This is a genomic window from Streptomyces sp. NPDC040610, from assembly GCF_055594065.1.
Genome location: NZ_JBVIXA010000004.1, coordinates 557,383 through 615,053, shown reverse-complemented (window position 1 = coordinate 615,053; position 57,671 = coordinate 557,383). Strand labels below are relative to the sequence as shown.

Sequence of the window (57,671 nt, the reverse complement as noted above, 5' to 3'; positions counted from 1 at the left end):
CTGCACCGCTCGACGTGGCGCAGGAACTCAAGGCCGAGGCCGCGGCCCTGGCTGGCGCCGGGGATGAGGCCGGGCACGTCGGCGATGGTGTAGACGGTGGAGCCCGCGGTGACGACGCCGAGGTTGGGCACCAGCGTCGTGAACGGGTAGTCCGCGATCTTCGGCTTGGCGGCGCTGAGCACCGAGATCAGCGAGGACTTGCCCGCGCTCGGGTAGCCGACGAGCGCGACGTCCGCGACCGTCTTGAGCTCCAGGACGACGTCGCCGCCGTCACCGGGCTCGCCGAGCAGCGCGAAGCCGGGCGCCTTGCGGCGGGCGGAGGCGAGCGCCGCGTTGCCGAGGCCGCCGCGGCCGCCCTGCGCGGCCACGTACGTGGTGCCGTGGCCGACGAGGTCCGCGAGGACGTTGCCCTGCTTGTCGAGGACGACGGTGCCGTCCGGCACGGGCAGGACCAGGTCCTGGCCGTCCTTGCCGGAGCGGTTGCCGCCCTCGCCGGGCTTGCCGTTGGTGGCCTTGCGGTGCGGGCTGTGGTGGTAGTCGAGCAGCGTGGTCACGGACTGGTCGACGACCAGGATGACGTCGCCGCCCCGGCCGCCGTTGCCGCCGTCCGGGCCGCCGAGCGGCTTGAACTTTTCACGGTGGACGGAGGCACAGCCGTGGCCCCCGCTACCCGCGGCGACATGCAGCTCGACGCGGTCCACGAAGGTGGTCATGGTTCAGTGCCTCCTGGGGGTCCCCCCGGCCGAAGGTTGGGGGAGTACGGGAATGTCTTACGTCTAACACGCAAAGGGCGGACCCGCTTCCCGCACTCCAGGAGCACGAGAAGTCGAGGTCCGCCCTCGCGAAGAACTCTGTTCTACGGAACCTGAGTGATCAGGCGACCGGAACGATGTTCACGACCTTGCGGCCGCGGTGGGTACCGAACTCCACCGCACCGGCGTCCAGCGCGAACAGGGTGTCGTCCTTGCCGCGGCCGACGCCCGTGCCCGGGTGGAAGTGGGTGCCGCGCTGGCGGACCAGGATCTCACCGGCGTTGACGGTCTGACCGCCGAAGCGCTTCACACCGAGCCGCTGAGCATTGGAATCGCGCCCGTTCCGAGTGGACGATGCGCCCTTCTTGTGTGCCATCTTGTCTCAGTCCCTTACTTCGCAGCCGTGGGGATACCGGTGATCTTGATCGCCGTGTACTGCTGACGGTGACCCTGACGACGGCGGTAACCGGTCTTGTTCTTGTAGCGAAGGATGTCGATCTTCGCGCCCTTGTGGTGGTCCACGACCTCGGCGGTGACCTTGATACCGGCCAGGACCCACGGGTCGCTGGTCACGGCGTCGCCGTCGACAACGAGCAGGGTCGAGAGCTCGACCGTGTCGCCAACCTTGGCGGTGGAAATCTTGTCAACCTCAACGATGTCGTCGACAGCAACCTTGTGCTGGCGACCACCGCTGCGCACGATGGCGTACACGCGGATCTCTCTTTCGCTCGGAACGGGACCCCCGCAGTCCAGCCGCCCCGCGCCGATGGCACGGACGGCCTCTCCCCGATGTCGCGCGGAATTCCGCGTGATGTCCGGGAGGAATGAGGTTTACAGGGGTTGGGCGTGCATACGAACACGCCGACGGTCAAGATTACGGGGCTCGCCCGGACGGGTCAAACCGGGCCCCCGCAGCCCTAGCGGGTGGGCTTCTCGCCGTCCGGCGGCAGCGGCTTCACACCGCGGCACAGATCGGTCTTGTCGCTGGTCCCCGGCCAGGCCACCTTCTTCACCCGGTCGAAGTGCCTGCGGTAGGTGTCGTGCACCGAGTCGTCGTCGACCTTCACGATCACCTCGTCGTTCTCGCGCAGCGCGGGCGCCGTGTAGTTCTGCGAACCGGTGAAGGTGACCTTGTTGCGCTTGCCGTCGTACACGCCGTCGATGAGGACGTACTTGCTGTGGATGATGTACGGCGTGGTCAGCTTCTGGCCGGGCACGAGCGGGTCCCGGTCGTCGTTGTAGCAGCGCAGCGAGGGGCCGCCGGGCTTGTGCAGGGCCTCCCAGGTGCCGGGGGTGCCGCCCTGGCTCTTGGCGCTGTCGGTCTCGGCGTACACGAGGTCGACCGCGCAGCCCGCCTTCTTCAGGGAGACCAGCTTCTCGGCGATCTGCTTGCGCGTGATCTTGAAGATGGAGGCGCGGACCTTGGTCTGGCGCTTCACGCCGTTGGCGTCCTTGTAGCTGCACGCGACGTTGTTGAGGACCGAGTACATGGTGTCGGTCTCGTTGACGGTGCCCTCGCGCGGGAAGAAGTACGCCTTGTAGAGGCCGTTGCTGACCGTGCGGTAGTCCCAGTGCCGCCAGTCCATGCGGACCATGTCGTCGAAGTACTCGGCGAACGCGTCGTACATCGTCGGGTTGTTCGGGAGCTGCAGCGCGTCGTTGAAGAACTTGGTGTGCGCCGACGGCGTCGAGTTCGACGTGGTCTCCACGACGACGTCGCGGGCGCCCTTGACCTCGGAGAACAGCCAGAACTTGTTGTGCATGATCGACTTGCCGTGGCGCGGGTCGCCCAGACAGGACTTGTCCGTGGGGCACAGCGCGACGAACGACGACTCGGAGCGGTTCGTGCCGAGCGACGCCGCGAGCTTGGCGTAGGAGGGGTTGTCCGGGCGGTCCGTGCGGCTCGTGGAGTCCAGCAGGATCTGTACGTTGACGCCGCGCTCGCGGGCGTTCAGGAGCGCGTCGACGACCGGGGACTCCCACACGTGGTAGACGGCGACCTTGATGGTCGAGCCGGGCACGGCCGCGTCGGTGAGCTGGATCAAGCGGGTACGGATCGCGTGCTGTGCCTCGTCCGTGCCGAGCGGGTCGTTGAAGACCGGGCCCTCGGTCCAGGTCGGTGTCGTCCCGGTGGGCCCTTCGGCGGGCGCGGCCCCGGCGACGCCGGTGGCCTGCAGGCTCGCCGCCGAGAGCACCGTGGCGAGCGCCGCCGCCTGCCGTCCGCCCTTGACCTGTTTCACGGCGCGGTGGCGGCCCGTGCCTCTGAGGCGCAGCTGCGCCATGGTGCATCCCTCCCCTGACCCCGCGCGCGGTCTCCCCACGGCGCGCCGGAGTCCTTCCTCACGGTCGACTCTTCGTCAACTCTTCACGACAACAAACCGCATGAGTCTTACAGGCAAAGCCTCGACGATCCAAGTGACGGACGAAAACCGCGCATTGAGGGCACCGACCTGGCACCATGCGCGCCGACGCGCCGGTGCCCCCGGCACGGCGAACTCGCCGTGCCGGGGGCACCGTTGCTGCGGTGACGCCCGTGAGGGTCGGCCGGGGCGCCCGGCCGAGTCACGGCCGGACGCGCCGGGCCGACCTCAGCCCGCGTCGGCCGGGGCCGTGACCGTGGCGCCCGACTGCTCGGCGGCCGCGGCCTTCTTGGTGGTCTTCGCCGCCTTCTTGGCCGTCGTCTTCTTGGCGGCCGTCTTCTTCGCCGTCGTCTTCTTGGCCGCGGTCTTCTTCGTCGCGGCCTTCTTGGCGGTGGCCTTCTTGGCCGTCTTGCGCGCCGCCTTCTTGGCGGCCGGAGCGGCTTCCTCGGCGTCGGCGGCGGGCGCCTCGGGCGCCTGGTCCGCGGCCGCGTCGGACGGCTTGTCCGCCGCGGGGACGACCACGACGGCCGTCTCCTCGGGCGCGGTCGGCGCGGTGGCCTTGCGCACGGCACGGCGGCGCGGGCGCGCCGGGGCCTCGGGGGCCGCCTCCGCAACCGGCTCGGCCGGGGCGACCGGCTCGGCGGCCGGGGCCTCGGCGACCGGCTCAGGCTTGGCCGTCTCCGCGATGATCACCTCACCGCTGTCGGCCGCCGCCTTCGGCGAACCGGCCGGAGCCGTCGCCTTGCGGGTCGCCCGACGCCGCGTACGCCCCTTGGGAGCCGCGTCGTCCTCGGCGGCGGCCATGGGGGCCTCGACGACCTCGGCGACCGGGGCGACCGGGGCCTCCGCGACCTCGGCAGCCGGGGCGACCGCCTCGGCGGCCTCCTCGACCGGCTCCGCCTTGGCCCTGCCCGCACGGGACTTGGCCTTCTTCTCGGCGCGCCCGGCCTTGTCGGCCTTGGCCGCACGCCCGGACTTCTCAGCCTTGTCGGCCTTCTCGACCTTGTCAGCCTTCTCGGGCTGCTCGGCCCTCTCCGCGCTCTCGGACGCCTCGACCTCAGCCGTCTCCGACTTCGGCGCGCCCGCGGGAGCGGACGCCCGCCGCGTGGCCCGGCGCCGCGAACGGCCGCGGGAAGCGGCGGCCTCGGCCTCGGCCGGGCTGCTGTACAGCTCCTCGTCGGGGACGAACGCGGGCTCGGGCAGCGCCACCGGCTCGGCGACCTCGGCGGCGACCTCGGCCGCCGTCTCGACGGCCTCGGCACCCTCGTGCGTGTGGTCGTGCGCGCCCTGGTCGGCGCCGCCGCGGCCGCGCTTCTTGCGCTTGCCGCCGCCACCGGCCGTGGTTGCCTGGTCCATGTGCACGATGAGGCCGCGGCCGTTGCAGTGCACACAGGTCTCGGAGAAGGACTCCAGGAGGCCCTGGCCGACCCGCTTGCGGGTCATCTGCACCAGACCCAGCGAGGTGACCTCGGCGACCTGGTGCTTGGTCCGGTCCCGGCCCAGGCACTCCAGCATCCGGCGCAGGACCAGGTCCCGGTTGGACTCCAGGACCATGTCGATGAAGTCGATGACGACGATGCCGCCGAGGTCGCGCAGGCGCAGCTGGCGCACGATCTCCTCGGCCGCTTCGAGGTTGTTCCTCGTCACGGTCTCTTCGAGGTTGCCGCCCTGACCGGTGAACTTGCCGGTGTTGACGTCGATCACGACCATGGCCTCGGTCTTGTCGATCACCAGCGAGCCGCCGCTGGGCAGCCACACCTTGCGGTCGAGGGCCTTGGCGAGCTGCTCGTCGATCCGGTACGTCGCGAAGACGTCGACCTCGGACGTCCACCGCGAGAGGCGGTCGGCGAGGTCGGGCGCGACGTGCGAGACGTAGCCGTGGATGGTCTCCCAGGCCTCGTCGCCGCTGATGATGACCTTCGAGAAGTCATCGTTGAAGATGTCGCGGACCACGCGGACGGTCATGTCCGGCTCGCCGTAGAGCAGGCTCGGCGAGCTGGTGGTGGTCATCTTCGACTTCTTGAGGATGTCCTCCCACTGCGCCTGCAGCCGCTCGACGTCACGGCGCAGCTCGTCCTCGCTCGCGCCCTCGGCGGCGGTGCGCACGATGACGCCCGCGTCCTCGGGGACGATCTTCTTGAGGATGGTCTTCAGACGCGCGCGCTCGGTGTCGGGCAGCTTGCGGCTGATGCCGGTCATCGACCCTTCGGGTACGTAGACCAGGTAGCGGCCGGGCAGCGAGACCTGGCTGGTCAGGCGGGCGCCCTTGTGGCCGATCGGGTCCTTGGTGACCTGCACCAGAACGGACTGGCCGGACTTCAGGGCGGACTCGATGCGGCGCGGCCCGTTGGCCATGCCGAGCGCCTCGAAGTTGACCTCACCGGCGTACAGGACGGCGTTGCGGCCCTTGCCGATGTCGATGAAGGCGGCCTCCATCGACGGCAGGACGTTCTGCACCTTGCCCAGGTAGACGTTGCCGACGTAACTCGTCGACTGCTCCTTGTTGACGTAGTGCTCGACGAGGATGTTGTCCTCGAGCACGCCGATCTGGGTGCGGTCGCCGTTCTGACGGACGATCATCTCCCGGTTGACCGCCTCGCGGCGGGCCAGGAACTCGGCCTCGGTGATGATCGGCACCCGGCGCCGACCCTGCTCGCGGCCCTCGCGGCGGCGCTGCTTCTTGGCCTCCAGACGGGTCGAGCCCTTGATGGACTGCACCTCGTCCGAGGGCGAGTCGTCGCCCTTCTTGCGCGGCTCGCGGACCTTGACGACCGTGCGCTCCGGGTCGCCGTCGCCCGGCTCGGCCTCGGCGGAGTCACCGGCGCGGCGGCGACGGCGACGGCGGCGACGGCTGCTGCTCGAGCCGGAGCCACCGGCGGCCTCGGCGTCGTCGGAGTCGTCGTCGGACCGGTCGGCCTCGTCGGCGTCGGCGTCATCGACGGACTCGGCGGCCTCGTCGGAGCGCTCGGCGGCGTCGTCCGACTGCTCGGCGCCGTCGGCGTCGGCGGACTCGCCACGACGGCGGCGACGGCCACCGCGGCGGCGACGGCGGCCGTGCCGCTCACCGGCGTCCTCGCCGTCGGCTGCCTCGTCGGCGCCTTCGTTGTCGATGTCGGCCTCCGCCTCGGCGGGCTCGGCCTCGACGGTCTCCTCGGGCTCCGCCGCGACGGGGGCGGCGGGCTGCTCGTCCGCGGCGCGGCGGCGGCGACGACGGCGCGGGCCGGTCTCCTCCTCGGCGGCGGGCACGGGCGCGGGCGCGGGCGCGGCCTCGACGGGCTGCTCGGCCGCCTCGGCGGCGGCAGCGGCGGCGGCGCGCTCCGGGGTCTGGAACATCGGCTCGGCGAAGACGGGCGCCTGGAACACGGCCACGGCGGGCCGCGCCGGGCGGCGCTCGTTGTCGTCGTCGGAGCGCGTGCCCGCGGCCGCGGGCGCGGTGAATCCGGCGGCGGCCTTGCGGGTGGCGCGACGGCGGCCACGCCCGCGCGGGGCGTCCGCCTCGGCCTGCTCGGCGGCGGCCTCGGCCTCGCGGCCGTTGCGGCCACGCGGGGCGGCCTCGGCCTGCTGCGGCGCCTCGGCCGGGGTGTCGTTCGCGGCCGGGGCCTCTGCGGGCTGCACGTCGACCGCGGAGGCGGCGGCGCGGGTGGCGCGGCGGCGGGCGCGGCGCGGGGCGGCGTCCTCGGCGGCCGGGGCCTCGACGGCCTCGGGGGTCTCGGCGGCCTCGGCGGGCTCCGTGGCCGGGGCGGCCTGCACCTCGGCGGCGGGCGCGGACGCGGTCCGGGTGGCACGGCGGCGGGTGCGGCGCGGGGCGGCGTCGGCCTCGGGGGCGGCGGCTTCCGGGGCCTCGGGGGCCTCAGCGGTCTCGGCGGACGCGGTGGCCTCCGTGGTCGTGGCGGGCTCCGCGGCCGGGGCGGCCTGCGCCTCGGCAGCGGGCGCGGACGCGGTGCGGGTGGCACGGCGGCGGGTGCGGCGCGGGGCAGCGTCGGCCTCGGGCGCGGCGGCATCGGCGGCGGGTGCGGCGGCCTCGGCGGCAGGTGCGGCCGGGCTCTCGGCGACGGCGGCCGACGGCTGCTCCGCCTCGGCCGCCTGCGGGGCACCGGCGGGCGCGGAGGCACGACGGGTGGCACGGCGACGCGTACGAGCGGGGGCGGCCTCTTCCACGGCGGGGGCGGCCTCGGCGGCGGCGACCGGCTCGGCGGCGGGCGCGGCGGCCTCGGCCAGGGCGTCGGCCGACGCGGCGGACTGCGGGGCACCGGCGGGCGCGGAGGCACGACGGGTGGCGCGACGGCGCGTACGAGCGGGGGCCTCTTCCACGGCGGGCGCGGCCTCGGCGGTCTCCACGGCCTCGGGGGCCTCGGCGGCCTCGACCGCGCTGACCTCGGCGGTCTCGTCCGTCTCCAGGGCCTCGGCCTCGTCGTCGACGACGTCGGTCGCGGCGGCGGGAGCGGTGTCCACGGCGGTGGCGGGGGTGGCCGGTATGGCCGGCCCGGCGTCCGTGGTGGTGCCAGCGGGCGGCCCCGCGGGACGCGACGCGGCCCGGCGCCGGCGGCGCGGGGGCAGGGTGTCGCTGGGTGTGTTGTTGTTCGAACCCTCAGTGGGGTCGTTCGGCTCAAGCATGCGGGCGGTTCTCCCGTCACGCTCCCGGGCGCCGCGCCTGTACCGGACGTATCCGCGGCTCTCGCTTGCTGCGCGGGGCCGCCATCCGGGGGCGTGGGCGCCGCACGGGAGCTCTCTGTGTCTTGTCTCGCCGGTTCCGTACGCCCCTTTGTGCGGACGGCCTGGCGAAAGTCTTCTGGTCAGTGCGCCGCCCGACCCAGGTGGCTCCCGAGTACGAGGGCGGCGCTGCGGTGTTCTCGGCGAACGCCCCTGCGCGGGACCGTCCCTACTCCGGCGCCGTCGCGGCGGCAGGTGCGGCGTCCCCTGGACGATCGGGACGATCGGCCGGGGCGGCCATGTCTGCCTCGCGGTCGGGCGCGAGCGGGTCGGTCACCGTGCCGGTCTCTTCATCGAAAAGCCCCTGCGCCAGCCTGGTCACCGCTGCGGGGACCGGCGGCGCCAGGTCGGCCACAGCTCGGAGACCGGACAGGACGTCGTCGGGTCGGACGGCAGGTGTCACGTGCCGTACAACCAGCCGCAGTATCGCACAGGGCTTGTCGGTCGGCCTATCGGCGCGGGAGGCGAGCGCCTCCGGACCGAGACCGTCGAGGCTGACGACGGCCGCGCGGGCGTCGAAGGTCCGCATGCCGTTCTTCGTGCGGCGCTGGACCTCGACGGTCTCGGCGGCGCGGAAGGCGGCGGCGGCGCGCTCGGCCGCCTCGGGCTCCACGCCGTCCAGACGCAGCTCCCACACGGAGGCGGTGAGCCGGTCGGCGAGGCCCGAGGTGCGGGCCTCGACGGCGTCGGTGATGTCGAGTCCGTCGGGCAGTGACTCGTCGAGCAGCGCCCACAGGGTGCGCGGGTCGCGGTGCTCGGTGAGGGCGATCTCCAGATACTCGGCCTCGCTGCCCGTGCCGGTGGGTGCGGCATTGGCGTACGACACCTTCGGGTGCGGGGTGAAGCCGGCCGAGTACGCCATGGGCACCTCGGCGCGGCGCAGCGCCCGCTCGAAGGCACGCTGGAAGTCACGGTGGCTGGTGAACCGGAGGCGGCCGCGCTTGGTGTAGCGCAGTCGGATGCGCTGCACCGCGGGTGCGGGCGGCGGGCCTTCGGGCTGTCGCTTGCCCAGGGGAACTTCTCCTCGTGTACGCGGCCCGTGACGCCGTCCCCGTATCGGCGGGGAGCGCGTCCGGGCTGGCGCTGCCGTGTGTCGTGGTCCGGATCGTCCCTGCGGCTGCGGGGACATTTCACGCCGGACCTTCGCCTCAGAATACGCGCTTCACGTCCGCAGGTTTCCGTCGGCCTCGTGGCCCTGTGTGACGGGCACCTTCTCACGGGACCCGCCGAAGAGCAGCCGCCGGACGTCGGCGCGGGCCGCGCGCACGCTGTCGCGCACCGATCCGAGCGCCTGCCTCGTGGCGCGTCCCGCGGCCCGCACCGCCGCGGCGGCTGGGCGCCACACCAGGTCGCGGACGGCGTGCCCGGCCGGGGTGAGGACGGTCCGGTACACCCAGCGCGCGGGGCTCACGAAGATCCACCGAAGGAGCTGTCCGAGGAACCGCCACACGGCCCGCGACAGATGCCCTGCGACCCGCCACGCGTGCCCGAGCGCGTCCCCGACCTCGCGCGCCACGAAGGCGATGCCCCGCCCGACCGGCGCGAGCACCCACCGCCACACCGCCACGGCGGGCACCACGAAGACCCACCGCAGCAGCGTCCACACGACGAACCCGATGCCCCGCAGCAGCCACAGGATCCCGGCGGCGACCCCGCGCGCCGCCCAGGCGATGGCGTGCCCGATCGGCGTGAGCACCCGGGTGTACGTCCACACCGCGGGCACCACGAACAGGATCCGCAGCAGCCACCGCACACCGCGCGCGACCGCCGACGCCCCGGCCCCGACGCCCCGCGCGGCCCAGGCGAGCGCGTGCCCCACGGGCGTCAGGACGTACCGGTACAGCCAGGCGGCGGGCACGACGAGCAGCACGTGCAGGAGCCATCCCAGCCCACGGCCGACCGGCACGACCACGTACCGCCACAGGCCCACCCAGGGCCAGACGAACAGACACTTGCCGAGGAACAGCCCGGCCGCCGCGAGCCCCCGGCCCACCGGAGCGAGGACGTACGTCCACACCGCGCCGAGCGGCCGCAGCACGAGGGTGCGCCCCAGCCAGGCGAGCGCGCGTCCGCCGGGCCGCAGCGCGGTGTCGAGCAGGAACCGCCCGGCCACCACCAGCGCGTCCCACACCAGGCGCACCGGCAGGACGATCACCAGGGCCACGATCCGCACCGGCAGTCGGATGGCCACGACGAGACAGCCCTCCGCCTGCGCGGGGGGCTGTCTCAATGCGGGCTGCGGCGCGGGGGCCGCCGGGTGTTGCGCGGCCTGCTCCACCGGGGGTGTCGCGGGCCGTTTCTCCAGGTCCATGTGGTGCTAGACGCACACAGGGGCGCCGCGGCTCCCGATTTCGGGGCCGCGTCGGGATTTCCCCGCGGGTGGGTCGGCGGGACGGCGAAGGGCGTTCACTCGACGGCGATGCCGTAGTCCGGCAGGAGCTGCTCCAGGCCGCCCGTGTAGCCCTTGCCGCCGAGCACGAAGTCCCAGTCGCCGCCCGCTCTGCGCCGGAACGAGCCGAGGACCAGGGCGGTCTCGCCCGCGCGGCCCTCGGAGACGTCGAGCGTGCCCAGTTCCGTCAGGGACGGGTCGAGGAGCCGGATGCGGGCGTCGGTGAAGCCGGACAGGTCCGCGTGCGGGTTGACCTCGGGGTCGACCGCGGCGACGAGCGCGAGCCGGTCGGCGGCCGCGGGCAGCGACTCGAAGGCGACCCGCACCGCGGCCTTGTCCGGCGGGCTCGCGGGCTCCGCGCGCACCGAACCGTCCGGGGTCCGTGAGTTGTTGAAGAACACGAAGTGGTCGTCGCTCAGGACCCGGCCGCCCGCGCAGACGAGGGCGCAGACGTCCACGGCGACGCTGCCGGACCAGGACATGCCGAGGACGTTGTAGTCCCCGACGTCGTTCTGCCGGGGCGCGGGGGCCGGGGGCGGCGCGGGGGCCGTGCCCGCGCGCTCCCCGAGGCGGCCGGAGAGTCCGTGCCGGTGCAGCAGGTCGACCAGTTCGGGGCCCGATATCAGCTCCAGCGGCTTGCCGTTGGCGAAGGTGTACGAGCCGGGGCCGAAGCCCGACGTGGTGACGAGGACGCCCTTGTTGGCGCCGCAGTCCTGCACGGTGCCGTACAGATCTCGGACGGCCGTCGGCGGGACGGTGTTGCGGTAGCGCTTCACCTGGACGACGATCTTGCCGCCGCGGATCGGGGTGGGGTCGAGGGCGTCGACGTCCACGCCGCCGTCGTTCGAGCGCTGCGTCATCACCGCCTGCATGCCCATGGCCCGGAACAGCTCGGCGACCAGGGACTCGAACACGATCGGGTCCATCTCGCGCAGGTCAGGCTCGTCGCCCGCCCCGGCGCCGCCGTGGCTGGCCACGTGCTGGCCCACGTCGTCCGGCCTGCGCACGGGCCGCACCGGCGAGAGCTGGTCGGGCCGCGCCGCCAACTGGCCCCGGAGGCCGTCGACCAGGCAGCTGACCGGGTCCACCTGCTCCAGGCGGAGGTCGGCGAAGGGGGCGCGCGCGGCCATGACCGAGGCGAGGAAGATGTGTGTCCGTACGCCCGTCGCCGGATCGTGGTCGTCGACGAACCCGTTCAGCGCCACCGATTCGAGGGCGCCGTGCTCGTCCGCCGCGAACAGGTCGTGCAGCACGAGCAGCACGCACTGGGCGATGACGCCCCGGTACAGCGCCCGGCGCTGGGTCACCGGGCGCGGTGCCTCCTTGTCCTCGTCGGCGTTGATCAGGTAGCGCACCGACTTCGCCTCGGGAACGACGTCGTGGCCCGGGAGTTCCCAGTCGAGCACCAGCTGGCGCGACGCCGGGTCGTAGGCCGCGGCGACCTGCCGGGGAAAGCCCTCGGGCCAGGCCGTCGAGGCGTACAGGGCGGCGGTGAAGTACTCGACGACGGCCTCCGCGTCGCCGCTCCTGACCCCCGCGGCGACCTCGGCGATGCCCGCGTTGTGGCGGCGCACCTCCGCCAGGTGACCGGTGACCCAGGCGTCGTACTGGCGCCGCAGCTCCGCCAGTTGCCGCTGCCGCTGGGCCTCCGCGGCCTGCGCCGCCCGCCAGTCGTACTCGAAGCGGGCCCGCGCCTCCGCCTGTGCCTGCGCGCGGCGGCCCGGCGTCCAACCGCCCTGCGCCTGATAGAGGTTCACGTCCGGCATCGGCACCGGCACCGCGAGCTGTCCGGCCGAGAACGGCAGCACGTCCTCGGTCCGCGTCAGGGCCTCGGCACGGAAGGCGGGGGCCCGGCAGCCGGCCGCTAACAGCCCCTGGAGGGCCTCCACGCGCGCGTCGAGTTCCTGGGTGCGGCGCCGGGCCTCCGCCTGGCGGTACTCGCGGTAGTCCCGCTCCATCCGGCGCTGCTCGGCACGGGCCTGCCGCTCCTGTTCCCGGCGCTGTCGGGCCTCGGCCTCCAGCTGGCGTTGCTGCTGCCGCTGGACCTCAGCCCAGACACCGACAAGACCACTTGAGCGACGACTCATGCGTGCAGGCCCTCCCCAGGACGCCGACCTCTCCCACAACCGCCGACCGGCCCTCCAACCAGCGGTTATGAGATGACTTTAGCCAGCATCCGGCGCCGCGCCCACGGCGCCGGGGGGTCTCACTTCGCGGCGGGCGTCTTCACCGACAGCGGCAGCAACTTCTTGCCCGTCGGCCCCACTTGGATCTCCGTCTGCATGGCGGGGCAGACACCGCAGTCGAAGCACGGCGTCCAGCGGCAGTCGTCGACCTCGGTCTCGTCGAGCGCGTCCTGCCAGTCCTCCCAGAGCCAGTCCTTGTCGAGGCCGGAGTCCAGGTGGTCCCAGGGCAGCACTTCTTCGTAGGTGCGCTCACGGGTGGTGTACCAGTCGACGTCGAGGCCCACCTCGGGCAGCGTCTTGTCGGCGCACCGCATCCAGCGTTCGTAGCTGAAGTGCTCGCGCCAGCCGTCGAAGCGGCCGCCGTCCTCGTAGACGGCGCGGATGACGGCGCCGAGGCGGCGGTCGCCGCGGGAGAGCAGGCCCTCGACGATGCCGGGCTTGCCGTCGTGGTAGCGGAAGCCGATGGAGCGGCCGTACTTCTTGTCGCCGCGGATCTTGTCGCGGAGCTTCTCCAGGCGGGCGTCGGTCTCCGCGGCGGAGAGCTGCGGGGCCCACTGGAAGGGCGTGTGCGGCTTGGGCACGAAGCCGCCGATGGAGACCGTGCAGCGGATGTCGTTGCCCGCGACCTCGCGGCCCTTCTGGATGACGTTCGCCGCCATCTCGGCGATCTGCAGGACGTCTTCGTCGGTCTCGGTGGGCAGGCCGAGCATGAAGTACAACTTCACCTGGCGCCAGCCGTTGCCGTAGGCGGTGGCGACGGTGCGGATCAGGTCCTCTTCGGAGACCATCTTGTTGATGACCTTGCGCATGCGCTCACTGCCGCCCTCGGGGGCGAAGGTGAGGCCGGAGCGGCGGCCGTTGCGGGTCAGCTCGTTGGCGAGGTCGATGTTGAAGGCGTCCACGCGGGTCGACGGCAGGGAGAGGCCGACCTTGTCCTCTTCGTACCGGTCGGCGAGGCCCTTGGCGACGTCGTGGATCTCGGTGTGGTCGGCGGAGGACAGCGAGAGCAGGCCGACCTCCTCGAAGCCGGTCGCCTTCAGGCCCTTCTCGACCATCTCGCCGATGCCCGTGATGGAGCGCTCGCGCACCGGGCGGGTGATCATGCCCGCCTGGCAGAAGCGGCAGCCGCGCGTGCAGCCGCGGAAGATCTCCACGGACATGCGCTCGTGCACGGTCTCGGCGAGCGGCACCAGGGGCTGCTTCGGGTAGGGCCACTCGTCGAGGTCCATGACGGTGTGCTTGGACACGCGCCACGGGACACCGGACTTGTTCGGTACGACACGGCCGATGCGGCCGTCCGGGAGGTACTCCACGTCGTAGAACGCCGGGATGTAGACGCTGCCGGTGCGCGCGAGGCGGAACAGGACCTCCTCGCGGCCGCCGGGGCGGCCCTCGGCCTTCCAGGCGCGGATGATCTCCGTCATGTCGAGCACGGCCTGCTCGCCGTCGCCGATGACCGCCGCGTCGATGAAGTCGGCGATCGGCTCGGGGTTGAACGCGGCGTGGCCGCCCGCGAGGACGATCGGGTCGTCGAGGCCGCGGTCCTTGGACTCCAGCGGGATGCCCGCGAGGTCCAGGGCGGTCAGCATGTTCGTGTAGCCCAGCTCCGTGGAGAAGGACAGGCCGAACACGTCGAAGGCCTTCACCGGGCGGTGGCTGTCCACCGTGAACTGCGGGACCTTGTGCTCGCGCATCAGCTCTTCGAGGTCCGGCCAGACGCTGTACGTGCGCTCGGCGAGGACGCCGTCGCGCTCGTTCAGGACCTCGTAGAGGATCATGACGCCCTGGTTGGGCAGACCGACCTCGTACGCGTCCGGGTACATGAGGGCCCAGCGGACATCGCAGTCGTCCCAGGGCTTGACGGTGGAGTTGAGCTCACCGCCCACGTACTGGATCGGCTTCTGCACATGCGGGAGCAGGGCTTCGAGCTGCGGGAAAACCGACTCGACAGACATCGCTGGACCTTCGTGAGCTGACAGGGGTGACCCTCAAGCCTAACGTGGCCCGGGCCCCGCCCCGTACCTCGAACGGCCGACCCCCGCGCGGGCGCCTAGCCGCCGAGGGCCGCCCGCACCTTCGGCCGGGACGCCCGCTCCCACACCCCCGGCAGTTCCCGCTCCCGTGCCGCCGCGGCCGCCTCCTCGCGGCCGTACAGCAGGCCCCACACGAACACGGACTCCCCCGCCGCGTGCGCCTGGACGGCCAGGGCCCGCAGGGCCTCGCGGGCCACCACGCTGTCCTGGTGGTCGCCGAGCACCTTCTGCACGCCCTTCATCCGCTTGGCGAAGCGGGCCGCGGGCTTGCCGAGGGCCGGGGTCGCCGCCTCGCCCGCGTACCGGGCGCGCTTCGCGGCCTTGCGGGCCTCGTGCATCGCCAGGTCCCGGTCGGTGCCGGGGGCCAGGGCGAGGGCGTGGTCGACGCGGGTGGCCAGGCGGCCGTAGTCCTTGAGCATCGCCTTGGGCAGGGCCTTTGCGGCGGGGCTCGCGGCGCCCTTGCGGAGCGGGGGGTCGGCCAGGAGGGCGTCCAGGCGGTCGAGCAGCGCGAGGTAGCGCTTGCTGTCCAGGACGGCGACCGTCTTGCGGCGTGAGCCCGCGCGGCCCGCGACCTTCCAGATCTTCAGGCGGCCGCGGACGGGGCCGAGGAGGAGGGTCCTGGGGACCGCGGCGATGGCCTCCGTGAGGCGCTCCGCGAGGACCTCGCGGTCGCGGTCCACACCCAGCTCGGCGGCCAGCCACTTCAGCTCCTCCCCGACGGGGTCCGTGACCGTGCGGTCGAGGATCTTGCTGTACGTCTTGAAGGCGCTGCGGGTGCGGCGGGTCGCCACGCGCATCTGGTGGACGGAGTCGGGGAGGTCCTGGCGGACCGCGGGGTCCAGGTCGACCAGGGCGTCGCGCTGCTCGCGGAGGTACGCGAGGACCTGGGCGCCCGCCGCGTCGGGGTTCAGATCCGCCTGCCCTGCGGGGCGATGGCCCACAGTGGGAACGGTCTCGTGCTCCGCCGTCTCGGCCAGGGCCCGTGCCAGTTTCGACTTGGCCGTCGCCCTCTGTACGCCCGCCTTGCGGAGCTTCTTCTCCACCTTGTCCAGGAGGCGGGGGTCGCCGCTCGGGGCCAGTTCCACCTCGATCTCCGTCCAGGACGCGGTGCCCGGGGTGCCGTCCAGGCGGTCGGCACGGACGCCGTCGACGCTGACCTCGGCGAGGAGGGTGCCGTCGGCGTCGACGAGGTGGCGCAGGTCGCGGGCCGAGCGGAGGCGGACGACGGGGGTCAGGTCGGCCTCGCGGACGCGGGAGCGGACCAGGCCGACGAGGGCGCGGGGGACGTCGTCCGACAGGGGGGCGTGCACCTCGTCGCGGGCGCCCTCGATCTCGGGCACGGGCAGTTTCAGGTGCCAGCCCGCGTCGTGGCCGCCGGTGCGGCGGCGCAGCGTGATGGAGGCCGTGGCGAGGCGCTGGTCGGCGGTGTCGTAGTACACCGCGTCCAGGTCGGCGACGCCCTTGTCGACGACGTCGGCCACCCCGGCGACTCCCCTGAGGTCGGGGAGCCCGCCGGGGGCTTCGGCGTCGTACTTCCGCTCGATCTCGCGTTCGCGCTTCGTGTCCGCCATGAACCGAATCTAGACGCGATCGGCCGACTTGGGCAGACCCCGGCCGCTATGCCGACAGCGGCCGTTCCACCTTGATCGACTGGAGCAGGCCCACGGCGAGCCACACCGCGAACATCGACGTCCCTCCGTACGACACGAACGGCAGGGGCAGACCGGCCACCGGCATGATGCCGAGGGTCATGCCGATGTTCTCGAAGGCCTGGAAGGCGAACCAGGCGATGATCCCGGCGGCGACGATCGTGCCGTACAGCTCGGTGGTCTCGCGGGCGATGCGGCAGGCGCGCCAGAGGATCACGCCGAGCAGGACCAGGATGGCGCCCGCGCCGACGAAGCCCAGTTCCTCGCCCGCGACGGTGAAGACGAAGTCGGTCTGCTGCTCGGGCACGAACTGGCCGGTGGTCTGGGTGCCGTTGGTGAGGCCGGTGCCGGTGAGGCCGCCGGAGCCGATGGCGATGCGGGCCTGGTTGGTGTTGTAGCCGACGCCCGCCGGGTCGAGCGCGGGGTTGGCGAAGGCGGCGAAGCGGGCGATCTGGTAGTCGTCCAGGACGTGCAGTTGCCATATGGCGACGCCGCCGAGCGCGCCCGCGCCGATCAGGCCGAAGACCCAGCGGTTGGAGGCGCCGGAGGCGAGCAGGACGCCGAGCACGATCATCACTATGACCATGACCGAGCCGAGGTCGGGCATCAGCATGATGATCATGATCGGGACGGCGGCGAGGCCGAGGGCCTGGACGACGGTGCGGTGGTCGGGGTGCTCCTTGTCGCCCGCGTCGACGCGGGCGGCGAGCATCATCGCCATGCCCAGGATGATGGTGATCTTGCAGAACTCGGACGGCTGGAGCGACTGGCCCGCGATGACGATCCAGGCGTGGGCGCCGTTGATGGTCGCGCCGAGCGGGGTGAGGACCAGCAGGATCAGGAAGACCGAGACGCCGTAGAGGATCGGCACGGCCGTGCGCAGGTTGCGGTGGCCGAGCCAGACCGTGGCGATCATCAGGGCGAAGCCGATGCCGATGTTCACGACGTGCTTGATCAGGAAGGAGTACGGGTCGTCGCCGACGAGTTCCGTGCGGTTGCGGGTCGCCGAGTAGACGAGCGCGGAGCCGATCACGGAGAGCGCGAGGGCGGCGAGCAGCATCACCCAGTCGAGCCTGCGCAGTATCGAGTCGCGGGCGAGCAGACGGGAGAGCGTGGAGCGCTCGGGGCCGTAGCCCGAGACGGAGAAGCCACCGGTGCCGGTCATGGACTAGTCACGCCTCCCCGTCGCCGGGGGCCCGGCCAGTTGGGTCTGCTCGGTCGGCGGCTTGGGCTTGCCGGGCTTGAACGGCTTGATCTTCGGGGCGTCGATGGAGCCATCGGCCTCGATCTTGGGCAGGGACTTCTGCGGCTCGGGCAGCAGGGCCTTCTTCAGGTCCTGCTTGCCGCTGTCGTCGAGGCCGTAGAGGGCGTCGTAGATCTTGCGGACGGCGGGCCCGGAGGCGCCGGAGCCCGTACCGCCCTGGGAGATCGTCATCACGATCGAGTAGTCCTTGGTGTACGTCGCGAACCACGACGTCGTCTGCTTGCCGTAGACCTCGGCGGTACCCGTCTTGGCGTGCATCGGGATCTTGTCCTGGGGCCAGCCGCCGAAGCGCCAGGCGGCGGTGCCCTTGGTCGCGACGTCCGCGAGGGCACCGTCTATGTCCTTGCGCAGGGCCGCGTCCATGGGCAGCTTGCCGTGGGACTTGGGCTTGATCTCCTCGACGCGCTTGCCGTCGCCGCTGATGATCGCCTTGCCGACGGTGGGGTTGTACATGGTGCCGCCGTTGGCGATGGCCGAGTAGATGGTGGCCATCTGGATCGGCGTGACGAGGGTGTCGCCCTGGCCGATGGAGTAGTTGACGGAGTCACCGGCGCGCATCTTCATGCCTTCGAGGCAGTTCTCGTACGCGATGCGCTCGGCGTACTCGCCGTCCTTCTTGCCCTGCTTGCACCAGGCGTCCTTGTTGGCGCCCCAGTAGTCCTTCTTCCACTGCCGGTCGGGGACGCGGCCGCTGACCTCGTTGGGCAGGTCGACGCCGGTCTCCTTGCCGAGGCCGAACTGGTGGGCGGTCTTGTAGAACCAGTCCTTGGGGTCCTGCTTCGGCTTGTTGCCGCCGTCCTTGCGCCACTCGTCGTGCGACAGCTTGTAGTAGACGGTGTCGCAGGACACCTCCAGGGCCTGGCCGAGGGAGATGGAGCCGTGGCCCTGGGACTCGAAGTTCTTGAAGACCTGGCCGCCGATCGAGTACGAGCTGGGGCAGGGGTAGCGGCCGTTGAACTCGTAGCCCGCGTTGACGGCGGCGGTGGTCGGGATGACCTTGAAGATCGAGCCGGGGGCGGCCTGGCCCTGGATGGCCCGGTTCAGGAGCGGGTAGTTGGACTTCTTGCCGGTGAGGCGGGCGTAGTCCTTGCCGGAGATGCCGCCGACCCAGGCGTTCGGGTCGTAGTGGGGGTTGGAGGCCATCGAGACGATGCGGCCGGTCTTGTTCTCCATGACGACGACGGCGCCCGCGTCGGCCTTGTAGTTCTCGCCGGTGTTGTCGTCGAACTCGTCGCGGGCCTTCTTCATCGCGTCGTTCAGCCAGTACTCGGACACGGCCTGGACGCGGGCGTCGATGCTGGTGACGACGTTGGAGCCGGGCTCGGCCCGGTCGGAGTCGGCCTTCCCTATCACCCGACCGAGGTTGTCGACCTCGTAGCGGGTGACGCCGGCCTTGCCGCGCAGCTGCTTGTCGTAGGTGCGCTCAAGACCCGAGCGGCCGACCTGGTCGGAGCGCAGGTAGGGCGAGTCGCTGTCCTTGGCCTTGTTGATCTCTTCGTCGGTGACGGGCGAGAGGTAGCCGAGGACCTGCGCGGTGTTGGACTTGCCGGGCGCGGGGTAGCGGCGCACGGCGGTGGGCTCGGCGGTGATGCCGGGGAAGTCCTCGGAGCGCTCCCGGATCTGCAGGGCCTGCTTGGGCGTGGCCTCGTCGGTGATCGGGATGGGCTGGTACGGCGAGCCGTTCCAGCAGGGCTGGGGCGTCTTGGAGTCGCAGAGGCGGACCTTGTCGGCGACGTCCTTGGGGGTCATGTCGAGGACCCCGGCTAGCTTGTCGAGGACGCCCTTGCCGTCGTCCTTCATCTTCATCAGGTCCGTGCGGGACGCGGAGACGACGAGGCGGGTCTGGTTGTCGGCGATGGGCACGCCGCGGGCGTCGAGGATCGCGCCGCGCACGGCGGGCTGGACGACCTGCTGGACGTGGTTGCCGGAGGCCTCCTCGGCGTACTCGGCGCCGTTGCGGACCTGGAGGTACCACAGGCGGCCGCCGAGGGTGAGGAGCAGGGAGACGACGAGGATCTGGATGATGACGAGGCGGATCTGGACGCGCGGGGTACGCCCGGTCTCCGGAATATTGGTCACTGCCGCGCCCCTCCCCTTGCGTCCCTTCCGTACGTCGATGTGCGTGCGCTCACAGGCGCTTGACCCCCTTGATGCGTCCGGCGCGGGCCACCCGGGCCTTGGCCGCCTTCATGCGCAGTCCGCTGCCGCGCTGGTTGCCGATGCTCAGGCCGGTGCCGGAGGAGAGCCAGCCGGAGGAGACGTCGGCGGCCTTGGCGTTGGCGCCGGTCTCCCCGAGCGGGTCGTTCTCGGCGCGCCGGGCGAGCGCGATGATCAGCGGGATGGTGAACGGCGCGAGCAGCAGGTCGTAGAGCGCGGCCGTGAAGAGCAGTCCGCCGAGGCCCACGTGGCGGGCCGCGTCGTCGCCGACGAGGGCGCCGACGCCCGCGTACAGGAGCGTGGAGCCGACGGCGGAGCTGACCACGACGACGAGCGGGCCGCTGGCCGAGCGCAGCCGGCCGGTCTCGGGCTTGGCGAGGCCTGCCAGGTAGCCGATGACGCACAGGACCAGGGCGTAGCGCCCGGCGGCGTGGTCGGCGGGCGGGGCGAGGTCGGTGAGCAGGCCCGCGCCGAAGCCGATCAGGGCGCCGCCCGTGTGGCCGTAGACGAGGGCCAGGGCGAGGACGGTGAGCAGCACCAGGTCGGGGACGGCGCCGGGCAGCTGGAGCCGGGCCAGGACGCTGACCTGGATGACGAGGGCGACGACGACGAGGGTGCTGGAGAGCAGGATCCGGTTGAAACGCATCGGGGTGTCAGTGCTCCTACTGCTCGTTGCCGTTGTCTGCGCCGTCGGCCGGGGGCTGCCCGGACGGCGTGGCCGTGACCGTCACCGTGGGCGCGGGTTTCGGCTTGGCGGGCTTGGGCGGCAGGACCGTGTCGCGGGGGTCCTCGCGGGGGGCCTCGACGACGACGCCGACGACGTCGAGCTTGGTGAAGCCGACGTAGGGGCGGACGAAGACGTTGCGGGTGAGGTCGCCGCCGGAGGGGTCGACGCGGACGACCTCGCCGACCGGGACGCCCGGCACGAACGGCTTGTCGGCCTGGGAGCCGAAGGTCACCAGGCGGTCGCCCTTCTTGACCTTGGCCTTGCCGTTGAGCAGCTGGACCCGCAGCGGGCGGTCGCCCTGGCCGGAGGCGAAGCCGAGCTCGTCGGTCTTCTCCATGCGGGTGCCGACGGTGAAGTCGGGATCGTTGGCGAGCAGCACGGTGGCGGTGGAGGGGCCGACGGTGGTGACGCGGCCGACCAGGCCGTCGCCGTTGAGCACCGTCATGTCGCGCTTGAGGCCGTCGTTGGCACCGGCGTCGATGGTGACGGTCCAGGAGAAGCCCTGGGCCGCTCCTATGCCGATGACCTCCGCGCCCTTGATGCCGTACTGTCCGGCGCCGGCCTTCTTCAGCATCGAGTCGAGCTGGGCGACGCGGCTGCGGTTGCGGTCGTCGCTGCCGAGTTTGGCCTTCAACGCGGCGTTCTGGCGCTCCAGTTCGGCGATGCGGTCGTGCCGGTCGCCGGAGTCGCGGACCGCTCCGATGGCGTTGCCGATCGGGTCGACGGCGGAGGACATGCCGTCCTCGACCGGGCCGAAGACCGTGGCGGCGGCCTGGCGGGCACCGTCGACCGGCGAGTCCTCGCCGCCGCGGATGTCCACCGTGATCAGAGCGAACGCGATGGCGATCAGCAGCACCAGGAGCAGCCGGCTCTCTCGTGTGTCCCTCACGTGCGGCGGCCGTGCCTTCCTCAAGTAGGAATCGTCAGTAGGAATCGTCGGAGATCCACTGAACAGAACGGAAATCTACTGAACAGAAATCTATGAAACCGCGAGCAGGCGAGTGCTCGCGGAATTGTGGGTTCTCTCAGTGTTGCGTCTATATCAACGATCCGCCGCACGAGGTGGCAGGCACTCGTACGGCGGACATCGTCGTGTCACATCATCTGCGCGGCTGGGCGTCCAGAACCTGCTGCAGGGCCTCGAACTCCTCGACGCACTTGCCGGAGCCGAGCGCCACGCTGTCCAGCGGGTCCTCGGCGATGTGGATCGGCATGCCGGTCTCGCGGCGCAGGCGCTCGTCCAGGCCGCGGAGCAGGGCGCCGCCGCCGGTGAGGACGATGCCGCGGTCCATGACGTCGCCGGAGAGCTCGGGCGGGCACTTGTCGAGGGTCGTCTTGACCGCGTCGACGATCGCGTTGACCGGCTCCTCGATGGCCTTGCGGACCTCGGCGGCGGAGATCACGACGGTCTTGGGCAGGCCGGAGACCAGGTCGCGGCCGCGGATCTCGGTGTGCTCGTCGGCGTCCATGTCGTACGCGGAGCCGATGGTGATCTTGATCTGCTCGGCGGTGCGCTCGCCGAGGAGGAGGGAGTACTCCTTCTTGATGTGCTGGATGATCGCGTTGTCCAGCTCGTCGCCGGCCACCCGGATGGACTGTGCCGTGACGATTCCGCCGAGGGAGATGACGGCGACCTCGGTGGTGCCGCCGCCGATGTCCACCACCATGTTGCCGGTGGCCTCGTGGACCGGCAGGCCCGAGCCGATCGCGGCGGCCATGGGCTCCTCGATGATGTGCACCTGGCGGGCACCGGCCTGCGAGGAGGCCTCGATGACGGCGCGGCGCTCGACGCCGGTGATGCCGGAGGGCACACAGACCACGACGCGCGGGCGGGCCAGATAGCGGCGCTTGTGGATCTTCAGGATGAAGTAGCGCAGCATCCGCTCGGTGATCTCGAAGTCGGCGATGACGCCGTCCTTCAGCGGGCGCACGGCGACGATGTTGCCGGGCGTGCGCCCGATCATCTTCTTCGCTTCGGCGCCGACCGCGAGGATGCCGCCGGTGTTGGTGTTGATCGCGACGACGGACGGTTCGTTGAGCACGATCCCCCGACCCCTGACGTACACCAGCGTGTTGGCGGTCCCGAGGTCGACAGCCATGTCACGGCCGATGAACGACATGTTGTTCCCCATGAGGATGCGTCTGGCCTTCCCTAGTGGAGCGTGTGATGGCTTGTTAGGTAGGCGAGGTGGGTGCTGAGTGGCGTGGAGGCTTCCATCGTAGTCTCGCCCGCACGGACACGGCGCGAGGGTCTGCGCCATTGTCAGCAGATGATGAGCCGCCCCGCTTCTGGAGACGTGCCATCAGGGGCACGGGTTCCCCCAATCGGGCCGCATATGCCAAGGGACGGCCGGATTTCTCCGGCCGTCCCGGCCTTGTCCCCAGCACGTCGGGGGCTGTTTTGTCGGCCGCGTGTCCACGGCCGCGTCAAGGAATCCTGATGGAGTACGGCGGGATTCCTGACGCCTCGGCAACCGCTCGTACGGCGCCTTCGGCCACCGCTCAGACGGCGGCCGGGAAGAAGATCTTCAGCTCGCGCTCGGCGGACTCCGCGGAGTCGGAGGCGTGGATCAGGTTCTCGCGCACGATCACGCCGAAGTCGCCGCGGATGGAGCCGGGGGCGGCGGCGATCGGGTCGGTCGGCCCGGCGAGGGCGCGCACGCCCTCGATGACCCGCTCGCCCTCGACCACGAGGGCGACGACGGGGCCGGAGGACATGAAGGCCACCAGCGGCTCGTAGAACGGCTTGCCCTGGTGCTCGCCGTAGTGCTGCTCCAGGGTCGCCTGGTCGAGCGAGCGCAGTTCGAGCGCGGAGATGGTCCAGCCCGCCTTGCGCTCGATGCGGCCGATGATCTCGCCGACCAGGCCTCGGCGGACGGCGTCGGGCTTGAGGAGGACGAGAGTGCGCTCGCTCATGGTGTGCGGCTCCAAGAGGTGTTCATGACGTCACGTGGGAATGCCCGCACGATACCGGGGCGGCTACGCAGTGTGGCCACCGGCCGGGCATAAGCCAGGGGCGGCCGGGAAGGGGACGGCGGCGGGGAGCTCAGCCGCCGGACGCCGGTGCCGCGTCCGCGCCGTCCGCCTCCGCCATCGCCGCGAACCGGGCCTTGGCCTCGTCGATCTTCCGGCCGAAGTGCACGGACGCCCACCACAGGGCGGCGAACATCGCGCCCATGAAGAACATCATCGGGACCACGACGCCGCTGGCGATCAGCGCGATCTGCAGCGCCCAGCCGAGCTGGACACCACCGGGCCGGGTGACCATGCCGCACAGCAGCACGGAAAGCCCCATGGCGATGCCGCAGACCGTCCAGACCGTGCTCATCTCCAGGTCCGGGTCCTTCATGGCGACGAGACCGGCGAAGCCGATGACGAAGAACTCGCCGATCAAGGTCGACGAACAGAGCGTACGCACAGCTGTCAGCCCCTCCCCAGGAGCAGTCGGGCCTCGCCGACGGTGACGACGGAGCCGGTGACGAGGACACCGCCGCCGGCGAACTCCCCCTCCTCCTCGGCCAGGGTGATCGCGGCCTCCAGGGCGTCCGGGAGGCGCGGCTCGACCTGCACGCGGTCCTCGCCGAAGACCTCGACGGCGAGCCCGGCGAGCTCGTCGACGTCCTGGGCGCGGTGGCTGGAGTTCTGTGTGACGACGACCTCGGCGAAGATCGGCTCGAAGGCCTCAAGGATGCCGCGGGCGTTCTTGCCGTCGCTGACGCCGACCACGCCGATGAGGCGGCTGAAGTCGAAGACCTCGCCGATGGCCCCGGCGGCGGCGCGGGCGCCCGCGGGGTTGTGCGCGGCGTCCAGGACGACGGTGGGCGAGCGCCGGACGACTTCGAGGCGGCCGGGCGAGGAGACCGTGGCAAAGGCCTTGCGGACGGTCTCGATGTCCAGCGGGCGGGCGTGCTGGGCGCCGATGCCGAAGAACGCCTCCACGGCGGCGAGGGCCACCGCGGCGTTGTGCGCCTGGTGCTCGCCGTGCAGGGGCAGGAACACCTCTTCGTACTCCCCGCCGAGGCCGCGCAGCGTGAGCAGCTGGCCGCCGACGGCGATCTGGCGCTGGACGACGCCGAACTCCAGGCCCGCGCGGGCGACCGTCGCGTCCACCTCGACGGCCTTCTTCAGGAGCACCTGGGCGGCCTCGACGGGCTGCTGGGCCAGGATGGCCGTGGCGTCCGGCTTGATGACGCCGGACTTCTCGACGGCGATCTCGGCGGCCGTGGTGCCGAGGCGGTCGGTGTGGTCCAGGTCGATGGGGGTGACGACGGCGACGGAGGCGTCGATGACGTTCGTCGCGTCCCAGGTGCCGCCCATGCCGACCTCGACGACGGCGACGTCCACGGGGGCGTCCGCGAAGGCGGCGTACGCCATGCCGGTCATGACCTCGAAGAAGGAGAGCCGGAACTCCTCCTTGGCGTCGACCATCTCCACGTACGGCTTGATGTCCTCGTACGCCTCGATGAAGCGCTCGGCGCTGATGGGGGCGCCGTCCAGGCTGATGCGCTCGGTGATCGACTGGACGTGCGGGGACGTATACCGGCCCGTGCGCAGCTCGAAGGCGCCGAGGAGGGCCTCGACCATGCGGGCCGTGGACGTCTTGCCGTTCGTCCCCGTGATGTGGATCGAGGGGTACGCCCGCTGGGGCTCGCCGAGGACGTCCATCAGCGTGGCGATGCGCTGCAGGGACGGGTCCAGCTTGGTCTCGGGCCAGCGGGCCATGAGCTCCGTCTCGACCTCGCGCAGGGCCCTGTCGACCTCGGGGTCGGCGGGGCGGGCCGGGACGTCGCTCTCGGGCGGGCCCGCCTGGGTACGCAGGGTGCGGCTGCCCGCCTCGATGACGGCGAGGTCGGGATCGCGCTCGGTCTCGGCCCCGACGAGTCGGTCGAACTCGTCGTCGTCGCGCTGGCTGTCGTTCGGAGGGAGGTCGCTCACGTAGGCCAGTCTACGGAGGAGTGCTGACAGCGGCCGTGGGGACCGGTCCCGCAAGGGGTCCGCGGGGTCGCGCGGGCCCCTCAGGACCTTGGACCCGTCCGATTCGGGACCTTGGTCCCTCCGTGTCCCCTTCCCGCCGGGCAAACTTGGCGATCATGGACATAGGCATCGACCTCGGCACGGCCAACACCCTTCTCTACGTACGCGGTCAGGGCATCGTGCTCAACGAGCCGTCCGTGGTCGCCGTCAAGGCGGGCGCGCGCAACGCGCTGGCCGTCGGTACGGAGGCCAAGGAGACCATCGGGCGCACCCCGGGCTCCATCACCGCGATCCGGCCCCTCAAGGACGGCGTGATCAGCGACTTCGAAGCCGCCGAGGAGATGATCCGGCACTTCGTGCGCAAGGCCGTGCCCGGGCACAGGCCGCGTACGCGGATGGTGATCTGCGTGCCCAGCGGCGTCACGCAGGTCGAGCGGCGCGCCATCGTGCACGCCTCGCAGCGGGCCGGGGCGCGGGCCGTCCACCTCGTCGAGGAGCCGATGGCCGCGGCGATCGGGGCGGGGCTTCCGGTGGCCGAGCCGCGCGGGTCGATGATCGTGGACATCGGCGGGGGCACGTCCGAGGTCGCCGTCATCTCCCTCGGCGGGATCGTGACGGCGCAGTCCCTGCGGGTCGGCGGGGACCGGCTCGACACGGCCATCACGGACTACGTACGCCGGGAGCACTCGCTCCTCATCGGCGAGCGGACCGCCGAGGACGTCAAGGTGGCCATCGGGTCGGCGTGGCCCGTGCCCGGTGCGGAGGACTTCGAGGAGCGGACGTTCACCGTGCGGGGGCGGGAGAAGGTCGGGGGGCTGCCCAAGACGGTGGAGCTGACCGTGCGGGAGGTGCGGGCCGCGCTCGACGAGCCCGTCGAGGCGATCATCGCCGCCGTGCGCGCCACCCTGGAGGAGTGCCCGCCGGAGCTGTCCGGCGACGTCATGGAGCACGGCATCGTCCTCACCGGCGGCGGCGCCCTCCTCCCCGGCCTCGACCTCCGCCTCGCCTCCGCCACCGGCATCCCCGTCTTCGTCGCCGACGACCCCCTGGACAGCGTGGCCCTCGGCTGCGGGAAGTGCGTGGAGGACTTCGACGGTCTGGAGCGGGTGATGTCCGCGGCGTGAGCCTCCGGCCGGGTGGGGGACGGGGGTGGGCCTGGGCCGGGGGTGGGCCCTCGGGGTGCCCCTGGGCCGGGGTGGCCCCCGATCGGGGTCAGGCGAGGTCGCCGGTGGGGAGGTCGGCCTCCACCACGTACGCGCCCGCACGAGGGCCTGCCGTGAAGGTGCCCCCGACCGCCCGCACCCGCTCCGCCATCCCGGCCGTCCCGATCCCGGCCGACACCGGCGCGACCCTCGCCGCCCCACCGCCCGAAAGCCCGCCGCCCACACGCCCGGCCCCCGCCGGACCAGCCCCCGCCGCCCCCGGCGTCACCCCGCCAGACCTGGCCGACCTGACCGACCCAGAAGCCCCGGCCGCCCCAGACGCTCCAGACGGCCCAGGAGCCCCGGCCGACCCAGACGATCCGGACAGCCCAGAAGCTCCAGCCGACCCAGAAACCCCAACACCCCCTGCCGCCCCCGCCGCCCCAGGCGACAACGCGTTGCGTACCCCCACCCGAAGCCGCCCCCCGGCCACCCGTACCCGGACCTCGACCACCTCCCCCGGTGCGTGCTTGGCCGCGTTCGTGAGGCACTCCTGCACCACCCGGTGCACCGCGGCCTGCCGCAGCGGCGAGAGCCGGTACGCGGCGCCGTCGACGAGCAGCTCCACGGGACTACCCGCACGCCCGCTCGCGGCGGCAAGCTCGGGCAGGGCCTCCAGGCCGGGCGTCGGCGCCCCGTCCACGCCGCGCTGGACGATGATCTCGTTGAGCATCCGGTGCGCCGACCGCGCGGTCTCCGACAGCTCGTCGAACCCGGCCGCGTACGGCGTCGCCCCGGCCCGCCGGGCAAGCACCTGCGAGCGCACGCTCAGGAGCGTCAGCTCGCGCCCGACGAAGTCGTGGACGTCCCGGGCGATCCGCAGCCGCTCCTCCTGGACGGCTTCGAGGGCCTGCGTCGCGGCCCGCTGTGCCTGCAGCTCCCGCACCAGGTCCTGCCGGTTGGCCGCGACCCCGACGCCCGCCGCGAGCGCCCCGATGGGCACGACCAGGCTGAGGAATTCGCTGAGGGTGTCCCCGCGGTGCACCGGCCAACCGGGCAGGGTGAACATCACGTACGCGAACGAGACGTACCCGACGACCCCCACAGCCCCGGCGAGCCGCCCCCGGTACCGCCCCAGCGAGTACAGCGCGAACTGCGCGAGCGTCAGCTCGTGCAGCCAGCCGAGCAGCACCAGCGCGACGAGGAACGGCACCCAGGGCACGACCCGCCGCAGCAGCAGCGACGACGCGCCCGCCGCGAGGACGAGGGCGGCCATGACGCCGTTGAGGGAGTTGTCGTCGGCCGCGAGGCCCGGGACGTCGAGGGCCATCAGGGCGAGGCAGGCGAGGGCGGTGAGGACGTCCAGGGCCAGTGGTTCGCGGGCGCAACGCCGAGCGAGGCGACGGGCCGCGGCCGCCGCCTTGCGTAGCGCCTCGGCGGCGGGCAGGTCGTACATAGCCCTCCCATCATCCATGGACGCCCGTCCGCGACACATCGGACTTTTGGCCTTGATGTCCCCCGGGCGGCTCGCCCGCACCGCCGCCACGGGCCGCCGGGCCGTCGAACGGGGCCCGGCGCCACCCGGCGAATCGGGTGTACCCACGGCGCGGCTGACGCGCCCCCGCGGGGACCGGAGTTCCAATCGGACCATGTGGTATGCCCAGAATCCGGGTCGACGGACCCGTCAGCTCGCCGGTGACGCCGCGGTCCTGCTGTGGACCGCGGCCTGGACCGCCGCCGCGGTCGTCGCGTACCGCCTCGCCGTCCTGCTCACCCGCCCGGGGCCGGACTCGGGCGTCGCCTCCTCCGGCTCGCCCGCCGCGCGCCTGCCCCTCGTCGGCGACGACGTCGGCGCTGCGCTGCGCTCCGTGGTGGGCGTCGTGGACGACATCGACCCGGTGACGATGCGCGCCGGGCTCGTGGTGAGCGCGGTCGCCCTGTTCCTGGTGCCGGTCGGCCTGGTCCTCGCCCGCTGGCTGCCGCGCCGCCTGCGCTGGGTCCGGCAGGCCGCCGCCGCGCGGGACCTCGCCGAGTCCGACGACGGCCGCGAACTCCTCGCCCTGCGCTCCCTGCTGCGCCCCCTCGACGAGGTGGCCGCGACCGCCGCCGCCCTCGCCGACACCCCCGGCCTGCCGGACGCCACGCCCGGCAGCCTCGCCGAGGGCTGGCGCGCCGCCGACCCACGCGTGCTCGACGCGCTCGCGGACGCCGAGCTGGAGCGCCTGGGCCTCGCCCCCGGACCGGGCACGGGACCGGCGGGGCTGCCGGTGGCCGAGCCCGCATGACGGCTGAGCCGCGGGGCCTGCACGCCCCGTACAGCGACGCGGTGCTGCGCGCGATCCCGCTCGGCGCGCTGCTCGTCGGCGAGGACGGCCGGGTGGTCGCGGCCAATCCGCAGTTCGCGACGGTGTGCGGGATCGAGGGCGTCGACCTGTCGACGGGCGCGTCGGCCGAGCCCATCGCCGAGGCGATGGCGCGGCTGCTCCCGGACGTGGACGTCGCGAGGGTGGGCGCGCTGCGCAGCCAGTTCGTCCGCAAGGCGGAGCTGCGCCTGGTCGACGGCCGCACCCTGCGCCGCAGCCGCCAGCCGATCGACGCCGGGGACACCCGCCTCGGCGTCCTGTGGCTGGTCGAGGACATCACCGACCAGCTCCGGTACGAGGACGACCTGCACCGGCACATCGACACCCTCGGCGAACTGGCCCGCGACCGCGCCGAGTTCGCCGCCCGCACCTCCCACGAGCTGCGCACGCCGCTGGCCACCGTGCTCACCTTCTGCGAACTCCTCGCCGACCCGGACGGCGGGGCCCTGACCGCCGCCCAGCGCGAGTACGTCGACACCATCCGGCGCGGCGCCCAGCGCATGCACGACATGGCCGACGGCCTCCTGCACCGGTACGCCCAGGCCGCCGGCGCCGCCCCGCCCGCCTACGCCCCGCTCGACCCCGGCCCCCTCCTTGCCCGCCTCGTCGCCGACACCACTCCCCTGGCCACCCGCGGCGGCGTCTTCGTCGGCCTCGACCTGCCCGCGGCCCGCCCCCCGCTCGTCGCCGACGCGGACCAGCTGGAGCGGGCGCTGGCCGCGCTGCTCGACAACGCCGTGAAGTTCACCCCCGCGGGCGGCGGCGTCACCGTCACCGCGCACCCCTACGACGACGGCGGCCCCGACTCCCCCGGCTGGGAGTTCACCGTGCGCGACGACGGCATCGGCATCCCCAAGGAGTTCCACGAGGAGGTCTTCACCGAGTTCGTGCGCGCCCCCAACGCCCGCCGCGGCCCCTACCCCGGCACCGGCCTCGGCCTCAGCGTCGTGCGCGACGCCGTCAGGATGCACGCGGGCACCGTCACCCTGCACAGCGCCGAGGGCCACGGCACCGCCGTCGAGGTGCGGCTGCCCGCCGCCGGGCCGCCCGGGAGCGGCCCGGCATGACCTGTCTGCTGCTCGTGGAGGACGACCCCGACCTCGGGCTCGCGCTGCGGGTCCTGTTCACCCGCGCCGGGTACGAGGTCGTGACCGCCGACGACGGCCAGTCGGCGCTGCGGCTCCTGTTCGCCCGACGGCCCGCCCTGATGGTCCTCGACCTGGTCCTGCCGAGCCTCGACGGCTGGGAGGTCCTCGACCGCACCCGCGACCTCACCGACCTGCCCGTCCTCATCCTGTCCGGCCGCACCAGCCCCGCCGAACGGGTCCGTGGCCTGCGCTCCGGCGCCGACGACTACCTCTGCAAGCCCTTCGACCACCTGGAGCTCCTCGCCCGCGTCGAGGCGCTCCTTCGCCGCAGCAACCCCGAGCAGTGGCGCGGCGACTACGTCGAGGCGGGCCTCCGCCTGGTCCCCGAACGCCGCTCGGCCGTCTGGCAGGGCCACGAGACCCGACTGAGCGCCATCGAGTACCGCCTCCTCGAAGTCCTCGTCCGCAACCGCGGCCGCGTGGTCACCACCGAACAGCTCCTCGACCTCGTCTGGGACGACCCCGACGCGACGGGCCGCGAACGCGTGAAGTTCGCGGTGCTCCGCCTCCGCAGAAAGCTCGCCGTCGGCGACAACGAGGACCCCTTGGAGTCGGTACGGGGCCTGGGCTACCGCTACCGCGGCGAGGAACCCTGAGCCGACCGGGCCGATCGCCTGGGTCCGCCGAGCCCGTCTTCTTCTCAGCCCGTCCGGCGTTTGAGGACGAGGCGCGGAGCGCCGATCAGCGGGGGCCCGGGGGCGCAGCCCCCGGGTTCGGGAAGGGGCGGGCTCGGGGAGCCCCCGGCAGGGCCCAAAGTCCCACCCCACCGGGACCAACAGGCCAGGGCCTTCGCCCCGAACCAGCCTCGGGAAAAGCCTCGCAACCGGAGAGCAACCAAAGACACCCCACCCCGGCAACCCACACCCCCCACGCTCCTGAAGTCCGCCGCCCCCGCACCCGCCAGGAGCCCACCCCCGTGACCCCCGCCACCCCGGTGACCCACCTGCCCACCCCACCCCTCCCCCACCGCTCCGTGGCAATCGTCCTGGGCACCCGCCCCGAACTGGTCAAGCTCGCCCACCTGGTCCGCCTCCTCGGCCCCGCCGCCCACCTGGTCCACACGGGCCAGCACTACGACGCCGACCTCTCGGGCCGCTTCCTGACCGAGCTGGGCCTGCCCGAGCCGACCCTCCTCGAAGGCGTCGGCGGCAAGCCCCGCGCCGTACAGATCTCCACCGCCCTCACGCAGCTCGACGCGCTGTTCGCGGCCGAGCCCCCGCTGGCCGTGGTGGTGCAGGGCGACACGAACGCCTCCCTGTCGGGGGCGCTCGCGGCGAACTCCCGGGGCATCCCGCTGGTGCACGTGGAGGCGGGCCTGCGCAGCCACGACCGGGCGATGCCCGAGGAGCACAACCGCGTCGTGATCGACCAGCTCGCGGACGTGCTGTGCGCGGCCACGGAGGACAACCGGGAGCTGCTGCGCGCCGAGGGCGTCCCGGCCGGACGCGTCGCCGTCACGGGCAACACGGTCGTCGAGGCCGTACGGGAGCACCTGCCCGCCGAGGACGAGCGCGCCGCGCTGCTCGCCGCGCACGGCGTCACCGCCGACCGCTACCTCCTCGCCACCGTGCACCGGCCCGAGAACACCGACGACCCGGCCGCGCTGCGCGCGATCCTCACCGAGCTGGCGGCGCTCGCCGCCGACCTGCCGGTGCTCTTCGCCGTCCACCCCCGCACGAAGGCCCGCCTGGAGGCCGCGGGGCTCGGGCACCTGCTGGCCGCGCTCACGGTGCTGCCGCCGCTCGGGTACGGGGAGTTCCTGGCGCTCGCCCGGCACGCGGCAGTGCTCGTCTCCGACTCCGGGGGCGTCCAGGAGGAGACCACCGTGCTCGGCCGCCCGCTCGTGGTCGTGCGCCGCTCCACGGAGCGGCCCGAGGCGATGGACTCCGGCTTCGCCGAGCTGGTCGCCCCCGGGCGGGGCATCGGCCGGGGCGTCCGGCGGTGGCTCGCCGAGGGCCACGCCGGTCTCGGCCGTCTGGCCGAGACTCCCTCGCCCTTCGGTGACGGGCTGGCGTCCCAGCGGATCGTGGCCCTCCTGGGCGCGGTGGCCGCTGGGCAGCGGCCCGACCACTCGGCGAGCCACCTCTCCACCGCCGCCTGACCGACCGCTCGTCCGGGGGCCGCGCCCCTCTCCCCCGCCTCTTCGGCGTCCGCCACGCCCCCCACACACAACACCCCCGAGGACCCCGTGCTCACCCCCCACCACCTGCTCTACGCCCTGCCCTTCTTCCTCCTCGCCTGCTTCCTCCTGTACTGGGCCGGGGCCCGGCACGCCTACACGCGCCGCAAACCCACCCCGGACGGCGACCCCGCGGCCTTCGACTGGCACTTCTTCGTGCCGTGCCGTGACGAGGAGACCGTGATCGGCGCGACCGTCACCCAGTTGCGCACCGACTTCCCGGCCGCGCACGTGTGGGTGGTCGACGACGACAGCGACGACACCACCGCGGCCGTCGTGACCGCGCTCGCCGACGGCGACAGCCACGTCCACCTGGTCTCGCGCCGCCGCCCCGACGCCCGCATCGGCAAGGGCGCGGCCCTCAACTCGGCGTACGCGGCCCTGAACGACTTCCTGCCCGCGGACGCCGACCGCTCCCGGGCCGTCGTGTGTGTCGTCGACGCCGACGGCCGCCTCGCGCCCGACGCGCTCGCGCGGGTCAGCGGCGACACCGGATTCGGCGACCCGGAGACCGGCGGGGTGCAGGTCAGCGTACGGATGCGCAATGTCACCGAGCGGCGTCCGCTGGCGGAGCACGGGCGGGTGGCCAACGCCTTCGCGCGGCTGCTGGTGCGGATGCAGGACATGGAGTTCGCGGTGTCCAACGCGGGCATGCAGCTCCTGCGCGGCCGCACCGGCTCCGTGGGGCTCGGCGGCAACGGCCAGTTCACGCGGCTGACGGCGCTCGACCGCATCGCCGCCGCCGAGCGCCGCCCCTGGCAGCGCGACGCGCTCCTGGAGGACTACGAGCTGGGCCTGCACATGATCCTCGGCGGCTACCGCGTCGCCCACATCGCCGACACCTACGTCTCGCAGGAGGGCCTGCCGCGCGCCCGCCGCTTCCTCACCCAGCGCACCCGCTGGGCCCAGGGCAACCTCCAGTGCGTGCGCTACGCGCCCCGCATCGTCGGCTCCCGGCACTACTCGGGCCGCGGCGTCCTGGAGACGCTGTACACCTTCATGCAGCCCCTCGCGCATGTCGCCACGCTCATCCTGAGCGTGCTGCTGCTCGGCGCGGTCGTCGCGGGCGGCTCGATGCGGGACGCGTTCCTCGGCAACTGGCCGCTGATCCTGGTCCTGTGCGCCCTGTCGGTGCTGCCGTTCGTGGCCTGGGGCCCGCTCTACCGCCGGGACTTCGCCCCGGACCGCTCCCGCCTCACCGGCCTGCTGTGGGGGCTCGCCCTGTGGCTGTACGCGTACCACGTGTTCATCGTGTCGGCGCGCGGGTTCCTGCGCCTGCTGCGGGGCCGCAACGGCTGGGCGAAGACGCGGCGCAACGCGGAGTCCGTGGGCACGGGGCCGGTGGCGACGGAGGCCTGACCGGCCGGGGGTACGTGGACGACGGCGACGACGGCGGTACGAAGACGAAGGCGCCCGGAACCGAGCGGTTCCGGGCGCCTTCGTGCGCGTATGTCTGAACTGCCTTACGCGGCCGGCAGGTTGTCCAGCTGCGTCTGGAGGCGGGCGATGTCCTCCTCGGCCTTGGCGAGGCGGCCGCGGATCTTGTCCACGACGTTGTCCGGCGCCTTGGCGAGGAACGCTTCGTTGCCGAGCTTGGCCGTGGCCTGCGCCTTCTCCTTCTCGGCGGCGGCCAGGTCCTTGGCGAGCCGCTTGCGCTCCGCCGCCACGTCGATCGTGCCGGACAGGTCGAGGGCGACACTCGCGCCCGCGACCGGCAGTGTCGCCGTCGCCGCGAAGGACTCGCCCTCGGGCTGGAGGCGCAGGAGCTGGCGGACCGCGGCCTCGTGCGGGGCGAACGGCGTGCCGTCCAGGGTGAGGCGGGCGGGGACCTTCTGGCCGGGCTGGAGGCCCTGGTCGGCGCGGAACCGGCGGACCTCGGTGACGAGGTCCTGGAGGGAGAGGATCTCCTTCTCGGCGCCCGCGTCCCGGAAGCCGCTGTCCTTGGGCCAGGCGGCCACGACGACCGACTCACCGCCGGTGAGCGTCGTCCACAGCGTCTCCGTCACGAACGGCACGACCGGGTGCAGCAGGCGCAGCGTGACGTCGAGGACCTCGCCGAGGACGCGCTTGCTGACCTCGGCCGCCGGGCCGCCCGCCATGAACGTGGTCTTGGACAGCTCCACGTACCAGTCGAAGACCTCGTCCCAGGCGAAGTGGAAGAGGGCGTCGGAGAGCTTCGCGAACTGGTAGTCCTCGTAGAGCCCGTCGACCTCGGCGACCACCGTGTTCAGGCGGGAGAGGATCCAGCGGTCGGTGGCCGACATCTCGGCGGCGTCGGGCAGCGGGCCCTCGACCGTGGCGCCGTTCATGAGGGCGAAGCGGGTGGCGTTCCAGATCTTGTTGGCGAAGTTCCGGGAGCCCTGCACCCAGTCCTCGCCGATCGGCACGTCCACGCCGGGGTTGGCGCCGCGGGCGAGCGTGAAGCGCAGCGCGTCGGAGCCGTACTTGTCCATCCAGTCCAGGGGATTGACGGCGTTCCCGAAGGACTTCGACATCTTCTTGCCGAACTGGTCGCGGACCATGCCGTGCAGGGCGATGGTGTGGAACGGCGGGGTGCCGTCCATCGCGTACAGGCCGAACATCATCATCCGGGCGACCCAGAAGAAGAGGATGTCGTAGCCGGTGACCAGGACGGAGTTCGGGTAGAACTTCGCGAGGCTGTCGGTCTTCTCGGGCCAGCCGAGGGTGGAGAACGGCCACAGGCCGGAGGAGAACCAGGTGTCGAGGACGTCGGTGTCCTGGGTCCAGCCCTCGCCGGTGGGCGGCTCCTCGTCGGGGCCGACGCAGACGATCTCGCCGTTCGGGCCGTACCAGACGGGGATGCGGTGGCCCCACCACAGCTGCCGCGAGATGCACCAGTCGTGGAGGTTGTCGACCCAGTCGAAGTAGCGCTTCTCCATCTCCTGCGGGTGGATCTTGACCTGGCCGTCGCGGACCGCGTCACCGGCGGCCTTGGCGAGCGGGCCGACCTTGACCCACCACTGCATGGACAGGCGCGGCTCGACGGTGGTCTTGCAGCGGGAGCAGTGCCCGACCGAGTGGGAGTACGGCCGCTTCTCGGCGACGATGCGGCCCTCGGCGCGCAGCGCGCCGACGATGGCGGAGCGGGCCTCCAGGCGGTCCAGGCCCTGGAAGGGGCCGGGGACGGTGATGATGGCGTGCTCGTCCATGACCGCGATGTTCGGCAGGCTGTGGCGCTGGCCGATCTCGAAGTCGTTCGGGTCGTGGGCGGGCGTCACCTTGACGGCGCCGGTGCCGAACTCCGGGTCGACGTGCTCGTCCGCGACGACCGGGATGGAGCGGTCGGTGAGCGGGAGCTTGATGAGCTTGCCGACGAGGTGCTTGTAGCGCTCGTCGTCGGGGTGCACGGCGACGGCGGTGTCACCGAGCATGGTCTCGGCGCGGGTGGTGGCGACGACGATGGTCTCGTCGCCCTCGCCGTACTTCATCGAGACGAGCTCGCCGTCGTCGTCCTGGTACTCGACCTCGATGTCGGAAATCGCCGTCAGACAGCGGGGGCACCAGTTGATGATGCGCTCGGCGCGGTAGATCAGCTCGTCGTCGTAGAGCCGCTTGAAGATCGTCTGGACGGCCTTGGAGAGGCCCTCGTCCATGGTGAAGCGCTCGCGGGACCAGGCGACGCCGTCGCCGAGGCGGCGCATCTGGCCGGAGATCTGGCCGCCGGACTCGCCCTTCCACTTCCACACGCGCTCGACGAAGGCCTCGCGGCCGAGGTCGTGGCGGGACTTGCCCTCCTTGGCCAGCTCACGCTCGACGACGTTCTGCGTGGCGATGCCTGCGTGGTCCATGCCCGGCTGCCACAGCACCTCATACCCCTGCATGCGCTTGCGGCGGGTCAGGGCGTCGATGAGGGTGTGCTCGAAGGCGTGGCCCAGGTGCAGGCTGCCGGTCACGTTCGGCGGCGGAATGACGACGGTGTACGGCGGCTTCTCACTGCTCGCGTCCGCGTCGAAGTAACCGCGCTCCACCCAGCGCTCGTACAGCGCCCCCTCTACCTCGGACGGCGCGTACTGCGTCGGGAGTTCGGGGACGGTCGCTGGGGGCTGCTGCTGAGCGTTCTCGGTCACGCGCCCAGTTTAGGGGTGTCACAGACTGGTCCCGAAACCAGAATCTTCAGTAACGGTTGCGGCCCCGGGGCCCACGGCACTCCCCGCGTCGGTCAGGATGTCGGGAACACATAAGCGCGCGCGAAAATTTGCGCGCGCTCAGGCGTTCGAGGGGAACCCCAGTAATGAGCTACAACCAGCCGGGCCCGTACGGCGGGCAGCAGCCGCAGCAGCCCGGGCCGTACGGCGGCCAGCCGCAGCAGCCTGGCCCCTACGGCCAGCAGCCGCAGGCCCCGCAGCCCGGCTACGGCTACCCCCAGCAGGCGCCGCAGGGGGTACCGCCGCAGCAGCCGCCCTACGGCCAGCCCGGCTACGGCCAGCCGCAGCAGCCCGGCCCCTACGGGCAGCACCCGCAGGCGCCCTATGGCCAGGTCCCCCCGCCCCCGCAGGGCGGCGGCAAGAAGACGGGCATGATCATCGGCGCGGTCGCGGTCGTCGCGGCCATCGGCGTCGGCGCCTACTTCGTCCTCGGCGGCAGCGACAGCGACGCCGGCACGGTCAAGGACGACGGCCCGCACAAGCTGACGATGCCCACGACGGTCCTCAGCGAGTACACCAAGAAGGATTCCAACGAGGGCTCCATGAGTCCTGAGGGCGTCGAGAAGGCCGAGAAGAACGGCGTGAAGAACGCCAAGGACGTCTCCGGCCAGTACGAGTCGGGCTCCAAGGACAACCCGCTCTCGCAGAAGCTGATCCAGTTCAACGGCATCTACGGCGAGATCGAGGACCCGGAGAAGGTCGTCGACTACATGTTCACGCGGGCGGAGAACGGCTTCTCCGAGGAAGAGGACTCCCCCGCCGGCTCCGGCTCCAGTTCCAGCGACCGGAAGCTCACTCCGGTCGGCGAGCCGAAGTCGTACAACCCCTCGGAGCTCGATGGCGCGATCATGAAGTGCCAGGAGATGAAGATGGAGCTCGGCTCCGGCTCCAGCTCGTCGTCGGCCGGGTCCCAGGGCCCGAAGGAAATGAAGATGCCGGTGTGCATTTGGGGCGACAACAGCACGATCGGTGTCGTGATCACGAACGACGTGGCGAGCGCCCTCGGGGGCAAGAGCCCTGACCTTGAGGAAGGCGCGACGACCGCGGCCAAGTTCCGCAAGGAAGTCCGCGTCAAGCTCTGACGCCGAGGTGCGCGTCGCGCACCGGCAAGGGCCCCGGCCGTCGCGGCCGGGGCCCGCTTCCGTCACGATGGTGCGCGCAGCACCGCATCACGAAGGGGGAACCCACGCATGAGCCACAACCAGCCGGGCCCGTACGGCGGACAGCCCGATCCCTACGGCGGCGGCCAGCCGCAGCAGCCAGGCCCCTACGGCCAGCAGCCCGGCCCCCAGGGCCCCGGCTACGGCTACCCGCAGCAGCAGCCCCAGCAGCCCGGCTACGGCTACCCCCAGCAGGCCCCGCAGGGCGTCCCACCCCAGCAGCCGCCCTACGGCCAGCCGCAGCAGCCCGGCCCGTACGGCCAGCAGCCGCAGGCCCCCTACGGCCAGGTCCCGCCGCCCCCGCAGGGCGGAGGCGGCGGCAAGAAGACGGGCTTGATCATCGGCGCGGTCGCGGTGGTCGCCGCGATCGGCGTGGGCGCGTACTTCGTGCTCGGCGGTGACGACAGCAGCTCCGCGAAGGTCAAGGACGACGGCCCGCACAAGCTGACGACGCCCGAGACCGTCATCGACGGCGAGTTCAAGAAGGACGGCGAATCCGGCGGCGCGTTCGGCGGCATCAACACCGAGAAGGCCGAGAAGGCCGGCGTGAAGAACGCCAAGGACGTCGGTGCGGACTACCAGTCCGGGAACAAGGACAACCCGCTGTCGGTCAAGGCCCTGAACTTCGGCGGCGTGTACGGCGAGATCGACGACCCGGAGAGCGTCGTGGACAAGATGTTCGCCAACGCCAAGAAGGAGCAGGGCAAGGGCTCGGGGCCGAAGACGACGGTGGTCGGCGACCCGAAGTCGTACAACCCGTCCGACCTCGACGGTGCGGTCATGAAGTGCCAGGAGATGAAGGTCGACACCAGCGGGTCGGCCAACTCCTCGGCGCCCAAGGAGACATCGGCGGCCGTCTGCATCTGGGGCGACCACAGCACGATCGGCTTCACCGTGAACGTCGACGTGGCCAGCGCCATGGCGGGCAAGAGCGCCGACCTGGGCGACGCCGCGGAGAAGACCGCGAAGCTCCGCAAGGACGCGCGCGTCAAGCTCTGACCCGTACGTTCGGACACCAGCGAGGGCCCGGTCGCTCCGGCCGGGCCCTTCGCGTGCCTCAGGGGGAGGACCAGAAGTGAGCAGCGGGAAGACCGTGGCCGCCGTCGCCGGGATCGGCGTCGTCGCTCTGCTCGGGGTCGGTGCGTATGTCGGCTTCGGTGGGGGCGACGGGGACGGCTCGGGTGGGGGTTCGGCTGCCGTCGTGGGGGGTGGGTCGTACAAGTTGATCGCGCCGAAGGCCGTGCTGGATGGGTATGCGCAGGTGAAGGGCATTACCTCGGCTCCGCTCGAAGAGCCCGCGCGCTTTGGGGTGCGGGGCGGGAAGACGGTTCAGGCGGTGTACGGCTCCGGCAGGAAGGCCGAGGCATTGAGCGCCGGGTTGATCCAGTACACCGGCGTGTACGGGACGATCGACGACCCGGAGAAGACCGTCGACGCGCTGTTCGCGGACCTCGCGGCCAAGGCGAGGAAGCCGGGCAAGGGCGGTGAGAAGAGCACGATGGTCGGCGAGCCGCAGGAGTTCGGCGCGGACGGTGTGGTCGTGAAGTGCCAGGAGACGCGGACCGAGGGCCGCACGGCCACCGCGGGCGTCAAGACGGCCCGCGTCGCCCTGTGCGCCTGGGCCGACCGCGGCACGGCCGCCCTCGTCATGCCCATGGACGCCCGCGCCACCAAGGCGGGCAAGGCCGTGTCCCTCGACGACGCCGCCGCCACGACGAAGAAGCTCCGCGAGGAAGTCCGCGTCGAGCGCTGACGCGTCCGTCCGTTCTGACGCGTCCATCCGTCCGTTCTCTGGGAGGGGAACCCGAACCATGAGTCCAAGACAGTCCCGATCCCGGTCCGGACCGGCCGTCGCCCTCGGCGCCGTGGCCCTCGTGGCCGCGCTCGCCGCCGGTGGGTACGTCCTGTACGCGGGCGGCGACGACAGCGGCAGCGACGACGACACGGCGTACACGCTGACGACGCCCAAGAGCGTCCTCGGCACCTACGAGAAGGCCGACACCGGCTCCGGCAGCGTCACCGGTCGCGACCTCAAGGCCATGGAACGGCACGGTGTCGAGCGCCCCGAGGCCGTCTCGGCGTACTACTCGGACGCCTCCGGGGGCGCGCGCAAGGGACTCGACTTCTTCGGCGCGTACGGCGAGATCGGCGACCCCGGGCGCGTCGTCGACGCCATGTTCGCCCGCTGGCGGAAGAACATCGACGGGCCCGCCATGGCGGCGATCGAACTCGTCGGCGAGCCAAGGGAGTTCACACCCGACGGCTTCGGCGGCAAGAGCGTGATGAAGTGCCAGGAGACCCGGTTCACCTCGGACGGGGACCGCCTGCACATGCCGATGTGCATCTGGAGCACCACCAGCACGGCCGGGTACGTCGTCCGGTCCGACTCCCGGGCCAAGGTCGGCGGCAAGGACCTTCCGCTGGACGACACCGCGGACGTCACCGCACAGCTGCTGCGCGACGTACGCGTCGAGAAGTAGACGTACACGTCGAGAAAGTAGTCGAGAAGGAGCAGCAGGCGGTACGACGCGAGGGCGCCCGGCGAGGTCAACTCGCCGGGCGCCCTCGTGTGTTGTCCGTGCCCGCTACGCGGACTTCTGCTCGCCCGCCCCGGGACCCCGCACCTCGCGCGGCACCAGCGTCGGGTTCACGTTCGAGTGGACGACATCCGCCGTGATGACGACGCGGGCGACGTCCTTGCGGGACGGCACCTCGTACATCACCGACTGGAGGACCTCCTCCATGATGGCGCGCAGGCCGCGCGCGCCGGTCTGGCGCAGGATCGCCTGGTCGGCGATGGCCTCCAGGGCCTCGCGCTCGAAGTCCAGCTCCACGCCGTCGAGTTCGAACAGGCGCTGGTACTGCTTCACGAGGGCGTTGCGCGGCTCGACCAGGATCTGGAGCAGGGCCTCGCGGTCGAGGTTGTGGACCGAGGTGATGACGGGCAGCCGGCCGATGAACTCGGGGATCATCCCGAACTTCACCAGGTCCTCCGGCATGATGTCCTCGAACTGGTCCTTCTCCTCCAGCTCCCGCTTGGAGCGGATGGTCGCGCCGAAGCCGATGCCCTTGGCACCCGCCCGCGACTCGATGATCTTCTCCAGGCCCGCGAACGCACCGCCCACGATGAACAGCACGTTCGTCGTGTCGATCTGGATGAACTCCTGGTGCGGGTGCTTGCGGCCGCCCTGCGGCGGGACGGAGGCCGTCGTGCCCTCCAGGATCTTCAACAGGGCCTGCTGGACGCCTTCACCCGATACGTCGCGCGTGATCGAGGGGTTTTCGCTCTTCCGGGCGACCTTGTCGATCTCGTCGATGTAGATGATGCCCGTCTCGGCCTTCTTGACGTCGTAGTCGGCGGCCTGGATGAGCTTCAGGAGAATGTTCTCGACGTCCTCGCCGACATAGCCCGCCTCCGTGAGCGCCGTCGCGTCCGCGATGGCGAAGGGGACGTTCAGCATGCGGGCGAGCGTCTGCGCGAGCAGCGTCTTGCCGGAGCCGGTGGGGCCGAGCAGCAGGATGTTGGACTTCGCCAGCTCGATGGCGTCCTCGCGGCCCTGTGCGCCGCCGTTCTCCCCGGCCTGGACGCGCTTGTAGTGGTTGTAGACGGCGACGGAGAGCGCCTTCTTGGCGGGCTCCTGACCGACCACGTACCCCTCGAGGAACTCGTAGATCTCGCGGGGCTTGGGCAGTTCCTCCCAGCGGACCTCGCTCGTCTCGGCGAGTTCTTCCTCGATGATCTCGTTACAGAGATCGATGCACTCATCGCAGATGTACACGCCGGGGCCTGCGATGAGCTTCTTGACCTGCTTCTGACTCTTTCCGCAGAACGAGCACTTGAGCAGATCGCCGCCGTCACCGATGCGTGCCACGGTGTGCTTCCCCTTCGCCTGGGAGACGCCGTTGGTGCAGCGGCTCCTGGTGCCTTGTATCCGACGGTACCTTGCCTGGCCCCCCGTTCGGGCCCCCCTTGGCGCGGTTCGCTTCCGCATGGGCCGCGGCGAGGGGTGGGCGGATGGTGCTGCGACGCCCCGGGCGAGGCCGGCTGGCGGCTCGCCCGGGGCTCGGACGAGACTTTAGAGAACCGAGTCGTTGTTCATCTTCCGGGTGGAGATGATCTGGTCGATCAGGCCGTACGCCAGCGCGTCCTCGGCGGTGAGGATCTTGTCGCGCTCGATATCGTCGCGGATCTTCTCGATCGGCGTCGTGGAGTGCTTGGCCAGCATCTCCTCGAGCTGCGTACGCATCCGGAGGATCTCGTTGGCCGCGATCTCCAGGTCGGAGAGCTGCTCGCGGCCGGTGCCGCCGGACGGCTGGTGGATGAGGACCCGGGCGTTCGGCAGGGCCATGCGCTTGCCCGGGGTGCCCGCGGCGAGGAGCACGGCGGCCGCGGAGGACGCCTGGCCCATGCAGACCGTCTGGATGTCGGGCTTCACGAACTGCATCGTGTCGTAGATCGCGGTGAGCGCCGTGAAGGAGCCGCCCGGGCTGTTGATGTAGACCGAGATGTCCCGGTCGGGGTCCATCGACTCCAGGCACAGGAGCTGCGCCATGACGTCGTTGGCGGAGGCGTCGTCGATCTGGACGCCGAGGAAGATCACGCGCTCCTCGAAGAGCTTCGCGTACGGGTCGTACTCGCGCACGCCCTGCGAGGTGCGCTCGACGAAGCGCGGGATCACATAGCGGTTGTCCACCTGCGGGCCGGTGTGCAGGCCCGAGGGCTGACCGCTGACGGGGAAGGTGTTCATCTGAGGCGTTCCGTCCTGGTGTGAGCGTGGCTTGGTCGGCTGGGGCCGCTCCCGGCGGCCGCCGCTGCGCGGGGCCGGTGCCGGGGGCCCGGGGGTGCCTTGGTCAGGCCCCCGTGCCGCCGCCGCCCGGAACACCCGAAGCGGCGCTGATGATCTCGTCGATGAGGCCGTACTCCTTGGCCTCCTCGGTGGTGAACCAGCGGTCGCGGTCACCGTCGCGGATGATCGCCTCGACCGTCTGGCCGGAGTGGCGGGCGGTGATCTCGGCCATGCGCTGCTTGGTGCGCAGCAGGTACTCGGCCTGGATCTTGACGTCCGAGGCGGTGCCGCCGATGCCGGCGGAGCCCTGGTGCATCAGGATGTCCGTGTGCGGCAGGGCGAAGCGCTTGCCGGCGGTGCCGCCGGTGAGCAGGAACTGGCCCATGGAGGCGGCCATGCCCATGCCGATGGTCACCACGTCGTTCGGGATGTACTGCATGGTGTCGTAGATCGCCATGCCGGCGGTCACCGAGCCGCCGGGGCTGTTGATGTAGAGGTAGATGTCCTTCGACGGGTCGGCCGCGAGGAGGAGCATCTGCGCCGTGATCTTGTTCGCGATGTCGTCGTCGACCTGCTGGCCGAGGAAGACGATGCGCTCGCCGAGCAGTCGGTTGTACACATGGTCGCCGAGGCCACCACCGATGGACGGCTCACCGGCTGCGTAAGGCATCAGATTCGTCACGTATCCACCTGCTCGTCTCTGACGGCTCCGGCCGTCTCGCATCTTCGTCCCGGGGGCAAGGACTCCACTGCCCCCGTATTCATGGACCCTAACGCGCAGGTGGGACAACGCCATCCCGGTTCCTGAACTGTTCGCTGGCAGCGCAAGGTCTGGCGGGGGCGCCTTGGGTGGACGCGGTGATCGGCCCTCGTCCGGGGGCGGAGGGCCTTGGCGGCCCTGGCCGGGGGCGGCAACCGTCCCCGCCGCTCCGCGGCGGTTCCCCCACCCGCCCGCCCGTTTCTGCCGTCCCCGGGGCACCCTCACGGGTATCCCCGTCCCTTCCCGAAGCCTCACCCACGACGACACAAACAAGCCCCCACCCCAAGGCTCCCGCAGCCCGCAGGGAGGCAACGCTGTGGGTGGGTGGGGCGTTCCGCCGCGCAGCGGCGGGACGGGGGGATGCAGCCCGGGTACGCCGAAGGCCCCCGCAGCGCGTGGTGACGCGGTGCGGGGGCCTTCCGGCGTACAGGAAGTACAGCGGAGGAGTCAGGCTCGACCTCCGAGGATCAGGCCTTGGCCTCGTCCTCGGTGGACTCGGTGGACTCGGCGGCGGCCTCGGCCGGGGCCTCGGCGGACTCGGCGGCGGGGGCCTCCTCGTCCTCGTCGTCGAGGTCGACGACCTCGCCGTTGGTGTCCTTGACCGTCGCGGCCTCGACGACGACCGCGAGGGCCTTGCCGCGGGCGACCTCGCCGACGAGCATCGGCACCTGGCCACCCTCGACGACGGCCTGGGCGAACTGGTCGGGGCTCATGCCGGAGGACTGCGCGCGACGCATGAGGTGCTCGGTGAGCTCCTCCTGGTTCACGTTCAGCTTCTCCTTGTTGACGAGCTCGTCGAGGACGAACTGCGTCTTGATGCCCTTGACCGCCTGCTCACGGGTCTCGGCGTCGAACTCTTCCTCGGTCTTGCCCTGGATCTCCAGGTACTTCGCGAGGTCGAGGCCCATCTGACCGAGCTGGTGGTGCTCCAGGTTGTGCTTGCGGGTGCGGATCTCGTCCTCGAGCAGCTTCTCGGGGACGGGCACCTCGACCAGCTCGAGGAGCTTCTCCAGGACGCGCTCCTGGGCCTGGGTGGCCTGGTCGAACTGACGGGCCGTCTCCAGGCGCTTGCGGCTGTCGGCCTTCAGCTCGTCGAGGGTGTCGAACTCCGACGCCAGCTGCGCGAAGTCGTCGTCCAGCTCCGGCAGTTCACGCTTGGCGACCTGGGTGACCTTGACGGTGACCTCGGACTCCTTGCCGGCCGCGGAGCCGCCCTTGAGCTCGGAGGTGAAGGTGGCTTCGCCACCGGCCTCCAGGCCCTTCACGGCGTCGTCGATGCCCTCGAGGAGCTCGCCGGAGCCGATCGTGTAGGAGACGCCGGACGCGACGCCGTCCTCCAGGACCTCGCCCTCGACCTTGGCCTCCAGGTCGATCGTCACGACGTCGCCGTCCTCGGCGGCACGCTCGACCGGGGACGTGGAGGCGAAGCGCTCGCGCAGCTCCTCGACGGCCTTGTCGACGTCCTCGTCGGCGATCTCGACGGCGTCGACCTCGACCTCGATGCCGGAGTAGTCCGGGATCTCGATGGTCGGACGGACGTCGACCTCAGCGGTGAAGTTGAGGGTCTCGTTGTCCTTCAGCTCGGTGATGTCCACCTCGGGCTGGCCCAGGACGTTGAGCTCCGCCTCGTTGACCGCCTCGGTGTAGAACTTCGGGAGGGCGTCGTTGACGGCCTCCTCCAGCACCGCACCGCGGCCGAACCGCTGGTCGATGACGCGGGCCGGGATCTTGCCCTTGCGGAAGCCCTTCACCGTGACCTGCTGGTTGATCTTCTTGTACGCCGCGTCGAGGCTGTCCTTGAGCTCCTCGAAGGGCACCTCGACAGTGAGCCGAACCCGGGTCGGGTTCAGGGTCTCCACGGCGCTCTTCACGGTTCGGTCTCCTTGTGGGCTGACTTCTTGGATTCTGCCCGGTTGAGAGACACACGGGCACGCAGCTTGCATAGTAACGGCACGCGGGAGCCGACCCACAATGCGATCTTGGACAACGGACCGCCGGGGCCGTGCGGAGTCAGGTCCCCGCCGGGAAACAGGCCACCGGATGCGGGGGAACCAGCTGGTCGGGGTGGCGGGATTTGAACCCACGGCCTTCCGCTCCCAAAGCGGACGCGCTACCAAGCTGCGCCACACCCCGTCGGTGCGACACGTAGGGTACATGCCCGCAGGCAGTGCGGCGCCCGCTCGAACGGGAGTGAATGGGGGTGTGCGGCGCACCGCCAGGACCCGCTACGATGCTGTCCGTGCCGCGCACGCTGACCTGCGAGGGGTCGCTGCGCGAGCTGTGCGGGCGTAGCTCAATGGTAGAGCCCTAGTCTTCCAAACTAGCTACGCGGGTTCGATTCCCGTCGCCCGCTCTGTGGCCTCCGGCCCGGTGTGCAGGTTCTTCCCTGTGCCCGGGCCGGGGGCTTTTTCGTGCGCCGGAGGGCTTGGGATCAGGGGTTCCGTACGTCGACGCTGTAGACGGAGCGGACGCCATAGGGGACGTAGAGGGCGTCGCCGACCAGAGTGAGCGGGGCTCCTCGTTCGGAGACCACGGAGGGACCGTCGCCCGCACTCTCGGGCGCCGGGTGGGTCCAGTCGACCTCACCCGTCTCCCGGTCGAGCGCCGCGACCCGGCCGCTCGGGGAGGCGAGGAAGACGTGGGACTCGGAGGCGAGCGGCGGCCCCGGCGACTCCACAGTGGAGTAGACGCTCCAGGAGAGACGGCCGGAGCGGGCGTCGATGGCGCGGACGCTGCCGTTGTTGTACGTGAAGTAGAGGGTGCCCCGGCTCAGCGTGACGGCCATGTCGCCGAGCGGCGGGTGATCCATGGCGATGGCCTTCGCACGGCGAGTGGACAGCTCCAGCGCGACGATCCGGTGGTGGGACTGGTCCTCCAGGGTCACGTCGCCGAACAGGAGGCGGCCGTCCGCATGCCCCAGGAGATCCATGCTCGCCCGGATGGTGACCGCCCAGTCCGGTTTCCCCGAGCCGAGGTCGACGCGGATGACGCGGATCCGCTCGCCCCGGGCGGGGCAGAGCAGGTAACCGTGCCCGTCGGCGGCGCGTATCCGGCAGTCCCTGGACGGAAGCCGTCTCTCCCAGCGGGGAACACCGTCGGCGGCGGGCAGCAGGGCGTACGTCTCACCCTTGACCCCGCGGGCGGCGAGTACTCCGGCGTCGGTCAGCGCCGCGCCGCCGCTGTCAGCGTCGGGGGCGGGGGCCTCGGCCTCCTCGCCCCGTCGTACGGACCTGCTCCACAGCTCGCGGCCCGTGCGGGCGTCCAGGGCCTGGACGGAGTAGTCGTCGATGCCTCTGTCGCCCCGCTCCGTCTGATCGTTGTCGTAGACGAAGATCCGGTCACCGGCGGCGCCGATGACATGGCCTTCCGACTTCCCCAAGAGGCCGGGTGACGTGTCGACGGGCTTGCTCCACGCGAACTCGCCCGTGCTCAGCGAGAATCGTGCCGCCTTCACGTCGTCGCCCGCACACAGGAGGCCACCGCGGGCGACGGCACAGTTCGCGAACAGGCTGCCCCCGTCCCCTATGCCGTCGAGGTCCTTGGATTCCCACGCCCGCCAGCCGCGAGGCAGGTCCGCGGCCTCGGAGTCAGACCCCGTCGGCCACAGCGCGAGCCCAGCCGCGAGGCCCGCGAGCAGCGTCCCCGCCGCGGCGACGGCGAGCGCGCGTCCGCGACGACGCCGACGCGCGGGTACGGGCTCCGCCTCGGCCGGGGAGGACGCCGACGGCAGCGGCTCCCCCCGCAACAACGCCAACAGTTCGTCCGGCGTCGGCCGTTCCTTGGGGTGCTTGGTCAGGCACTGGGTGACGAACGGGCGCAACTCGGCGGGGACGCGGTCGAGTTCGGGGACGGATTCGACGACGCCGGTCGCGGTCTCGTAGGGGGACGCGGAGTCGAAGGGGCCCCGGCCCGTCGCCGCGTACGTGAGGACCGAGCCGAGGGAGAAGATGTCCGAGGCGGGGCCCACGTCGCGGGGGGACGTGAGTTGTTCGGGGGACATGTAGGGCGGGGTGCCCATGACGCGGCCGGTCTGGGTGAGGGCGTCGGCGGCCAGGGCCTCGGCGGCGCGGGAGACGCCGAAGTCGATGACGCGGGGGCCGTCGTCGGCCAGCATCACGTTGGCCGGTTTGAGGTCGCGGTGGACGACGCCTACGCGGTGGATGTCGCGGAGGGCCTCGGTGAGCCCGGCGGCGAGTTCCAGGAGGCGGTCCGGGGGCAGCGGGCCCGCGCGGCGGACGTGGGTGCCCAGGTTCTCGCCGGGGATGTAGAGCGTGGCCATCCAGGGGCTCGCGGCGTCGGCGTCGGCGTCCACGACGGGCGCCGTGAACGCGCCGCTGACCTGGCGGGCGGCCGCCACCTCGCGGCGGAAGCGGGCGCGGAACTCCGGGTCGTCGGCGTACTGCCCGTGCACGACCTTGATCGCGAGGCGGCGTCCGGAGTCGGAGCGGGCGAGGTAGACCACGCCCATTCCGCCCGAGCCGAGCCGGTCCTCGACCGGATAGCCGCCGATCCGCGGTGGATCGGTTTCCCGTAGCGCCATCCGACCAGGACCCCCCGTCCGCCGCCGCGCACCGTCAGAACTGTATGTCCCCGATGGTCTCGGCCAGCGAGTCGAGGAGTTCTTGGATGTCGTCGGCCATTCCCGTCGAGGCGAGCACGAAGCCGAAGAGGGCCGCGACGATGGCGGGCCAAACCTTGATGTTTCCCTGACGCACCATCATGACAAGGACGATCGCCAACAGCAGTACAACTGACAGCGAAATGGCCACACAGATCACACCCTAGGTCGGTCGCTCTCCCGCCCGGGGGGTACGACCCGCACTCCCCCGCCAGAACCATCGTGCCACCAACAGGACCTCGCTATGCGGCCGGTGACACATCGTCGGCCAAGCCTTGACCAGTGGTGCGGTTGTTCCGCGGGGGCCGGAAGGGCCCCGGGCGCGCGCGGCGCGCGCCAACCAGGGCCATGCGTACGGGAATTCGACGCGTCCACCGGACGGCGAATTTCGACTTGATCGTTTCCATGGCCGGTCACCGCGGGGACGTCGGCGCGGCGTCTTCCGGCGCCGCGCGCCCGGCCGCGTACGCACAAGCAGTTCACAGGAATTCGAATTGTTGCCGAGAGCACATTGAGCGAGGCGCCATAACCCGCCACGCACCGATCAACCGGACATTTCACCAGAGTCGCCCGCGGGCGTTATGCGCGATTTAAGCGGTGTGAATGCTGACCTATCGGACAGTTAGCCATCGCGCAACGCGGGTACCCGCGCCACTCATAGGGAAAATCCGATGACGCCCTGATGGCGTTCCGATGGATGTGATGAACGGTGTCGATGAACAACCGGCGGGCGTGGCGCCGGAAACGAGGCAGAAGACGCGACGGGAACACGGCAGGAACGCGGAGTGATGAACGGGATGAATGAGTTGAGGGTTTTACGGGAACACCGGGGCGACGCTAGGGTGCCTCAGATGTTCCACGCTGCCATGACCCCCGCAGGCGCAGTGCGGTCCCGGATCGTCTCACCGAGCTCCTGGTGGGAGGGCCTGTGACGAACTCCGCTCAGCCGCACGGGCGGCACCGGGCGCCGCTGCCTCCCCTGCAGTCCGCTGGGCAGGAGCCGGTCCCCGGAATGCCGGGCCCCCGCGTCCCCCAGTCCGCCGCGGCCACGGCCACCCCCCGCCAGGCCGGCCGCCACTCCGCCCCACCCGTTCCCCCCACGTACCGAACCCCCCACTCCCCCACACGCGCGGTTCCCGCCACCGCCCGCCCCGCCGACACGGCCGGGAAGCCCGCCAAGCAGCGCGACGCGTTCTTCGACAACGCCAAGTACCTGGCGATCGTGCTGGTCGCGATGGCTCACGCGTGGGAACCCCTGACGGATCACAGCCGCACCGCCGAAGCGCTGTACATGACCGTCTACACCTTCCACATGCCGGCGTTCATCCTGATCTCCGGCTACTTCTCGCGCAGCTTCGACATGCGCCCGGACCGGCTCAAGCGGCTCGTGACCGGGGTCGCCGTGCCGTACGTGATCTTCGAGGTGGCGTACACCTTCTTCAAGCGGTGGGCCGACGACGATCCGACGCAGCCGATCAGCCTGCTCGACCCCTGGTACCTGACCTGGTTCCTGATCGCCCTGTTCGTGTGGCGGCTGACCACCCCGCTGTGGAAGATCGTGCGCTGGCCGGTGCCGCTGGCCCTGGCCATCGCCGTGCTCGCCGTGGTCTCGCCCGACATCGGCGACGACCTGGACCTCCAGCGGGTCCTGCAGTTCATGCCGTTCTTCGTGCTCGGCCTGTTCATCAAGCCCGAGCACTTCCAGCTGGTGCGCCGCCGCGAGGTGCGCCTCCTGTCGGTGCCGGTGTTCGCGTGCGCGGTGGCGCTCGCCTACTGGGCCGCCCCGAGGATGACGTCCGTGTGGTTCTACCGGCGCGACAGCGCCCAGGAACTCGGCGTCCCGTGGTGGGTCGGCGTGGTCATGACGCTGGCCCTGTTCGGCTGCTCGGTGCTGCTCACGGCGTGCTTCTTCGCCTGGGTGCCGCGCCGGAAGATGTGGTTCACGGTGCTCGGCGCCGGGACGCTGTACGGCTATCTGCTGCACGGCTTCCTCGCCAAGGGGTCCCGCTTCTGGGGCTGGTTCGACGCCAACCCGTGGCTGCACGAGCCCGCCGGTGAGGTGGTCGTGACGGTGATCGCGGGCGCCGTGGTGACGCTCCTGTGCACGCCGCCGGTGCAGCGGATGTTCCGCTTCGCCATGGAGCCCAGGATGGAGTGGGCCTTCCGGCGCGACGCCGCCGCGCTGGCCCGCGAGCGGGGTTCCGCACGCTGACGCCCGCGGGCCCGGCGGTGAGGTTCTCACCGCCGGGCCCGCGGGCTCCCTCGCTCCTCAGCGCCCCGACAGCAGCGCCCGCATGTGCGCGTACTTCGCCGTCAGGCGGTCCCGGGTCGTCTCGTCCAGTACGGCGAGACGGCCCGGATCCGCGTTGTGGGCCAGGTCGGCCTCCTTGACCAGGGCCGCGCCGGGAGTCGCGCGGATCCGGGCGGCGTACGCCTCCGGGGCCTCGCCGGGCCGCTTCGTGAGGGCCAGCACGATGGCCTTCGTGGCCGGGGCGAGGGCCGCCGCGTCCAGCCAGTCCGGCGTCAGTGCGTCGTCCTCGATCGCGTCGTGCAGCCACGCCGCCGCGATCTGCTCCCGCGAGCCGCCCCGCGCCCGCGTCCCCGCGGCGACCGCCGCCAGGTGCTCGGCGTAGGGCCGCCCCGCCTTGTCCGTCTGCCCGGCGTGCGCCCGCAGGGCCACCGCCTCCACCTCGGCCAACGTCATCAGCGTCATGTCGAGGACCCTAGCGCCGCCCGCGCGGGCACCGCCGTGGCGACCAGGCCGAGCACCACGGCCGACCCGGCGAAGGCCGCGTAGAGGAGCGGCGGGATGTAGGGGCCCTCGCCGGTGAGGCCCTTCATCATCGGGACCAGCGTGGCCAGCGCGATGGCGGTGCCGATGACGACGCCCGCGCAGGTCACGAGCAGCGCCTCCCAGCGGACCATCCGCAGGACCTGGCGCCGGGTGGAGCCGATGAGCCGCAGCGTGCCCAGCTCGCGCCGCCGGTCGAGGACCGTCATGACCAGGGTGTTGGCGGCGGCTACGGCCGCGAAGCCGCCGAGGACGGCCGCCATGGTGGTGTTCGCCCAGGCCTGCACCGCGCGGTCCTTGGACTGGGCGGTGGTGTAGTCGTCGCGGTCGAGGACCGTGCCCTGGGACGTCAGGTGCTTCAGCGCCGCGGCGGAGGAGCCCTTCGTCCAGATCTCCGTGTCGAACGCCGACGTGACGTGCCGCTTCATCTCGGCGCCGCCCAGGGTCACTTGGGACAGGCCGAGCCCGCGCTCGTACGTCGCGACGACCTCGGGCCGGGTCTTCGTGCCGTCGGGCAGCCGCAGTTCGACGCGGTCACCGACCTTCAGGTCCGCGTTGTGGGCGAGGTTCGCGTCCAGGGCGACCTTCCCCCTGCCGAGGTCGATCCGGCCGGACTCGACGTCGAGGTCCTGCACCTTGGCGAGGTTCGCGGCCGTGCCGGTGACGGCCTGCGTGCTGGCCGACTGCAGATAGCGGTCGCCGCCCGAGCCCATGGGCAGCAGCACGGAGGTCTTCAGGAGGCCGACGGCGGAGCCGCCGCCGGGTCCGGTGGCCTTGCGTACGGTCGCCGCGTCGAAGCCCGTCGTCGACGCCACGATGTGGTCCGCGGTGATGCCGTCGCGCTGCTGGTTCTCCGCCACCTTCTCCTCGGAGGTGTGCATGAAGACGAGCGTGGAGGCGAACGCCATCGCGAGCACGATGGGCGTGATCGCGGACGCCATCCTGCGGGCGTTGCTGCGGGAGTTGGCCGCGGCGAGCGCGGCGGAGGCGCTCGCGCCGCGCAGCGGCAGGCCGAACAGGCCCGCGCAGGCCCGCGCCACCAGCGGCCCGAGGAGCGCCACCGCGAGCATGAAGAGCATGACGACGCCGAGCGCCGCGTTCGCCGCGTCGTCGCCGCTGGTGTTGGCGGCGACGCCCGCGAGGACCACACCGCCGACGGCCGCCGCGGCCCCGAGGGGCGTACGGATCCAGCCGGGCCGCAGCCGCTCCACGGAGGCCTCGCGCAGGGCCTCGCCCGGCTTGATGCGGGCCGGGCGGCGCGCGGCCATCATCCCGGCGAACAGGGCGGTGACGATGGCCGTGCCGACGGCGGCGACCATCGGGATGTACGACACGGACAGGTCGACGGCCTCGGGGACCGCGCCCTTGTCCTTGAGCTGCCCGAACCACCAGTTCGCCAGGGCGATGCCCGGCAGACAGCCGAGGGCGCCCGCGAGCGGGGCCACCAGGAGCGTCTCCGTGGCGACGGTGCGACGGATCTGGCGCGGGGTCGTCCCGATGGCGCGCAGCAGCGCGAACTCGCGGGCCCGCTGGCCCACGGAGAGCGCGACGGTCCCGGCCGCGGTGAACACGGCGACCATCGCGGCGATGCCGCCGAAGGAGCCGCCCAGGCCGGTGAGGAGCTCCTCGGCCTCGGTGAGGCCCGGGTCCTCGGCACCGCCGCGGCCGTCACCGGTGTGCACCTCGGCCTTGTCGCCGAGGGCCTTGGCGACCTGGGACTTCAGCGTGGCGTCCGTGACGCCGTCCTTGGGCAGCACGGCGATGGCGTCGACGCGGCCGGGGTGCCCGGAGATCCGGGTCGCCTCGGAGTCCGCGAACCACGCCGTCGGGGCCCCGCCGACGACGCCGGAGACCCGGAAGTCCCGCGGGCCGTCGGCCGTGGTGAGCGTGACGCGGTCGCCGACGCGGGCCCCGGTGCCCGCGAGCACCACGTCCCCGGCGCCGGGCGCGCGGCCCGCGGTCAGCTTCTCGCCGGTGAAGGCGGTGGCGCCCCAGCCGTGCGCGGTCAGTTCCCTGCTCCCCTGCTTGACGGGGAAGGTGACGTCGGCGACGGCCGTACGCGCGCCGGGCGCCGAAGCCGCCTTCGCCACCAGGGAGTCGGCGAGGCGGGCGCGGTCGGTGACCGGGGCGCCGTTGTCGCTGCGGCTGTCGCCGCTGCCGGTCTCGAAGTGGGACTTCTGGTCGGCGGCGGCCACCACGGGCGCGTCCTTGTAGCGCACCGGTGGTACGGAGGCGCGCAGGCCGGTCTCCAGGAGGATGCCGCACGCGGACACGATGAAGGCGGCCATCGCGAGGGCGACGAACGTCCCCACGAACGCGGCGGGCTTGAAACGGACGGCCGCGCGGGCGAGCCCGTTGGGTACGAAGCTCACGCCGCCACTCCCGCGTACGCGGGGGCCGCGGCCCTCGTCAGCGTCGTCATCCGGTCCGCGATCCGCGCCGCCGACGCGCTCTCCAGGTGGTCGACGATGGCGCCGTCCGCGAGGAACAGGGTGCGGTCGGCGTGCGCCGCCGCGGCCGGGTCGTGCGTGACCATGACCACCGTGGCGCCCATGCCGTCCACGGCCGAGCGCAGCAGGTTCAGGATCTCGCCCGCCGTCGTCGTGTCCAGGGCGCCGGTCGGCTCGTCCGCGAAGATCACGTCCGGGGAGGTCACCAGGGCGCGGGCGATGGCCACGCGCTGCTGCTGGCCGCCGGAGAGCTGGCCCGGGCGGCGCCCTGCCTTGTCGCCCAGGCCCACCCGGGACAGCACCTCGGCCGCCCTGCGGCGGTCCGGGCGGTGGCCCGCGAGGCGCATCGGCAGCAGGACGTTCTGCTCGACCGTGAGCGACGGGAGCAGGTTGAACGCCTGGAACACGAAGCCCAGGCGGGTGCGGCGCAGGGCCGTCAGCTTGTTCTCGCTCATCCCCGTGATCTCCGTGCCGCCGAGGCGGACGCTGCCGTCCGTCGGGCGGTCCAGGCCCGCCGCGCACTGCAGGAACGTGGACTTGCCCGAGCCCGACGGGCCCATCACCGCGGTGAAGCTGCCCCGCGGCAGGGCCAGGTCTATGCCCCGCAGCGCGTGTACGGCGGCGGAGCCTCGGCCGTACTGGCGGCGCACCGCGCGCAGCTCCACGGCCCAGTCGGACGCCGTGCGGTCCGTGGCCGCGGGCTGGTCCTTGGTGGACTCGTTTCGCTGCCGCTGCTTCTTCTTGCGCAGCCCCATGGCGTGTGGCCTTCCGTCGTTCCTGCGTGGTCGATGCATTGAACGTACGGAGTGCGGGGTGTCCGCGACCATGAGGCGGCCCGCCGAGTATGGGTGGGGTTTCCCCCACCCCGCCCCTTCCCGAAACCGGGGCTGCGCCCCTGGACCCCGGGGGGGTGGGTGCCCTGCGCGGGCGGGCCGGTCCTCCCCCGAATCGGCGCTCCGCGCCTCGTCCTCAAACGCCGGACGGGCTGAAAACTACGCCGGGCGGGCCGGAGAGGCGCTGTGGCTGGGCGGGAAGGGTTCTGCGGCGTGGGGACGTTTCAGGGCTGATGGTGCCGGGCTTTTGGGTGGCCCGGGAGAAGTCAGGGCGGGTGGGTGGGAGAGAGCCCGTCCGGCGTTTGAGGACGAGGCGCGGAGCGCCGATACGGGGGTGCCCCCGGCGCGGCCGCACGGGGACCCGCCCAAGGCCCCCGGCCAGCTCACGCGTCGCGGCAGATCAACAACAGCGCCCGATCATCGTTGACATCCTTGGCGACCGCCTCGATGAGGTGCCACGCGGCACCGTGGAAGCCGCCGGGGACGTAGCGGTCGGCCTCACCGGTGAGCCGGTCGATGCCTTCGGCGATGTCGCGGTCGGCGGCCTCGACGATGCCGTCGGTGAAGAGCATGAGGACGTCGCCGGGCCGCAGGGACCCCTTGACGGGGTCGAACTGGGCGCCGTCGTACACGCCGAGGAGCGGCCCCTCGCCGGACTTCTCCTCCCAGCGCCCGGTCCCGGCGGAGAGCTGGAGGGCGGGCAGGTGCCCGGCGGAGAGCAGTTCGTAGTCGCCGGTCTCCAGGTCGAGGACGAGGTGGATGGAGGTGGCGAAGCCCTCGTCCCAGTCCTGCCGCAGCAGGTACCCGTTGGCGGCGGGCAGGAAGGCGTGCGGCGGCAGGGAGCCGAGGAGGCCCCCGAAGGCGCCGGAGAGGAGCAGCGCCCGCGACCCGGCGTCCATGCCCTTGCCGGAGACGTCGGTGAGGACGACTTCGAGGGTGCGCCCGCCGTTGGTGCGGGCGGCGACGACGAAGTCGCCGGAGAAGGACTGGCCCCCGGCGGGCCTGAGGGCCATCTCGCGATGCCAGCCGCGCGGCAGCTTGGGGAGCTTGCTCTGCACCCGGATCCGCTCGCGCAGGTCGAAGAGCATGGTCCCGCCGCCCCGCCAGGGCACCCCGACGCGGCTGCGGAACTGGGCGATGAGGAGCCCGAAGAAGCCGCAGGCGGCGACGGCGAGGACGGTGCCGGGGGTGACCCGGGCGGGCCCTTCCGTGTAGGGGCCGAGCTGCACGGACTCCACGATGAGGGCGGCCGCGGAGGCGGCGTACAGACCGAGGAGGCTGGAGGGGCGCAGGAGCAGCCCGCCGGCGACGATGGGCAGCACGAGCGCGGCGGGCGAGAACCACACCGGGTTGACGATCGTGCACGCGGTGATGACAGGGACGGTCAAGAGGAGTGCGGCGAGCGCCACCCAGTCGGAGCCGTCGCCCCGGAAGTAGTCGACACCGGATTTGCGCAGCCCTATGCGCGCCCGGTGCAGCCGCTTCTTCATGCGGGCCGGGAACGTCTCGGCTTCGGCACGCCGCGCACGCTGCTCGCGCCGCTCGCGCCCTTCTCGTCGTACCGCCATTGCTCGTGGACCCTATCCACCGGGCCAGGCACTTCGCACGGGAGGTACCTCTTGTCCCCCTTCAGGGGCACCTCACCCGTATCTCCACACCCAGCGTCCACACGCGCGTTCCGGTACGCGGAAAACAATTCGCCGCGCCCTTGGAGCCCTGGTAGGCATGGCATATGACAGCAGAATTGCGGGAGTTGAGCCAGGGCGACTGGGAGCAGTGGTACAAAACGCTGGACGTGGCCTTCGGTGGCGTGCCCGAGGCTCCTGAGGAGCGCGAGCTGTGGCGCGACCTCACCGAGTGCGAGCGCTCGATCGGCGCCTGGGACGGCGAGGCCTGCGTGGGCACGGCGGGCGCGTTCAGCTTCCGCATGTCCGTGCCGGGCGGCGCCGTGGTGGACACGGCGGGCGTGACGATGGTGGGCGTGGCGGCCACGCACCGGCGGCGCGGCCTGCTCACGGCGATGATGCGGCGCCAGCTGGACGACGTGCGGGAGCGCGGCGAGGCGGTGGCGGTCCTGACGGCGTCGGAGCCGGAGATCTACGGCCGGTTCGGGTACGGGGCCGGTTCGTTCCAGCACCGGATGGAGATCGACAAGGCCCGGGTCGGCCTGTCCGTCCCGCCGGGCACCGACGACGTACGACTGCGCTACGAGACGCCCGCCAAGGCCCTGCCCGCCTGTGAGGCGGTGTACGCGCAGCGGGTGCCCGGCCGCCCCGGCATGATGGCGCGGCGGCCCGGCTGGGAGCGTCTGGTCACCCTGGACCCGCCGTCCGAGCGCAACGGCGCGTCGCCGCAGCAGTGCGTGCTCGCCGAGCGCGACGGCGAGGTCGTCGGTTTCGCGTTCTACGCGGTCAAGCCCGAGTGGGACGCCCGGGGCCCCAAGGGCACGGTCAAGGTGCAGGACGTGGAGGCCCTGGACCCGGCGGCGTACGCGGCGCTGTGGCGCTTCCTGTTCGGCATCGACCTGACGTCGACGGTCCTGGCCCTGAACCGGCCGGTGGACGACCCGCTGGCCCAGCTCGTCACGGACGTGCGCCGCTGCGACCTGCGGACCCGCGATTCGCTGTACGTACGCCTGGTGGACCTGGGCGCCGCCCTCGAAGCCCGCACGTACCAGACCCCGATCGACGTCGTCCTGGACGTGGCGGACACCTTCTGCCCCTGGAACCAGGGCCGTTGGCGCCTGACCGGCGACCCCAAGGGCGCCTCCTGCAAGCGCGTCGCCGACGACACCCCGGCCGACCTCGCCCTCTCCATCCGCGACCTGGGCTCCCTCTATCTGGGCGGCGTCCCCCTCACCCAGCTCACCGCGGCGGGCCGGGTCCGTGAACTGCGCCAGGGTGCGGCGGCGGAGGCGGGCCCTGCGTTCGGCTCGGCCCTCGCACCGTGGCTGTCACACGGCTTCTAGACCGGCTCCGGACCGCCCGCCCGCGCCCCGCGGGGCTCCTTCGGTTTGCGGGTCGCCAGGTACAGGGCGAGGAACCAGCCGAGGACGCTGGCGCCGAAGAGGACGTTGACGACCAGAACCAGCCAGCGGTTCTCCGCGTTCCGCCAGAAGGCGAGGAGCGCGGGGAGAAGGTAGAGGACGAGGAACGCCAGAGCAGCGGCTACGGCGAACAGCGCGCCCAGGTCGTCGAACACGTTGGTGGTACCTCTTCTTTTCCTTGTTCTTGCTGCTCTTGCTGTTCTTGTACTTGTCTCGGCCGGAGCCCGGTTCTCGTCACGGCCGGTGGCCCCGCGGCTGGCAGGTCGGGCACCAGAAGAGGTTGCGGGCGGCAAGATCGGCGGTGCGGATCTCGCCGCCACAGATGTGGCAGGCCTGGCGGGCTCTGCGGTACACGTACACCTCGCCGCCGTGGTCGTCCACGCGCGGCGGGCGGCCCATCGCCTCCGGCATGTGCTCGGGGCGGACCGTGTCGATGCGATTGTGCCGGACGCCCTCGCGCATCAGGTCCACCAAGTCCGCCCAGATCGCGGTCCATTGGGCGTACGTTAGGTCCTTGCCGGGCGTGTACGGGTCGATGCCGTGGCGGAACAGGACCTCGGCGCGGTAGACGTTGCCCACGCCCGCGACGACCTTCTGGTCCAGGAGGAGCGCGGCGATCGTCGTGCGGCTGCGTGAGACGCGGCGCCAGGCCGTCTCCGGGTCGTTCCCCTCGCCCCGCGGGCGCAGCGGGTCCGGGCCCAGGCGGGCGTGTATCGCCTGCTTCTCCTCGTCCGTGATCAGGGCGCAGGTCGTCGGGCCGCGGAGGTCCATGTACGCGGTGTCGTTCGTCAGGCGGAGGCGAACGGTGTCCGTGGGCGGGGGCGCGGGGGCGGCGCCGAAGGTGACCTTGCCGAAGAGGCCCAGGTGGATGTGGATCCAGCCCGTGTCCGGGAAGCCCAGGAAGAGGTGCTTGCCGTGGGCCTCCGCCGTGTCCAGGGGCCTGCCCGTCACCAGGGCCGCGCTGTCGGAGAACTTGCCCTGCGGGCTGCTGGCGGTCGTCTTCCGCCCCTGGAACCGGTCCCGGTGG

At 72.0% G+C, this 57,671-nt stretch carries 44 protein-coding genes and 2 tRNA genes (2 of these 46 only partly in view); 13 read left to right on the top strand and 33 right to left on the bottom strand.

Going from position 1 to position 57,671, the window contains the following annotated elements:
* The 18 genes from obgE to folC all read right to left on the bottom strand — a co-directional run.
* Window positions 1–713, bottom strand: partial view of a GTPase ObgE gene (gene obgE, locus ACZ6AA_RS18540; RefSeq protein ID WP_468449701.1) — the 5' portion only. It extends 736 nt beyond the left edge of the window; the window shows 713 of its 1,449 coding nt (coding positions 1–713); its start codon is at window positions 711–713; its stop codon lies off the left edge, out of view.
* A gap of 160 nt (window positions 714–873) precedes the next feature.
* Window positions 874–1,128 carry a 50S ribosomal protein L27 gene (rpmA, locus tag ACZ6AA_RS18535; RefSeq protein WP_030362615.1) on the bottom strand — a complete coding sequence of 85 codons (255 nt, stop codon included), beginning with the start codon at window positions 1,126–1,128 and terminating at the stop codon, window positions 874–876.
* A gap of 14 nt (window positions 1,129–1,142) precedes the next feature.
* Window positions 1,143–1,463 (bottom strand): 50S ribosomal protein L21, encoded by a 321-nt coding sequence (gene rplU, locus ACZ6AA_RS18530; protein ID WP_030362614.1) that lies wholly within the window; start codon window positions 1,461–1,463, stop codon window positions 1,143–1,145.
* A 206-nt stretch (window positions 1,464–1,669) separates the two neighbouring features.
* Window positions 1,670–3,034: a phospholipase D-like domain-containing protein gene (locus ACZ6AA_RS18525; RefSeq protein ID WP_468449702.1), complete on the bottom strand. Its 1,365-nt coding sequence runs from the start codon at window positions 3,032–3,034 to the stop codon at window positions 1,670–1,672.
* Between the two features lie 306 nt (window positions 3,035–3,340).
* Entirely contained in the window at window positions 3,341–7,726 is a 4,386-nt protein-coding gene (locus ACZ6AA_RS18520) for an Rne/Rng family ribonuclease (RefSeq protein WP_471458941.1), read from the bottom strand.
* A 265-nt stretch (window positions 7,727–7,991) separates the two neighbouring features.
* A complete protein-coding gene (locus ACZ6AA_RS18515) occupies window positions 7,992–8,792 on the bottom strand; it encodes a TIGR03936 family radical SAM-associated protein (protein WP_468449704.1) in 801 nt (266 codons plus the stop codon).
* 192 nt (window positions 8,793–8,984) lie between these two features.
* The gene (locus ACZ6AA_RS18510) at window positions 8,985–10,133 is read right to left on the bottom strand and encodes a hypothetical protein (protein WP_471458939.1); all 1,149 of its coding nucleotides are present in this window, start codon (window positions 10,131–10,133) and stop codon (window positions 8,985–8,987) included.
* Between the two features lie 95 nt (window positions 10,134–10,228).
* On the bottom strand, window positions 10,229–12,298 hold the full coding sequence (locus ACZ6AA_RS18505) for a restriction endonuclease (protein ID WP_468480808.1): 2,070 nt from the start codon (window positions 12,296–12,298) through the stop codon (window positions 10,229–10,231).
* Window positions 12,299–12,417: 119 nt separating this feature from the next.
* Window positions 12,418–14,352 carry a TIGR03960 family B12-binding radical SAM protein gene (locus tag ACZ6AA_RS18500; RefSeq protein ID WP_468480807.1) on the bottom strand — a complete coding sequence of 645 codons (1,935 nt, stop codon included), beginning with the start codon at window positions 14,350–14,352 and terminating at the stop codon, window positions 12,418–12,420.
* A 95-nt stretch (window positions 14,353–14,447) separates the two neighbouring features.
* Window positions 14,448–16,001 carry a CYTH and CHAD domain-containing protein gene (locus ACZ6AA_RS18495; RefSeq protein ID WP_471458937.1) on the bottom strand — a complete coding sequence of 518 codons (1,554 nt, stop codon included), beginning with the start codon at window positions 15,999–16,001 and terminating at the stop codon, window positions 14,448–14,450.
* A 46-nt stretch (window positions 16,002–16,047) separates the two neighbouring features.
* The gene (rodA, locus tag ACZ6AA_RS18490) at window positions 16,048–17,244 is read right to left on the bottom strand and encodes a rod shape-determining protein RodA (protein WP_468480806.1); all 1,197 of its coding nucleotides are present in this window, start codon (window positions 17,242–17,244) and stop codon (window positions 16,048–16,050) included.
* A 3-nt stretch (window positions 17,245–17,247) separates the two neighbouring features.
* On the bottom strand, window positions 17,248–19,422 hold the full coding sequence (gene mrdA, locus ACZ6AA_RS18485) for a penicillin-binding protein 2 (RefSeq protein WP_471458935.1): 2,175 nt from the start codon (window positions 19,420–19,422) through the stop codon (window positions 17,248–17,250).
* Between the two features lie 49 nt (window positions 19,423–19,471).
* Window positions 19,472–20,146, bottom strand: coding sequence for a rod shape-determining protein MreD (mreD, locus tag ACZ6AA_RS18480; protein ID WP_030362604.1), 675 nt, complete (start codon window positions 20,144–20,146; stop codon window positions 19,472–19,474).
* A 16-nt stretch (window positions 20,147–20,162) separates the two neighbouring features.
* Window positions 20,163–21,116, bottom strand: a complete 954-nt coding sequence (mreC, locus tag ACZ6AA_RS18475; protein WP_385724969.1) for a rod shape-determining protein MreC — start codon at window positions 21,114–21,116, stop codon at window positions 20,163–20,165.
* 211 nt (window positions 21,117–21,327) lie between these two features.
* Window positions 21,328–22,347, bottom strand: a complete 1,020-nt coding sequence (locus tag ACZ6AA_RS18470; protein WP_030362602.1) for a rod shape-determining protein — start codon at window positions 22,345–22,347, stop codon at window positions 21,328–21,330.
* A 382-nt stretch (window positions 22,348–22,729) separates the two neighbouring features.
* Window positions 22,730–23,143 carry a nucleoside-diphosphate kinase gene (ndk, locus tag ACZ6AA_RS18465; protein ID WP_385724971.1) on the bottom strand — a complete coding sequence of 138 codons (414 nt, stop codon included), beginning with the start codon at window positions 23,141–23,143 and terminating at the stop codon, window positions 22,730–22,732.
* A 130-nt stretch (window positions 23,144–23,273) separates the two neighbouring features.
* A complete protein-coding gene (locus tag ACZ6AA_RS18460) occupies window positions 23,274–23,645 on the bottom strand; it encodes a DUF4233 domain-containing protein (RefSeq protein WP_468449711.1) in 372 nt (123 codons plus the stop codon).
* Between the two features lie 5 nt (window positions 23,646–23,650).
* Window positions 23,651–25,162, bottom strand: coding sequence for a bifunctional tetrahydrofolate synthase/dihydrofolate synthase (gene folC / locus ACZ6AA_RS18455; protein ID WP_468449712.1), 1,512 nt, complete (start codon window positions 25,160–25,162; stop codon window positions 23,651–23,653).
* 155 nt (window positions 25,163–25,317) lie between these two features.
* Here folC and ACZ6AA_RS18450 point away from each other — a divergent pair, with 155 nt between their 5' ends.
* Entirely contained in the window at window positions 25,318–26,325 is a 1,008-nt protein-coding gene (locus ACZ6AA_RS18450) for a rod shape-determining protein (RefSeq protein WP_471458933.1), read from the top strand.
* Window positions 26,326–26,413: 88 nt separating this feature from the next.
* Here the strand turns inward: ACZ6AA_RS18450 and ACZ6AA_RS18445 are convergent, their stop codons facing one another.
* The gene (locus ACZ6AA_RS18445) at window positions 26,414–27,799 is read right to left on the bottom strand and encodes a histidine kinase (RefSeq protein WP_471458931.1); all 1,386 of its coding nucleotides are present in this window, start codon (window positions 27,797–27,799) and stop codon (window positions 26,414–26,416) included.
* 193 nt (window positions 27,800–27,992) lie between these two features.
* Between ACZ6AA_RS18445 and ACZ6AA_RS18440 the strand changes: the two genes are divergently transcribed.
* From ACZ6AA_RS18440 to ACZ6AA_RS18420, 5 genes are all read left to right on the top strand, one after another.
* Window positions 27,993–28,628, top strand: a complete 636-nt coding sequence (locus ACZ6AA_RS18440; RefSeq protein WP_468449715.1) for a hypothetical protein — start codon at window positions 27,993–27,995, stop codon at window positions 28,626–28,628.
* A complete protein-coding gene (locus ACZ6AA_RS18435; RefSeq protein WP_468449716.1) occupies window positions 28,625–29,773 on the top strand; it encodes a PAS domain-containing sensor histidine kinase in 1,149 nt (382 codons plus the stop codon). Before ACZ6AA_RS18440 ends, ACZ6AA_RS18435 begins: the two co-directional genes overlap by 4 nt.
* The gene (locus tag ACZ6AA_RS18430; RefSeq protein WP_468449717.1) at window positions 29,770–30,450 is read left to right on the top strand and encodes a response regulator transcription factor; all 681 of its coding nucleotides are present in this window, start codon (window positions 29,770–29,772) and stop codon (window positions 30,448–30,450) included. The genes ACZ6AA_RS18435 and ACZ6AA_RS18430 overlap by 4 nt, the downstream gene beginning before the upstream one ends.
* A 320-nt stretch (window positions 30,451–30,770) precedes the next feature.
* Complete coding sequence (gene wecB / locus ACZ6AA_RS18425; protein ID WP_468480802.1) at window positions 30,771–31,955, top strand: non-hydrolyzing UDP-N-acetylglucosamine 2-epimerase; 1,185 nt, start codon at window positions 30,771–30,773, stop codon at window positions 31,953–31,955.
* 87 nt (window positions 31,956–32,042) lie between these two features.
* A complete protein-coding gene (locus ACZ6AA_RS18420; protein ID WP_471458928.1) occupies window positions 32,043–33,392 on the top strand; it encodes a glycosyltransferase family 2 protein in 1,350 nt (449 codons plus the stop codon).
* Between the two features lie 104 nt (window positions 33,393–33,496).
* On the opposite strand, the gene ACZ6AA_RS18415 is transcribed toward ACZ6AA_RS18420, so the two are convergent.
* On the bottom strand, window positions 33,497–36,121 hold the full coding sequence (locus ACZ6AA_RS18415) for a valine--tRNA ligase (protein ID WP_468449720.1): 2,625 nt from the start codon (window positions 36,119–36,121) through the stop codon (window positions 33,497–33,499).
* 164 nt (window positions 36,122–36,285) lie between these two features.
* Between ACZ6AA_RS18415 and ACZ6AA_RS18410 the strand changes: the two genes are divergently transcribed.
* From ACZ6AA_RS18410 to ACZ6AA_RS18395, 4 genes are all read left to right on the top strand, one after another.
* On the top strand, window positions 36,286–37,281 hold the full coding sequence (locus ACZ6AA_RS18410; protein WP_471458926.1) for a hypothetical protein: 996 nt from the start codon (window positions 36,286–36,288) through the stop codon (window positions 37,279–37,281).
* Between the two features lie 108 nt (window positions 37,282–37,389).
* On the top strand, window positions 37,390–38,358 hold the full coding sequence (locus tag ACZ6AA_RS18405; protein WP_471458924.1) for a hypothetical protein: 969 nt from the start codon (window positions 37,390–37,392) through the stop codon (window positions 38,356–38,358).
* A 76-nt stretch (window positions 38,359–38,434) separates the two neighbouring features.
* The gene (locus ACZ6AA_RS18400; protein ID WP_468449723.1) at window positions 38,435–39,112 is read left to right on the top strand and encodes a hypothetical protein; all 678 of its coding nucleotides are present in this window, start codon (window positions 38,435–38,437) and stop codon (window positions 39,110–39,112) included.
* Between the two features lie 58 nt (window positions 39,113–39,170).
* A complete protein-coding gene (locus ACZ6AA_RS18395) occupies window positions 39,171–39,839 on the top strand; it encodes a hypothetical protein (RefSeq protein ID WP_471458922.1) in 669 nt (222 codons plus the stop codon).
* A 105-nt stretch (window positions 39,840–39,944) separates the two neighbouring features.
* Here ACZ6AA_RS18395 and clpX read toward each other — a convergent pair whose 3' ends face one another.
* From clpX to ACZ6AA_RS18370, 5 genes are all read right to left on the bottom strand, one after another.
* Complete coding sequence (gene clpX, locus ACZ6AA_RS18390; protein ID WP_164325049.1) at window positions 39,945–41,231, bottom strand: ATP-dependent Clp protease ATP-binding subunit ClpX; 1,287 nt, start codon at window positions 41,229–41,231, stop codon at window positions 39,945–39,947.
* Window positions 41,232–41,435: 204 nt separating this feature from the next.
* On the bottom strand, window positions 41,436–42,107 hold the full coding sequence (locus tag ACZ6AA_RS18385; protein WP_468449725.1) for an ATP-dependent Clp protease proteolytic subunit: 672 nt from the start codon (window positions 42,105–42,107) through the stop codon (window positions 41,436–41,438).
* A gap of 103 nt (window positions 42,108–42,210) precedes the next feature.
* A complete protein-coding gene (locus tag ACZ6AA_RS18380; RefSeq protein ID WP_030362534.1) occupies window positions 42,211–42,816 on the bottom strand; it encodes an ATP-dependent Clp protease proteolytic subunit in 606 nt (201 codons plus the stop codon).
* Between the two features lie 557 nt (window positions 42,817–43,373).
* Window positions 43,374–44,777 carry a trigger factor gene (tig, locus tag ACZ6AA_RS18375; protein ID WP_468449726.1) on the bottom strand — a complete coding sequence of 468 codons (1,404 nt, stop codon included), beginning with the start codon at window positions 44,775–44,777 and terminating at the stop codon, window positions 43,374–43,376.
* 185 nt (window positions 44,778–44,962) lie between these two features.
* Window positions 44,963–45,039, bottom strand: a tRNA-Pro gene (locus ACZ6AA_RS18370).
* A 149-nt stretch (window positions 45,040–45,188) separates the two neighbouring features.
* Here ACZ6AA_RS18370 and ACZ6AA_RS18365 point away from each other — a divergent pair.
* Window positions 45,189–45,259: transfer RNA gene (locus ACZ6AA_RS18365), tRNA-Gly, on the top strand.
* A 78-nt stretch (window positions 45,260–45,337) separates the two neighbouring features.
* On the opposite strand, the gene ACZ6AA_RS18360 is transcribed toward ACZ6AA_RS18365, so the two are convergent.
* Complete coding sequence (locus ACZ6AA_RS18360; protein WP_468480796.1) at window positions 45,338–47,446, bottom strand: serine/threonine-protein kinase; 2,109 nt, start codon at window positions 47,444–47,446, stop codon at window positions 45,338–45,340.
* Between the two features lie 34 nt (window positions 47,447–47,480).
* Window positions 47,481–47,675 carry a hypothetical protein gene (locus ACZ6AA_RS18355; protein ID WP_030362531.1) on the bottom strand — a complete coding sequence of 65 codons (195 nt, stop codon included), beginning with the start codon at window positions 47,673–47,675 and terminating at the stop codon, window positions 47,481–47,483.
* A 777-nt stretch (window positions 47,676–48,452) separates the two neighbouring features.
* On the opposite strand from ACZ6AA_RS18355, the gene ACZ6AA_RS18350 reads away from it, so the two are divergent.
* The gene (locus ACZ6AA_RS18350) at window positions 48,453–49,736 is read left to right on the top strand and encodes an acyltransferase family protein (protein ID WP_468449728.1); all 1,284 of its coding nucleotides are present in this window, start codon (window positions 48,453–48,455) and stop codon (window positions 49,734–49,736) included.
* 57 nt (window positions 49,737–49,793) lie between these two features.
* On the opposite strand, the gene ACZ6AA_RS18345 is transcribed toward ACZ6AA_RS18350, so the two are convergent.
* The 4 genes from ACZ6AA_RS18345 to ACZ6AA_RS18330 form a co-directional block, all read right to left on the bottom strand.
* Complete coding sequence (locus tag ACZ6AA_RS18345; protein ID WP_468449729.1) at window positions 49,794–50,237, bottom strand: HD domain-containing protein; 444 nt, start codon at window positions 50,235–50,237, stop codon at window positions 49,794–49,796.
* Window positions 50,234–52,687 (bottom strand): ABC transporter permease, encoded by a 2,454-nt coding sequence (locus ACZ6AA_RS18340; RefSeq protein WP_468480795.1) that lies wholly within the window; start codon window positions 52,685–52,687, stop codon window positions 50,234–50,236. Before ACZ6AA_RS18340 ends, ACZ6AA_RS18345 begins: the two co-directional genes overlap by 4 nt.
* Window positions 52,684–53,520, bottom strand: a complete 837-nt coding sequence (locus ACZ6AA_RS18335) for an ABC transporter ATP-binding protein (RefSeq protein WP_468449731.1) — start codon at window positions 53,518–53,520, stop codon at window positions 52,684–52,686. The genes ACZ6AA_RS18340 and ACZ6AA_RS18335 overlap by 4 nt, the downstream gene beginning before the upstream one ends.
* 461 nt (window positions 53,521–53,981) lie before the next feature.
* Window positions 53,982–55,166, bottom strand: a complete 1,185-nt coding sequence (locus tag ACZ6AA_RS18330; protein WP_190113731.1) for a PP2C family protein-serine/threonine phosphatase — start codon at window positions 55,164–55,166, stop codon at window positions 53,982–53,984.
* A 164-nt stretch (window positions 55,167–55,330) separates the two neighbouring features.
* On the opposite strand from ACZ6AA_RS18330, the gene ACZ6AA_RS18325 reads away from it, so the two are divergent.
* Complete coding sequence (locus tag ACZ6AA_RS18325) at window positions 55,331–56,566, top strand: GNAT family N-acetyltransferase (protein ID WP_468480794.1); 1,236 nt, start codon at window positions 55,331–55,333, stop codon at window positions 56,564–56,566.
* Here ACZ6AA_RS18325 and ACZ6AA_RS18320 read toward each other — a convergent pair.
* Window positions 56,563–56,799 carry a superinfection immunity protein gene (locus tag ACZ6AA_RS18320; protein ID WP_468449733.1) on the bottom strand — a complete coding sequence of 79 codons (237 nt, stop codon included), beginning with the start codon at window positions 56,797–56,799 and terminating at the stop codon, window positions 56,563–56,565. The two genes, ACZ6AA_RS18325 and ACZ6AA_RS18320, sit on opposite strands and share 4 nt — an antisense overlap.
* A 79-nt stretch (window positions 56,800–56,878) precedes the next feature.
* Window positions 56,879–57,671, bottom strand: partial view of an Fpg/Nei family DNA glycosylase gene (locus ACZ6AA_RS18315; RefSeq protein WP_471458918.1) — the 3' portion only. It continues 38 nt past the right edge of the window; 793 of the gene's 831 nt are visible here — the last part of the coding sequence; its start codon lies off the right edge, out of view; it ends in the stop codon at window positions 56,879–56,881.

Coding starts and splice junctions, on each gene's coding strand:
- rpmA (WP_030362615.1), bottom strand. CDS start 1,128: ATGGCACACAAGAAGGGCGCATCGTCCACTCGGAACGGGCGCGATTCC.
- ACZ6AA_RS18525 (WP_468449702.1), bottom strand. CDS start 3,034: ATGGCGCAGCTGCGCCTCAGAGGCACGGGCCGCCACCGCGCCGTGAAA.
- ACZ6AA_RS18520 (WP_471458941.1), bottom strand. CDS start 7,726: ATGCTTGAGCCGAACGACCCCACTGAGGGTTCGAACAACAACACACCC.
- ACZ6AA_RS18510 (WP_471458939.1), bottom strand. CDS start 10,133: ATGGACCTGGAGAAACGGCCCGCGACACCCCCGGTGGAGCAGGCCGCG.
- ACZ6AA_RS18505 (WP_468480808.1), bottom strand. CDS start 12,298: ATGAGTCGTCGCTCAAGTGGTCTTGTCGGTGTCTGGGCTGAGGTCCAG.
- ACZ6AA_RS18500 (WP_468480807.1), bottom strand. CDS start 14,352: ATGTCTGTCGAGTCGGTTTTCCCGCAGCTCGAAGCCCTGCTCCCGCAT.
- ACZ6AA_RS18495 (WP_471458937.1), bottom strand. CDS start 16,001: ATGGCGGACACGAAGCGCGAACGCGAGATCGAGCGGAAGTACGACGCC.
- rodA (WP_468480806.1), bottom strand. CDS start 17,244: ATGACCGGCACCGGTGGCTTCTCCGTCTCGGGCTACGGCCCCGAGCGC.
- mreD (WP_030362604.1), bottom strand. CDS start 20,146: ATGCGTTTCAACCGGATCCTGCTCTCCAGCACCCTCGTCGTCGTCGCC.
- ACZ6AA_RS18470 (WP_030362602.1), bottom strand. CDS start 22,347: ATGTCGTTCATCGGCCGTGACATGGCTGTCGACCTCGGGACCGCCAAC.
- ndk (WP_385724971.1), bottom strand. CDS start 23,143: ATGAGCGAGCGCACTCTCGTCCTCCTCAAGCCCGACGCCGTCCGCCGA.
- ACZ6AA_RS18450 (WP_471458933.1), top strand. CDS start 25,318: ATGGACATAGGCATCGACCTCGGCACGGCCAACACCCTTCTCTACGTA.
- ACZ6AA_RS18445 (WP_471458931.1), bottom strand. CDS start 27,799: ATGTACGACCTGCCCGCCGCCGAGGCGCTACGCAAGGCGGCGGCCGCG.
- ACZ6AA_RS18440 (WP_468449715.1), top strand. CDS start 27,993: ATGTGGTATGCCCAGAATCCGGGTCGACGGACCCGTCAGCTCGCCGGT.
- ACZ6AA_RS18435 (WP_468449716.1), top strand. CDS start 28,625: ATGACGGCTGAGCCGCGGGGCCTGCACGCCCCGTACAGCGACGCGGTG.
- ACZ6AA_RS18430 (WP_468449717.1), top strand. CDS start 29,770: ATGACCTGTCTGCTGCTCGTGGAGGACGACCCCGACCTCGGGCTCGCG.
- ACZ6AA_RS18410 (WP_471458926.1), top strand. CDS start 36,286: ATGAGCTACAACCAGCCGGGCCCGTACGGCGGGCAGCAGCCGCAGCAG.
- ACZ6AA_RS18405 (WP_471458924.1), top strand. CDS start 37,390: ATGAGCCACAACCAGCCGGGCCCGTACGGCGGACAGCCCGATCCCTAC.
- ACZ6AA_RS18395 (WP_471458922.1), top strand. CDS start 39,171: ATGAGTCCAAGACAGTCCCGATCCCGGTCCGGACCGGCCGTCGCCCTC.
- ACZ6AA_RS18385 (WP_468449725.1), bottom strand. CDS start 42,107: ATGAACACCTTCCCCGTCAGCGGTCAGCCCTCGGGCCTGCACACCGGC.
- ACZ6AA_RS18380 (WP_030362534.1), bottom strand. CDS start 42,816: ATGCCTTACGCAGCCGGTGAGCCGTCCATCGGTGGTGGCCTCGGCGAC.
- ACZ6AA_RS18360 (WP_468480796.1), bottom strand. CDS start 47,446: ATGGCGCTACGGGAAACCGATCCACCGCGGATCGGCGGCTATCCGGTC.
- ACZ6AA_RS18345 (WP_468449729.1), bottom strand. CDS start 50,237: ATGACGCTGATGACGTTGGCCGAGGTGGAGGCGGTGGCCCTGCGGGCG.
- ACZ6AA_RS18335 (WP_468449731.1), bottom strand. CDS start 53,520: ATGGGGCTGCGCAAGAAGAAGCAGCGGCAGCGAAACGAGTCCACCAAG.
- ACZ6AA_RS18330 (WP_190113731.1), bottom strand. CDS start 55,166: ATGGCGGTACGACGAGAAGGGCGCGAGCGGCGCGAGCAGCGTGCGCGG.
- ACZ6AA_RS18325 (WP_468480794.1), top strand. CDS start 55,331: ATGACAGCAGAATTGCGGGAGTTGAGCCAGGGCGACTGGGAGCAGTGG.